54 protein-coding genes and 1 tRNA gene (2 of these 55 only partly in view) are annotated in these 55188 nt (G+C 64.4%); 17 read left to right on the forward strand and 38 right to left on the reverse strand.

Annotated features, from left to right (window positions below):
* The 5 genes in view from HMPREF3166_RS02160 to gndA are tightly spaced (at most 16 nt apart) and all read right to left on the reverse strand, a layout consistent with a single transcriptional unit that may run on beyond the window.
* Positions 1–490, reverse strand: the 5' portion of a protein-coding gene (locus HMPREF3166_RS02160) for a 3-methyladenine DNA glycosylase (protein WP_070487441.1). It extends 350 nt beyond the left edge of the window; 490 of the gene's 840 nt are visible here — the first part of the coding sequence; the start codon lies at positions 488–490; its stop codon lies off the left edge, out of view.
* The gene (locus HMPREF3166_RS02165; protein ID WP_070487443.1) at positions 483–1526 is read right to left on the reverse strand and encodes a hemolysin family protein; all 1044 of its coding nucleotides are present in this window, start codon (positions 1524–1526) and stop codon (positions 483–485) included. Before HMPREF3166_RS02165 ends, HMPREF3166_RS02160 begins: the two co-directional genes overlap by 8 nt.
* Positions 1526–2896: a hemolysin family protein gene (locus tag HMPREF3166_RS02170; RefSeq protein ID WP_070487444.1), complete on the reverse strand. Its 1371-nt coding sequence runs from the start codon at positions 2894–2896 to the stop codon at positions 1526–1528. Before HMPREF3166_RS02170 ends, HMPREF3166_RS02165 begins: the two co-directional genes overlap by 1 nt.
* A 16-nt stretch (positions 2897–2912) precedes the next feature.
* On the reverse strand, positions 2913–4061 hold the full coding sequence (locus HMPREF3166_RS02175; RefSeq protein WP_070487445.1) for a DEAD/DEAH box helicase: 1149 nt from the start codon (positions 4059–4061) through the stop codon (positions 2913–2915).
* Positions 4062–5507: an NADP-dependent phosphogluconate dehydrogenase gene (gene gndA / locus HMPREF3166_RS02180; protein WP_049050005.1), complete on the reverse strand. Its 1446-nt coding sequence runs from the start codon at positions 5505–5507 to the stop codon at positions 4062–4064.
* 44 nt (positions 5508–5551) lie between these two features.
* Here gndA and HMPREF3166_RS02185 point away from each other — a divergent pair, with 44 nt between their 5' ends.
* The gene (locus HMPREF3166_RS02185) at positions 5552–6031 is read left to right on the forward strand and encodes a PaaI family thioesterase (RefSeq protein ID WP_035004010.1); all 480 of its coding nucleotides are present in this window, start codon (positions 5552–5554) and stop codon (positions 6029–6031) included.
* Here HMPREF3166_RS02185 and HMPREF3166_RS02190 read toward each other — a convergent pair.
* The gene (locus tag HMPREF3166_RS02190) at positions 6028–7443 is read right to left on the reverse strand and encodes an NAD(P)/FAD-dependent oxidoreductase (RefSeq protein ID WP_070487447.1); all 1416 of its coding nucleotides are present in this window, start codon (positions 7441–7443) and stop codon (positions 6028–6030) included. The genes HMPREF3166_RS02185 and HMPREF3166_RS02190 overlap by 4 nt on opposite strands.
* A gap of 179 nt (positions 7444–7622) precedes the next feature.
* On the opposite strand from HMPREF3166_RS02190, the gene HMPREF3166_RS02195 reads away from it, so the two are divergent.
* From HMPREF3166_RS02195 to HMPREF3166_RS02205, 3 genes are all read left to right on the forward strand, one after another.
* Positions 7623–8855 (forward strand): class I SAM-dependent methyltransferase, encoded by a 1233-nt coding sequence (locus tag HMPREF3166_RS02195; protein ID WP_070487736.1) that lies wholly within the window; start codon positions 7623–7625, stop codon positions 8853–8855.
* A gap of 85 nt (positions 8856–8940) precedes the next feature.
* A complete protein-coding gene (locus tag HMPREF3166_RS02200) occupies positions 8941–10620 on the forward strand; it encodes an FAD-binding dehydrogenase (protein ID WP_035004006.1) in 1680 nt (559 codons plus the stop codon).
* A complete protein-coding gene (locus HMPREF3166_RS02205) occupies positions 10607–11884 on the forward strand; it encodes an amidase family protein (RefSeq protein WP_070487449.1) in 1278 nt (425 codons plus the stop codon). The genes HMPREF3166_RS02200 and HMPREF3166_RS02205 overlap by 14 nt, the downstream gene beginning before the upstream one ends.
* On the opposite strand, the gene HMPREF3166_RS02210 is transcribed toward HMPREF3166_RS02205, so the two are convergent.
* Positions 11859–12653 (reverse strand): SDR family NAD(P)-dependent oxidoreductase, encoded by a 795-nt coding sequence (locus HMPREF3166_RS02210; protein ID WP_049050002.1) that lies wholly within the window; start codon positions 12651–12653, stop codon positions 11859–11861. The genes HMPREF3166_RS02205 and HMPREF3166_RS02210 overlap by 26 nt on opposite strands.
* Positions 12654–12809: 156 nt before the next feature.
* Here HMPREF3166_RS02210 and HMPREF3166_RS02215 point away from each other — a divergent pair, with 156 nt between their 5' ends.
* A complete protein-coding gene (locus HMPREF3166_RS02215) occupies positions 12810–14225 on the forward strand; it encodes an HNH endonuclease (RefSeq protein WP_070487451.1) in 1416 nt (471 codons plus the stop codon).
* A gap of 3 nt (positions 14226–14228) precedes the next feature.
* Here HMPREF3166_RS02215 and HMPREF3166_RS02220 read toward each other — a convergent pair whose 3' ends face one another.
* Positions 14229–15440, reverse strand: a complete 1212-nt coding sequence (locus HMPREF3166_RS02220) for an MFS transporter (protein ID WP_070487453.1) — start codon at positions 15438–15440, stop codon at positions 14229–14231.
* Positions 15440–16666: a glycoside hydrolase family 1 protein gene (locus HMPREF3166_RS02225; RefSeq protein WP_070487454.1), complete on the reverse strand. Its 1227-nt coding sequence runs from the start codon at positions 16664–16666 to the stop codon at positions 15440–15442. Before HMPREF3166_RS02225 ends, HMPREF3166_RS02220 begins: the two co-directional genes overlap by 1 nt.
* A gap of 89 nt (positions 16667–16755) precedes the next feature.
* Between HMPREF3166_RS02225 and HMPREF3166_RS02230 the strand changes: the two genes are divergently transcribed.
* Complete coding sequence (locus HMPREF3166_RS02230; RefSeq protein WP_070487456.1) at positions 16756–18015, forward strand: alpha/beta fold hydrolase; 1260 nt, start codon at positions 16756–16758, stop codon at positions 18013–18015.
* 23 nt (positions 18016–18038) lie between these two features.
* Here the strand turns inward: HMPREF3166_RS02230 and HMPREF3166_RS10165 are convergent, their stop codons facing one another.
* Genes HMPREF3166_RS10165 through HMPREF3166_RS02240 form a run of 3 tightly spaced genes read right to left on the reverse strand, consistent with a single transcriptional unit; the run spans position 18039 to position 19251 of the window.
* Complete coding sequence (locus HMPREF3166_RS10165) at positions 18039–18206, reverse strand: hypothetical protein (RefSeq protein WP_005294641.1); 168 nt, start codon at positions 18204–18206, stop codon at positions 18039–18041.
* Positions 18207–18217: 11 nt separating this feature from the next.
* Positions 18218–18901 (reverse strand): YceI family protein, encoded by a 684-nt coding sequence (locus HMPREF3166_RS02235; RefSeq protein ID WP_070487459.1) that lies wholly within the window; start codon positions 18899–18901, stop codon positions 18218–18220.
* Between the two features lie 20 nt (positions 18902–18921).
* On the reverse strand, positions 18922–19251 hold the full coding sequence (locus HMPREF3166_RS02240) for a hypothetical protein (protein ID WP_070487460.1): 330 nt from the start codon (positions 19249–19251) through the stop codon (positions 18922–18924).
* Between the two features lie 68 nt (positions 19252–19319).
* Between HMPREF3166_RS02240 and HMPREF3166_RS02245 the strand changes: the two genes are divergently transcribed.
* Positions 19320–19697 carry an RNA polymerase-binding protein RbpA gene (locus HMPREF3166_RS02245; protein WP_011273522.1) on the forward strand — a complete coding sequence of 126 codons (378 nt, stop codon included), beginning with the start codon at positions 19320–19322 and terminating at the stop codon, positions 19695–19697.
* Here the strand turns inward: HMPREF3166_RS02245 and HMPREF3166_RS02250 are convergent.
* The 3 genes from HMPREF3166_RS02250 to HMPREF3166_RS02260 are packed head-to-tail and all read right to left on the reverse strand — an operon-like array spanning position 19688 to position 22333.
* Entirely contained in the window at positions 19688–20479 is a 792-nt protein-coding gene (locus tag HMPREF3166_RS02250) for a polyprenol monophosphomannose synthase (RefSeq protein WP_049049993.1), read from the reverse strand. The two genes, HMPREF3166_RS02245 and HMPREF3166_RS02250, sit on opposite strands and share 10 nt — an antisense overlap.
* The gene (gene lnt, locus HMPREF3166_RS02255) at positions 20472–21899 is read right to left on the reverse strand and encodes an apolipoprotein N-acyltransferase (RefSeq protein WP_070487463.1); all 1428 of its coding nucleotides are present in this window, start codon (positions 21897–21899) and stop codon (positions 20472–20474) included. Before lnt ends, HMPREF3166_RS02250 begins: the two co-directional genes overlap by 8 nt.
* The gene (locus tag HMPREF3166_RS02260; RefSeq protein ID WP_035003986.1) at positions 21896–22333 is read right to left on the reverse strand and encodes an FxsA family protein; all 438 of its coding nucleotides are present in this window, start codon (positions 22331–22333) and stop codon (positions 21896–21898) included. The genes lnt and HMPREF3166_RS02260 overlap by 4 nt, the downstream gene beginning before the upstream one ends.
* Before the next feature lie 151 nt (positions 22334–22484).
* On the opposite strand from HMPREF3166_RS02260, the gene HMPREF3166_RS02265 reads away from it, so the two are divergent.
* Entirely contained in the window at positions 22485–22739 is a 255-nt protein-coding gene (locus tag HMPREF3166_RS02265; protein ID WP_070487466.1) for a hypothetical protein, read from the forward strand.
* On the opposite strand, the gene HMPREF3166_RS02270 is transcribed toward HMPREF3166_RS02265, so the two are convergent.
* The 11 genes from HMPREF3166_RS02270 to HMPREF3166_RS02320 are packed head-to-tail and all read right to left on the reverse strand — an operon-like array spanning position 22736 to position 34813.
* On the reverse strand, positions 22736–23464 hold the full coding sequence (locus HMPREF3166_RS02270; protein ID WP_049049989.1) for an SDR family NAD(P)-dependent oxidoreductase: 729 nt from the start codon (positions 23462–23464) through the stop codon (positions 22736–22738). The genes HMPREF3166_RS02265 and HMPREF3166_RS02270 overlap by 4 nt on opposite strands.
* Positions 23457–26129 (reverse strand): DEAD/DEAH box helicase, encoded by a 2673-nt coding sequence (locus HMPREF3166_RS02275; RefSeq protein ID WP_070487468.1) that lies wholly within the window; start codon positions 26127–26129, stop codon positions 23457–23459. Before HMPREF3166_RS02275 ends, HMPREF3166_RS02270 begins: the two co-directional genes overlap by 8 nt.
* Positions 26116–27093: a twin-arginine translocase subunit TatC gene (tatC, locus tag HMPREF3166_RS02280; RefSeq protein ID WP_070487470.1), complete on the reverse strand. Its 978-nt coding sequence runs from the start codon at positions 27091–27093 to the stop codon at positions 26116–26118. The genes HMPREF3166_RS02275 and tatC overlap by 14 nt, the downstream gene beginning before the upstream one ends.
* Before the next feature lie 7 nt (positions 27094–27100).
* Complete coding sequence (gene tatA / locus HMPREF3166_RS02285) at positions 27101–27355, reverse strand: Sec-independent protein translocase subunit TatA (RefSeq protein ID WP_034987575.1); 255 nt, start codon at positions 27353–27355, stop codon at positions 27101–27103.
* A gap of 35 nt (positions 27356–27390) precedes the next feature.
* Entirely contained in the window at positions 27391–28359 is a 969-nt protein-coding gene (locus HMPREF3166_RS02290) for a WYL domain-containing transcriptional regulator (protein WP_070487472.1), read from the reverse strand.
* Positions 28356–29291: a helix-turn-helix transcriptional regulator gene (locus tag HMPREF3166_RS02295; RefSeq protein WP_070487474.1), complete on the reverse strand. Its 936-nt coding sequence runs from the start codon at positions 29289–29291 to the stop codon at positions 28356–28358. The genes HMPREF3166_RS02290 and HMPREF3166_RS02295 overlap by 4 nt, the downstream gene beginning before the upstream one ends.
* Positions 29288–30691, reverse strand: coding sequence for a Pup--protein ligase (gene pafA / locus HMPREF3166_RS02300; RefSeq protein WP_070487476.1), 1404 nt, complete (start codon positions 30689–30691; stop codon positions 29288–29290). The genes HMPREF3166_RS02295 and pafA overlap by 4 nt, the downstream gene beginning before the upstream one ends.
* Positions 30688–30882 (reverse strand): ubiquitin-like protein Pup, encoded by a 195-nt coding sequence (locus tag HMPREF3166_RS02305; protein ID WP_035003964.1) that lies wholly within the window; start codon positions 30880–30882, stop codon positions 30688–30690. The genes pafA and HMPREF3166_RS02305 overlap by 4 nt, the downstream gene beginning before the upstream one ends.
* Positions 30883–30884: 2 nt before the next feature.
* A complete protein-coding gene (gene dop, locus HMPREF3166_RS02310) occupies positions 30885–32408 on the reverse strand; it encodes a depupylase/deamidase Dop (protein WP_035003961.1) in 1524 nt (507 codons plus the stop codon).
* Between the two features lie 13 nt (positions 32409–32421).
* Positions 32422–33966: a proteasome ATPase gene (gene arc, locus HMPREF3166_RS02315; RefSeq protein ID WP_070487479.1), complete on the reverse strand. Its 1545-nt coding sequence runs from the start codon at positions 33964–33966 to the stop codon at positions 32422–32424.
* Positions 33967–33979: 13 nt separating this feature from the next.
* Positions 33980–34813: a tRNA (adenine-N1)-methyltransferase gene (locus HMPREF3166_RS02320; RefSeq protein WP_035003956.1), complete on the reverse strand. Its 834-nt coding sequence runs from the start codon at positions 34811–34813 to the stop codon at positions 33980–33982.
* Positions 34814–34867: 54 nt separating this feature from the next.
* On the opposite strand from HMPREF3166_RS02320, the gene HMPREF3166_RS02325 reads away from it, so the two are divergent.
* Entirely contained in the window at positions 34868–35668 is an 801-nt protein-coding gene (locus HMPREF3166_RS02325; RefSeq protein WP_034987592.1) for a RecB family exonuclease, read from the forward strand.
* On the opposite strand, the gene aspA is transcribed toward HMPREF3166_RS02325, so the two are convergent.
* The 3 genes from aspA to HMPREF3166_RS02340 are packed head-to-tail and all read right to left on the reverse strand — an operon-like array spanning position 35641 to position 39142.
* Positions 35641–37200, reverse strand: coding sequence for an aspartate ammonia-lyase (gene aspA / locus HMPREF3166_RS02330; RefSeq protein ID WP_080722686.1), 1560 nt, complete (start codon positions 37198–37200; stop codon positions 35641–35643). The genes HMPREF3166_RS02325 and aspA overlap by 28 nt on opposite strands.
* A gap of 57 nt (positions 37201–37257) precedes the next feature.
* Entirely contained in the window at positions 37258–38103 is an 846-nt protein-coding gene (hisG, locus tag HMPREF3166_RS02335; protein WP_049049982.1) for an ATP phosphoribosyltransferase, read from the reverse strand.
* 40 nt (positions 38104–38143) lie between these two features.
* Entirely contained in the window at positions 38144–39142 is a 999-nt protein-coding gene (locus tag HMPREF3166_RS02340) for a phosphoribosyl-ATP diphosphatase (RefSeq protein ID WP_070487481.1), read from the reverse strand.
* Between the two features lie 92 nt (positions 39143–39234).
* Between HMPREF3166_RS02340 and HMPREF3166_RS02345 the strand changes: the two genes are divergently transcribed.
* Positions 39235–40080, forward strand: coding sequence for a thioesterase family protein (locus HMPREF3166_RS02345; RefSeq protein WP_035003951.1), 846 nt, complete (start codon positions 39235–39237; stop codon positions 40078–40080).
* On the opposite strand, the gene HMPREF3166_RS02350 is transcribed toward HMPREF3166_RS02345, so the two are convergent.
* The 3 genes from HMPREF3166_RS02350 to HMPREF3166_RS02360 are packed head-to-tail and all read right to left on the reverse strand — an operon-like array spanning position 40077 to position 42709.
* Positions 40077–40553, reverse strand: a complete 477-nt coding sequence (locus HMPREF3166_RS02350) for a hypothetical protein (RefSeq protein WP_070487483.1) — start codon at positions 40551–40553, stop codon at positions 40077–40079. The two genes, HMPREF3166_RS02345 and HMPREF3166_RS02350, sit on opposite strands and share 4 nt — an antisense overlap.
* A gap of 24 nt (positions 40554–40577) precedes the next feature.
* A complete protein-coding gene (gene mshC / locus HMPREF3166_RS02355; RefSeq protein WP_070487486.1) occupies positions 40578–41825 on the reverse strand; it encodes a cysteine--1-D-myo-inosityl 2-amino-2-deoxy-alpha-D-glucopyranoside ligase in 1248 nt (415 codons plus the stop codon).
* Positions 41826–41836: 11 nt separating this feature from the next.
* On the reverse strand, positions 41837–42709 hold the full coding sequence (locus tag HMPREF3166_RS02360; protein ID WP_035003944.1) for an undecaprenyl-diphosphate phosphatase: 873 nt from the start codon (positions 42707–42709) through the stop codon (positions 41837–41839).
* A gap of 70 nt (positions 42710–42779) precedes the next feature.
* On the opposite strand from HMPREF3166_RS02360, the gene HMPREF3166_RS02365 reads away from it, so the two are divergent.
* Both HMPREF3166_RS02365 and HMPREF3166_RS02370 read left to right on the forward strand, forming a co-directional pair.
* Positions 42780–43901 carry a YncE family protein gene (locus HMPREF3166_RS02365; RefSeq protein ID WP_246816906.1) on the forward strand — a complete coding sequence of 374 codons (1122 nt, stop codon included), beginning with the start codon at positions 42780–42782 and terminating at the stop codon, positions 43899–43901.
* Positions 43902–43914: 13 nt separating this feature from the next.
* Complete coding sequence (locus tag HMPREF3166_RS02370) at positions 43915–45018, forward strand: quinone-dependent dihydroorotate dehydrogenase (protein WP_035003941.1); 1104 nt, start codon at positions 43915–43917, stop codon at positions 45016–45018.
* On the opposite strand, the gene HMPREF3166_RS02375 is transcribed toward HMPREF3166_RS02370, so the two are convergent.
* Positions 45015–45572: a YbhB/YbcL family Raf kinase inhibitor-like protein gene (locus HMPREF3166_RS02375; RefSeq protein ID WP_035003939.1), complete on the reverse strand. Its 558-nt coding sequence runs from the start codon at positions 45570–45572 to the stop codon at positions 45015–45017. The two genes, HMPREF3166_RS02370 and HMPREF3166_RS02375, sit on opposite strands and share 4 nt — an antisense overlap.
* 151 nt (positions 45573–45723) lie before the next feature.
* On the opposite strand from HMPREF3166_RS02375, the gene HMPREF3166_RS02380 reads away from it, so the two are divergent.
* From HMPREF3166_RS02380 to HMPREF3166_RS02390, 3 genes are all read left to right on the forward strand, one after another.
* Positions 45724–45809, forward strand: a tRNA-Leu gene (locus tag HMPREF3166_RS02380).
* Between the two features lie 4 nt (positions 45810–45813).
* Positions 45814–46521, forward strand: a complete 708-nt coding sequence (locus HMPREF3166_RS02385) for a TVP38/TMEM64 family protein (RefSeq protein WP_035004166.1) — start codon at positions 45814–45816, stop codon at positions 46519–46521.
* 2 nt (positions 46522–46523) lie between these two features.
* The gene (locus HMPREF3166_RS02390; protein ID WP_005294724.1) at positions 46524–47144 is read left to right on the forward strand and encodes a hypothetical protein; all 621 of its coding nucleotides are present in this window, start codon (positions 46524–46526) and stop codon (positions 47142–47144) included.
* Here HMPREF3166_RS02390 and HMPREF3166_RS02395 read toward each other — a convergent pair.
* Genes HMPREF3166_RS02395 through HMPREF3166_RS02405 form a run of 3 tightly spaced genes read right to left on the reverse strand, consistent with a single transcriptional unit; the run spans position 47141 to position 49575 of the window.
* Complete coding sequence (locus tag HMPREF3166_RS02395; protein WP_035003937.1) at positions 47141–48268, reverse strand: SPFH domain-containing protein; 1128 nt, start codon at positions 48266–48268, stop codon at positions 47141–47143. The two genes, HMPREF3166_RS02390 and HMPREF3166_RS02395, sit on opposite strands and share 4 nt — an antisense overlap.
* 13 nt (positions 48269–48281) lie before the next feature.
* Complete coding sequence (locus tag HMPREF3166_RS02400) at positions 48282–48722, reverse strand: NfeD family protein (protein WP_035003935.1); 441 nt, start codon at positions 48720–48722, stop codon at positions 48282–48284.
* Between the two features lie 22 nt (positions 48723–48744).
* On the reverse strand, positions 48745–49575 hold the full coding sequence (locus tag HMPREF3166_RS02405) for a DUF3097 domain-containing protein (RefSeq protein WP_035003933.1): 831 nt from the start codon (positions 49573–49575) through the stop codon (positions 48745–48747).
* Between the two features lie 25 nt (positions 49576–49600).
* Here HMPREF3166_RS02405 and HMPREF3166_RS02410 point away from each other — a divergent pair, with 25 nt between their 5' ends.
* Complete coding sequence (locus tag HMPREF3166_RS02410; RefSeq protein WP_070487738.1) at positions 49601–50377, forward strand: hypothetical protein; 777 nt, start codon at positions 49601–49603, stop codon at positions 50375–50377.
* A gap of 4 nt (positions 50378–50381) precedes the next feature.
* On the opposite strand, the gene HMPREF3166_RS02415 is transcribed toward HMPREF3166_RS02410, so the two are convergent.
* Together HMPREF3166_RS02415 and HMPREF3166_RS02420 are read right to left on the reverse strand one after the other, a co-directional pair.
* Positions 50382–52223, reverse strand: a complete 1842-nt coding sequence (locus tag HMPREF3166_RS02415) for a DIP1281 family NlpC/P60 protein (protein ID WP_246816907.1) — start codon at positions 52221–52223, stop codon at positions 50382–50384.
* 401 nt (positions 52224–52624) lie between these two features.
* A complete protein-coding gene (locus tag HMPREF3166_RS02420; RefSeq protein ID WP_035003927.1) occupies positions 52625–53152 on the reverse strand; it encodes an Rv1476 family membrane protein in 528 nt (175 codons plus the stop codon).
* A 225-nt stretch (positions 53153–53377) separates the two neighbouring features.
* Between HMPREF3166_RS02420 and HMPREF3166_RS02425 the strand changes: the two genes are divergently transcribed.
* Positions 53378–55188 carry the 5' portion of an aconitate hydratase gene (locus HMPREF3166_RS02425; protein ID WP_035003925.1) on the forward strand. It continues 1000 nt past the right edge of the window, so 1811 of the gene's 2811 nt are visible here — the first part of the coding sequence; its start codon is at positions 53378–53380; its stop codon lies beyond the right edge, outside the window.

The following is a 55188-nucleotide window of genomic DNA, read 5'->3' on the forward strand; positions in this document are numbered from 1 at the left end:
AAGCGTCAAAGTGCGTGCACTTCAACTGCGACGCTTCCACCACCTCGTCGGTACCGGCCGCGCCCAGCCGCAAAGGCTCGGGGTGGCGGGGCGCATCCTTGTAGACCATCGCCCACTCGTGCAACCCAAAGCAGCCGAGCACGGGCGGATGCCGGTACGTGGCGTCCAATAGCCGCGCGATATAGCGCACCGTCTTGCCTCGCGTGGCCATAAACCGTTCCGCATCGAGGGTCCACACGTCGCCGCGGCGCACGTAGTGGTCCTTGTACTGCGGCAGGTCGCCGTCGCCATCCCACACCACACCCTTATTGACGCCCGGATGCCAGTGGCTCAGCTTCCCAGGGGTAGTGGGGTAGTAGGTGAACATGAAATCCCACACCGGGTGCCTTTCACCCTCCGCGCGGCGCCTGCGGTGCCCCTCGGTGAGGCGCTGCACGCGCTCCCGGTGGGCGGCTTGCCTATCGCGCCAGTTGTGCAGTACCTCAGTCATGGGTCCAGTCGCGGACGGTGCCGACGAGCTCCTCGATGATGTCCTCCAGCGTGATCATGCCGATGATCTGCCCATCCGCATCCACCACCGCGGCGATGTGGCTGGAGGTGCGGCGCATGTTGCGCATCGCTACGTCGAAGCTGGAACCGGTCTTGACCTCCAGCAGGGGGCGGATGTCCGTGGTATCCAGCTGGCCGTCGGGCTCCACCAGGTTGTCCAGCACGTCCTTGACGTGGACGTAGCCGATCCACTTGCCCTTGGTATCGGTGACGGGGAAGCGGGAGTAGCCCGTCTCCTGCACCGCCTTCTCCACGGCCGCGACCTTCATCCGTGGGCCATCCTGTCGGATGCAGTGCACGTCGGCCGCGGGGATCAGCACCTCGTCCAGCGTGCGCCGCGAGGAGCTCAGTGCCTTGTCCAGGCGGTTGGCCTCCTCCGGGGCGATCAGCCCTTCGGAGCGGGAATCCTGGATCATGCTGGCCAGCTCGGCAGGGGAGACGGTGGAGTCCAGCTCGTCCTTCTGCTCCACGCCCATCAGCTTGAGCGTGTGGCGCGCGATCCAGTTCAGCAGCTGCATGATCGGGTTCGTGATTTTCACGAACAACAGGTGCAGTGGCACCACGAACGTCGCCACGGTTTCCGGGCCGGCCAGGGCGATGTTCTTCGGCACCATCTCACCCAGGATGATGTGCAGCATCGTCACTACCAGCAGGGCAATCGCAAAGCTCACCGGGTGCAGCATCTCCGGTGGCAGCCCCAGTGCCTCGAACGGCGCCTCGATGAGGTGCGCGATCGCGGGCTCGCCGACCTTACCCAGCAGCAGCGAGGCGATCGTAATGCCGAACTGCGCGCCCGCCAGCATGATCGACAGGTGCTCGCTGGCGTAAAGCACCCGCTTGGCGCGCTTGTTGCCCGCGGCGATCATGGAATCCAGGCGATCCCTGCGCGAGGAAATCAGCGCGAACTCCACCGCCACGAAGAAGGCGTTGAGCGCCAGCAGGAAGACGGCAAAGACGATGGCCCAAATGTCACTCATTAGTTTGCCTCCTCCTTGGTCAGCGGTTGCAGCAGCACCTTGTCCACGCGCCGGTTATCCATCTCCTTGACGGTGGCCCGCCAGCGTCCGGACATGCCCGTTTCGAAGCTCTCCATCATCTCGTTGTCGCCGACGGGCAGCAACACCTCGTCCCCCTCGGCGGGGATGCGCCCCAGCGTGGCCATGATCAACCCGCCGAGCGTATCGTAGTCGCCCTCTGGCGCGGTGTAGCCCACGGCGTCCGGCAGCTCGTCGGTGCGCACCAGGCCGGAAACCTCCCAGTGGGTGCCCGTCTTGCGGACTTCCTTGTCCTCTTCCACGTCGTCGTGCTCGTCCCACACCTCGCCGAGGATCTCCTCGACCACGTCCTCGATCGTCACGATTCCGGCGGTGCCGCCGTACTCGTCCACGACCATCACCAGCTGCGAGCCCGCGGCCCGCACCTGATTCAGCACGTCATCGCCGCTCAAAGAATCCGGCACGGAGGGGACGTTCTTCATCAGCTTGTTCAAAGTGGTGGTGGGGCGCGAGTCGTGGGGGATGGTCAGTGCATCCTTCACGTGCACCACGCCCACGGTCTCGTCCAGGTCCCCACGGGTCACGGGGAAGCGCGAGTGCCCGGTTTCCAGCGCCAGCTCGATCAGATCCTGCGCGGTCTCCTCGACAGTCAGAGATTCGACGGTCGACCGGGGTGTCATCACATCCTCCGCTGAGGCGTCACTAAACCGCAGCGACAGATCCAGAATCCGCGCCTTAGACTCGGTGAACCCACCGCTGCCCGTCGAGTTTCTCACCAGCGCCGAGAGCTCCTCGGCCGATCGTGCGGACGCCAACTCGTCCGCCGGCTCAATGCCCAACCTCCGGACAACCGCGTTGGCCATGGAGTTCATCCCGTTGATGAACCACTTCAGCACCACGTTGAAGGTCCACGCCGGGCGGATAGCGGTTCGCGCCACTTCGATGGGGTGGGTGATTGCCAGGTTCTTCGGCACCAGCTCGCCGAACACCATCGACAGCACCGTCGCCACAATCAGCGACAGCACCAGGGCGATCGGCATGGCGGCGGCCTCGCTTAACCCCGCAGCTTCCAGCACTGGGTCGAAGAACTTCGCCAGGATCGGCTCCGCCAGATAACCCGTGGCCAGGGTGGTGATCGTAATGCCCAGCTGCGCGCCGGAAAGCAGAAAGGAGAGCTGCCCGTGCGCCTTTTGCACCAGCTTCGCCGTACCGTCGCCCTTGGTGCGGGCGTGCTCGTCAATGGTGGAGCGTTCCAGCCCCGTCATCGCGAATTCCACAGCCACGAACAGGCCGGTAGCGGCCGTTAGCAGCACAAACAGGACTAGCCCGACTAGGGAAAGAACTATGTCCACTTGAGTATTCCGACTCCTAAATCTTTTTCAGCTCGGCGACCAATTTGGCGCCCGGCAGCACGGTTGGGTGCACCCCGGCCTTGGCCATCATTTTCTCGGTGTCAGCTTGCTGGTCCGCGAAGGACAGCGTCACCACTGTGCCGCTTGCTCCGGCGCGGGCGGTGCGCCCGGCCCGGTGGACATACGCCTTGTGCTCGGCCGGAGGGTCGATGTGCACGACCAGCTCCACGTCCTTCACGTCGATCCCGCGGGCGGCAATGTCGGTGGCCACCAGCACGGTATTCTTGCCTTCGGTAAAGCCATCCAACGCCGCTTGGCGGGTGTTCTGCCCCTTATTACCGTGAATCCCCACGGCGGGCACTCCCGCGCGCACCAGCTTCTTTACCTGCCGGTCTACGGCGTACTTGGTGCGCATGAACATTACAGTACGCTTCCGCAGCTTTCCAATGGCCACCACCAGCTCGTTGCGCTCCTCCCGGCTTTCCACCACGCCCAGCAGGTGGCGCATCGTGTCTACGCTGGCGGTGGCCTCGCCGGTGGAGTGCGTCACGGGTTCGCGCATGTACTTATCCACCAGCACCTGCACGTCGCCGTCCAGCGTGGCGGAAAACAGCAGGTGCTGCGCCTGCTTTGGCATGCGGTCCAGCAGCTTGGTCACCTGCGGCAGAAAGCCCATGTCGGCCATCTGGTCTGCTTCGTCGATGGCCACGACCTTCACGTCGGAAAAGTCCAACATGCCTTGCCCCAGCAAATCCAGGGCGCGCCCCGGCGTGGCCACCAGAATGTCCACCGGCCTGGCCAGCGCCGTAACGTTGCGCTGGATCTTCACCCCGCCGACGACCTCCAGCAGCCGCTGACCGGCCGCGTTCGCAATCGGATCCAGCCGCGAGCGCACCTGCGTCGCCAGCTCTCTGGTCGGTACCAGCACCACGCCACGCGGCTTTTTTGGTTTTGACGCCCCCCGCCTCAGCAGCTGAATCATCGGCAGCCCGAACGTGAATGTTTTGCCGGAACCTGTCGGTCCGCGGCCGAGAACATCCCGCCCCTCGACGGCCGCGGGGGTGGCGGCCGCCTGGATGGGGAAGGGCTTGGTTATTCCCTCGGCGGAAAGCTCCTTGGTGATGCAATCATCTAGCCCGAGCTTTCCGAACTCTGATCGGGACAATTACGCTTCGACCTCACTACGATCCCCGGACCAGAGGGTGTGGAAAGAGCCCTCGCGGTCGGTACGGCGGTAGGTGTGGGCGCCGAAGTAGTCGCGCTGACCCTGAATCAGAGCCGCCGGCAGGCGCTCGGCGCGCAGCGAGTCGTAGTAGGACAGGGAAGAGGCGAACACCGGCACCGGCTGGCCCAGCTGGGTAGCCAGGATGACCACGCGGCGCCAGGAGTCGATTAGGCCGCCCAGCTCACCCTTGAAGTACGGGTCCAGTAGCAGGGAGGGCAGCTCCGCGTTCGCGTCGTAGGCCTCGCGGATGCGGTTCAGGAACTTCGCGCGGATGATGCAGCCGCCACGCCAGATGGTGGCCAGGTCGCGGGGGTCCACGCCCCACTTGTGCTCCTCGGAGCCAGCCTTGATCTCGTCGAAGCCCTGCGCGTATGCCACCAGCTTGGAGGCGTAGAGCGCGCGGCGGACGTCCTCGATGAACTCTTCCTTCGGCACGTCCAGGGTGGACAGCTCGCCGCTAGGCAGGTTGCCGATGGTGGCGTCGCGCTGCTCGCGGGCGCCCGACAGCGCGCGGGCGAACACGGCCTCGCCGATGCCGGTGGTCGGGATGCCCAGGTCCAGGGCCGCCTTCACGGTCCAGCGGCCGGTGCCCTTCTGGCCCGCGGAGTCCACGATGACGTCGATCAGCGGCTTGCCGGTCTTCTCATCGGTCTGGGAGAGCACCTCGGCGGTGATCTCGATCAGGTAGGAATCCAGGTCGCCCTCGTTCCACGTCTTGAACACCTCCGCGATCTCCGCCGGCTCCATGCCCGCGCCGTAGCGCAGCAGCTGGTAGGCCTCGCCGATAACCTGCATGTCGGCGTACTCGATGCCGTTGTGCACCATCTTCACGAAGTGTCCCGCGCCGTCGGGGCCGATGTGCGTCACACACGGGGTGCCGTCGACCTTCGCCGCCACGGATTCCAGCAGCGGCCCCAGGGCCTCCCAGGATTCCGCCGGGCCACCGGGCATAATCGCCGGGCCGTTCAGCGCGCCTTCCTCACCGCCGGAGATGCCGGCGCCGACAAAGTTCAGGCCGCGCTCGGACATCTCGGCCTCGCGGCGGATCGTGTCGGTGTACAGGGCATTACCGCCGTCGATGATGATGTCGCCTTCGTCCATTTCCGCGGCGAGCTGGGAAATAACGGCGTCAGTACCAGCACCTGCCTGCACCATGATCAGGGCGCGACGGGGCCGCTCCAGCGACTTAACGAAATCGGCGATCGTCTCCGAGGGAACGAAGTTGCCGGTCTCGCCGAAGTCCTCCATGAACTTGTCGGTCTTCGCGGTGGTGCGGTTGTAGACGGCCACGGTGTGACCGTTGTTGGCAAAGTTCCGGGCGATGTTGGAGCCCATCACGGCCAGTCCAACAACACCAATCTGGGCGGTTCCTTCAGCAGTAGTCATGGTTTTACATCTTACAGGGCGATGGGTTGGTTAGGCTTAGGCGCATGTCCAATATTTTCATTGAACTAAGTCGTGTTGCCACCGAGCGCGAACTCACCGAGCAGGAGATCGCCACCCTCAACGAACTACTGGCCAAGCACCCCACTCTCGACCGCACCCTCGGCGTGCAGTACCGCGCCGTCGGCCCGGACAAGATGCAGCTGGCCCTCGAGATCACCGAGGATCACCTGCAGCCCTGGGGCGTGACCAACGGCGGCGTGTACGCCAGCCTGGGGGAGACCGCCGGCTCCATGGCCAGCTTCGTCGCCGCGGGCGCCGGTCCGGCAGTCGTGGGCACCTCCAACCAGACGCACTTCCTGCGCCCGTCCGTCAAGGGCGACGTCATCGTCTCCACCGTCCAGGCGGAGCATGTCGGGCGCACCACGCACCTGTTCCGCGTGGAGCACAAGAACGAAAAAACCGGCAAGACCTGCGCCTTGACCTTCCTCAAGACGCAGGTAGTGCCGGATATGCCGAAGGCCTAGTCGGATACTGCGCGGGTGTCGCGACCCTCGCCGAAGCGCAGGTTGTCGCGAACCTCGATGGAGCGGATGCCTTCCTTGTCCTCCAGGTCGCGCAGCTTGCGGATCGCGTTGCGCGCGTGCAGCTGCTGGCGGGTGGCCACCAGCTGCCAGCGGCGGCGGGACACGGAGTTCAGGCCCCAGCTGAAGGCCGCGACCGCACGGTTGCGGAAGCCCACCATGTACAGCAGGTGCAGCACCAGCCACATGACCCAGCCGAAGAAGCCGGAGACCTCGGCCTTGTTCATCTTCACGACCGCGTTGAAGCGGGAGACGATGGCCATGGAGCCCTTGTCGAAGTAGCTAAACGGAACGCGGCCTTCGGGGGCGGTGCCGTTGTTGACCTCATCCAGGATGGTGCTTGCCGCGTACTGGCCGCCCTGCATCGCCACCTGAGCCACGCCCGGCAGACGGTCCTTGCTCATCATGTCGCCCACGATGAAGATGTTGCGGTGCTCGCCCAGGGTCAGGTCGTCGTTCACCGGCACGCGACCCGCGCGGTCGACCTCGATGCCAGCCTGCTCTGCCACGTGCTTGCCCAGCGGAGAAGCGGCAACACCAGCGGACCAGATCTTGGCGTAGGAGGGCACGAAGTGCTCCTCCTCGGTCTTCATGTCCTTGTAGCGCACGCCTTCCTTGGACACGTCGGTGACCAGGGAGTTGAGGATGACCTCCACGCCCAGGTCCTCCAGGCGGCGGGCAGCCTTGCGGCCCAGGCGCTTGCCGAACGGCGCCAGCACCTGCGAGCCACCGTCGATCAGCAGGATGCGGGTGTCCTCAGTGTCGATCTCGCGGAACTCGTCGCGCAGGGTGCGGTGGGACATCTCGGCCAGCTGGCCGGCCAGCTCCACGCCGGTCGGGCCGGCGCCGACGACCACGAAGGTCAGCAGGCGCTCGCGGGCCTCCGGGTCGGTGGTGATCTCGGCGCGCTCGAAGGCGCCGGTCACACGGGCGCGGATCTCCAGCGCGTCGTCGACGGTCTTCATACCCGGCGCGAACTCTGCGAACTGCTCGTTGCCGAAGTAGGACTGGCCGGCGCCGGCCGCCAGGATCAGCGAGTCGTACTTCAGTACGGCATCGGTGCCGCCCAGGTCGGCGGTGACGGTCTGCTCGTTGATGTCCACGTTGCGGACCTCGCCCTTGACCACGCGGACGTTGTTCTGGTCCGCCAGGATCTGGCGGATGGACGGGGCGATCTCGCCCTCGGAGAGGATGCCGGTCGCAACCTGGTAAAGCAGCGGCTGGAACAGGTGGTGGTTCGTCCGGTCGACGATTGTGACCTGGACGTTCTCGTTTTTAAACTTTTTCGCCGCAAACAGTCCGCCGAAGCCCGCGCCGATGATTACGACGTGGTGGCGGTTTGATGTGCTGGTCATCTAGTTGCTTCTCCTCAATGATGGTTGTAATCCGGCACCATCTTAATTGTTTCAGGCGTGCGCTTCACACCGAGATCCCCCGGATCTGAAAAATTCGGGCGCTTTCGGTTGCGCCTAGGAAGCCAAAAGTTGTTTTCCTAGTAACTTCGGGGGGAGTTACAGCGCAAAAGGAAGGCATGATGACGTCTCCGTACATCGACGAGGAACGCTGGCCGCGCCTGGTTGCCGCCCCGCAATCTCGTTTTATGGGCCGCCGGGCCGAGGCCGTCACCACGCGCATGGAAGCGCTACTTTCTTCTCACGGAATTGCTTTGAACGCCGGCTCGGTGCCGCACATGGTCGTTCGGGACGGCCAGGTGATCGATCGGGTAGTCGCCGAGGGCTGGTTGGGCTTGGCGGAAGGCTACATGGCCGGGGAGTGGTCCGCCGAACCGCTCCCGGAGGTTCTTGGAGCCTTGATGGATCAGCCCTTCGAGGGGAAGTTCGGGGAGTTTTTCGCCCGCCGGACTCCGAAGCGCCGCGGTCCGGCTCCGGGGGAGCTGCCGGAGGCCCTCGTGGAGCTCTACGCCGGCGCCACCCGCGCCACGGGCGCCGCCCAGTTCAGTAGCGCCTCCCGCACGAGCGCGCATGAGGACGGCATCGACTTCACCTGGTTCGGCGAGCCGGACCCAGTGGAGCGCCTTGACCTGGACGACGCGCAGCGCCGCCGCATCACCACCATGCTCGACGAGGCCGAGGTCGGACCCGGCGACCGCGTGCTGGAGATGCCCTCCTCCGGCGGCCAGCTGGCAGTGCAGGCCGCCAAGCGCGGCGCCCGTGTGGACGTTCTGACCAGCGACGAGGACCACGCGGACGCCGTACGCGCCCGCGTCCACACCGCCGGGGTCGGGGGAGCAGTGAACGTGGAGGTCATCGCCGGGCCGGTGCCCTCCCCGCGCCAGTGGTCCGGCCGCTACGAGGCCATCTTCTCCGTCGAGCGCATGGAGACCCTGGGGCTCGGGGGTTTGAGCCACTACCTCAAGGCTGTCGACCGCATGCTCTCCGACGACGGGCTGGCCGTGATCCAGTCGATCATCGCCACCGACGAGATGCGTGAGACCGCCCGCGAATCCCTGGACGTCATGCGTGCCTACGTCTGGCCCGCCCTGGAGTACCCCACCGTCCAGCAGGTCCGCGAGGCCGCGGCCGAGCACACCCAGCTCACCGTCGTCGCGGAGAACAACCTCAGCGCCCACCTGCGCGCAACGTTGCCACTGTGGCGTGCGAACTTCCTCTCCCGCGAGCGCCAGGCCGCGGCCGCCGGCTTTGACCCGGTGTTCCGCCACCTCTGGGACTACCAACTGGCTCTCCACGAGGCCCTGGCCACCTCCGAAGACATCGGGTGCGTCCAATTCGTCCTCGCCCCGAAGTAGTTTTGCGATTTCCCCACGGGGCTCGCCGGATAGTTTTAGCGTAATAATAACTATTCGCGCATAACCCCCGAGAGGAACTCTTTCCGTGACTACTCCCACGAACCCCGATGTCATCATCGTTGGCGCCGGCCTGGCCGGCCTCGTCGCCGCCTACGAGGCGCAGAAGTCGGGTCTGAAGGTCCTGATCCTGGACCAGGAAAACCGCAACAACCTTGGCGGACAGGCATTCTGGTCGCTCGGTGGCCTGTTCTACGTGGGAAGCCCCGAGCAGAAGCTGATGGGGGTCAAAGACTCCGAGGAGCTCGCCTGGCGCGACTGGGAGAACTCCGCGCAGTTCGACGATTCCCAGAACGACTACTGGCCGCGCCGCTGGGGCCGCGAGTACGTCCGCTTCGCAGCCACTGAAAAGCGCGACTACCTCAAGGCCCTCGGCCTCAATGTGCTGCCCACCGTCGGCTGGGCCGAGCGCGGTTCCGGAGACGCCAGCGGCCACGGCAACTCCGTTCCTCGCTTCCACCTGACCTGGGGCACTGGCCCGGAGGTCGTGCGCGTCTTCCGCGAGCCCATCGAGGCCGCGGAGGCGGAAGGCAAGGTCGAGTTCCGCTTCCGCCACCAGGTCGACGAGCTGATCGTAGAAAATGACGCCGTCGTCGGCGTGCGCGGCAGCGTGCTGGAACCGAGCGATCTGGACCGCGGCGTGGCGTCCTCTAGAAAGACCGTAGGGGAGTTCGAGCTGCGCGCGCGTGCCGTCGTCGTGACTTCCGGCGGCATCGGCGGCAACCTCGACCTGGTGCGTCGCGCGTGGCCGACCGACCAGTGGGGCCCGGTGCCGAACGACATGGTCACCGGCGTGCCCGCTCACGTCGATGGCCGCATGATCCAGATCTCCGAAACCGCCGGCGCGAACCTGGTGAACACCGACCGCATGTGGGCCTACACCGAGGGCATGAAGAACTGGAACTCCATTTGGCCCGGCCACGGTATCCGCATCATCCCTGGCCCGTCCTCCCTGTGGATCGACGCGACCGGCAAGCGTTTCCCCAGCAACATCATCCCAGGTGGCGACACGATTGCTACCATGAAGCACCTCGGCACCACCGGCCATAGCTACTCCTGGTTCATCCTGAACAAGACGATTGCCGACAAGGAGTTCATCTTCTCCGGCTCCGAGCAGAACCCGGACCTGACCATCAAGAAGGTTAAGAACCTGCTCTCCAAGGTCGGCCCCGGCACGCACCCCGCCGTGAAGGCATTCATGGACCATGGCGAGGACTGGGTGGTCGCCGACGACCTGGGTTCCCTGGTCGAGGGCATGAACGCCATCGCCGATGACGATGCCCCCGCCCTCGACGTCCACGACCTGCGCCGCATCATCGAGGACCGCGATTCGCAGGTGGACAACAACTTCAGCAAGGACGCGCAGATCAACTACATCCGCACTGCCCGCGGATACCTGGGCGACAAGATCGTCCGCTGCGCTGCCCCGCACCGCCTGCTCGATGAGTCGAAGGGGCCGCTGATCGCCGTCAAGCTGCACGTGCTGACCCGCAAGACCCTCGGCGGCATCGAGACCGACCTTTCCGGCCGTTGCCTGCGCACCGACGGCTCGGTTCTGCCCGGCCTTTACGCCGCCGGCGAGGTCGCCGGCTTCGGCGGTGGCGGCATGCACGGCAAGAACGCCCTCGAGGGCACCTTCCTCGGCGGCTGCATCCACTCCGGCAAGCGCGTCGGCGAGAACCTGAAGGCGACTATTGCTCAGCTCTAACGAATGGCGCGCCGAGGCACTTGAGTGCGGCGCCGTGCCGCTCATTGAGAAGGCCCTCCGCCGTATCCGCGCTCAGGACCGGCACTTCAATGCCATCTCGGTTCTCCTGGACGACGAGGCTTTGGAAGCCGCCGCCGAGCTCGACTCCAGTACCGACCCTGGCCCACTGCACGGTGTACCGGTGCTCATCAAAGAGGAAGTCGACGTTCGCGGAGTGCCCACAACCTACGGCACTAATGCGAACCCCACGCCCGCCGCCACCGACGACGAAATCGTTCGTCGCTTGCGTAACGCGGGCGCGATCATTCTGGGCAAAACCACTATGCCTGCCTTTGGCGCGTTCCCCTTCACCGAGTCCGAGGCCCGCGGTATCACCCGCAACCCGCACAATACGAGCTACACTCCGGGCGGTTCCTCCGGAGGCTCCGCCGTCGCCGTTGCCGCTGGTTGGGTGCCTTTCGCCGTCGGCGGCGATGGTGGCGGGTCCATCCGGATTCCCTCCGCGCACTGTGGCCTCTATGGACTAAAGCCCGCTCGCGGCACACTGCCGGGGGAGGACCTGTGGTGCCGTCTCGGTACCGCCGGTCCCATCGCCCGTTCTGCACGCGACTGCGCCCTTCTTTTTGACGCCCTATCTGACTCCGTCGCTACCGAAACCGAGGGGGCGTCAATAAGAATCGGCGTGAGCCTGCAACCCTCAACGCCGCTAACCCCACCGCATCGTGACCATGTCCGTGCTGTGCACGCGATAGCTGAGCGGCTGCGCGGAATGGGCCACGAGGTGCGCGACTACAGGCTGCGGCATAAGGATCCGACGGCGGCGTTCGTCACTCAGTTTTTCGCAGGGATTCGCAAGGAGATTGCAAAGCTGGAGTATCCCGACCGCATCGAAAGGCGCCACAAGGTCACCCGCGCGGCAGGTGTGTGGGCCCAAGGTCCGGTGCTGCGCTGGGCCGAAGGATTCTCAGATCGGCTGGGGGAGCAGCTGGATCGAGTGTTCGACGACATTGACGTGCTGCTGACCCCGACTGTCGCTTCCCGCCCGGCGCGCGCCGGTGTGCTGTCGGGCAAGGGCATGCTGGCTGCACAGATCGCTAGTCTGCCATCGGTGGCTTACACCGCTCTGTGGAATGTTTCCGGACACCCCGCGCTGAGTATTCCCGCAGGTAGAGGAAGCGATGGTCTGCCCGTCGGCGTGCAATTGGTGGCTCGCGACGAGCGCCTTCTGCTGGATCTAGCTAGCGCTTCATCATCCGCGCCATAATTTCCGTCATGGCGCGCCGCGGCATGCGCTGCGACACGCTCATTAGCACCTTGTTGAACGTACCCGAGACCACAGACGGCGGCGGGGACTTGCGTAGCAAGGATTCGATTCCATCGGCCACAACGTCGTGGCTGCTCATTCGCTTCAGCCCTCCGTCGGCGCGGTCGCTGCCCGCCACCCGGAAGAACTCGGTCTCCGTCGGCCCGGGGCACAGCGCCATAATCCGCACGCCGGAGCCCTTCCGCTCGGCGTACAGACCCTCCGTAAACGACAGAACAAACGACTTCGTCGCGCCGTAAACGACCATGCCGGGGGAGGGCTGGAACCCCGCGATAGACGCCACATTCAGAATGAATCCATTCCCGCGCTCCTCGAACCGCGGCAGGAACATGTGCGTCAGCTCCACCAGCGCGTGCACGTTAACCGCGATTTCCGCGCGGAGGCGGTCGGTCGGGATGTCGGTAAAGGATTCGTAGTTGGCGAAGCCCGCGTTGTTGATCAGCGAGGTCACCGTAATCCCGCGCGTCGAAAGCTCCCACGAGATCTCGCCGGCCACGCCGTGCTCGGATAGGTCTTTGGCTATTACCTCGACCTTTACTTTATGACGCCTCTTAATCTCCGCCGCAATCTTGTTCAGCCGATCCTGGCGGCGCGCGACCAGTACAAGGTTTGCGCCCTTGGCTGCCAGTTGGGTGGCGAATTCCTTGCCGAGGCCCGAGCTGGCGCCTGTGATGAGGACGGTTTCTTGGGAGAGATCCAAAGTGCTCATGGTGTCATTTTTACACGAAATCTGGGGCTTGGGTGGAGAATGAACATTAGGTCAAACGTTCTAGTAAAGATTGAGTCTTTGCATTTAAGTAGCCAAAAACCTTGACTGTGGTCGATTGTATGTTCTAAACTGGTGTCAGTTCACGAAGGGGATCGTATGAACACCACAACACTCGCCACAAACACCACCGAACCGCCGCCCGATACTGTCGAGCCCTACTACCGGCTTGCGCGTTCCGACGACCCACTAACGGCGACGTCCCGTGCCCTCAATCTGACCCACCTCGCCATGGTCGAGCAGTCTACTCCGGCGCCGGACGACCTCGTTCCTGATCATGTCTCCAAGCTCGCGGTGCGTTTCGGCATCAGCAAGGTAGTGGCGGCCAACTATGCCGACGCTGGGCTGATGCTCCAAGTCTTCCCACAGCTCCACCAGCTGTTCCGCAGCGGCGCTTTCACTATTCGTCATATCCAGCAGGTCACCGAGGCTGTCGAGGCCGTAGCCCCGGACAAGCGCGCCGAGGTGGAACAGGAGATCCTGAAGGCCCTTAAGCCCACCGTGCCGAACCAGCAGGTTCCCACCCCACGGGCGGCCTACAACAAGGTCAAGGCGATTGTGGGGGATCGGGACAAGCTAGCGGTTCCGCTGGACGACACTCCGCCCATGGACACGAATTCGCCCGAATTGGTGATCGACCGCAGCCAGTACGAGACCACCGCGTTCACCCTCACAGTGCCGCGCCTGCGCGGCGTGGAGCTGCACAAGGCGGTGAAGGCGGCCTCCCTGAAGCGCGGATGCTCCATGGGGGAGGCTTTCCTGGCGATGCTCGAGCAGAACATCACCACCGACGTCACCTTGAACCTGTACAAGGCCGTCGGCCCGCAGCCCCGCGGAGTCTTCGCCGAGGATCACTGGCTGTCCGAGGCCGCTAGTTGCGAGTGGCTCGCGAAAGTCACCCACCTGGCAGCCCCCGGTTACACCGCGACGGAGGGGTACCAGCCGACGGAGTTGCTGCGGGCGTCAGTAATAGGGCGCGATGGGCACTGCCGTTTTCCGGGCTGTGATGCGCCGGGGTACACATGCGACATCGACCATGTGCACCGCCACGCCGACGGCGGACCGACGTCGACGGCGAATATGCATCTGCTCTGTCGTACCCATCACCGGCTGAAAACGGCCGGTACCTGGGACGTTGCGCTGCACGCCGATGGCACCGAAGTGTGGACCTCGCACGGAGACGGCCACGAGGTTGTCACCGTGCCCGACGGGCCACTAGCGCGCGAGAACTTCGCCGAGCGCGGGGTGCGCAAGGCGCGGGTGGTGCGCAAGCTTAACGAGGAGAAGCTCAACGCCGATCCGATGATGCCGCGCGGGCTGTCCATCACCCGCGAGGAGCTGCAGAAGATGCTGAACTGCGCCTCCGTCGGAGAAATCAAGGAAGAGCTTCAGCGGCGGATCAAGAGTGAGATCACGATCGCCAACGCCATCGCCGAGCTGGCGCGAAAGGAACTGAACAGCCAGATCAAGCAGCTCAAACAATTGCAGAAGGACGAAGAGGAGCCGCCGTTCTAACCACTACTTTGAGGAGGTGACGGGCAGTACCAGCAGCGCGCCGAACACGCAGATGATACTGCACATCAGGAACATGCCGGGGTAATCGAAATGCCTCAACGCGAGGGCCGCGAGGCCACCGCAGAACATGTTGCTGACCCCCTGGGTGAGCGACATCAGCGACACGTCGCGCGCACGGTTCTTCTTGCTGGGCAGCGACTCATTAACCATGGCCTGATCCACGCTGCTGAACACGCCCCAACTCAACCCCAACAGCGTCGCCGCGGCATAAACCAAACCCATGCCGGTGGCGATAGTCATCATGCCCGTAGCGCCCGCGACACCAAGCGCCGAGACGACCACCAGGATCTTCCTCCGCCCCAGCCGGTCCGACACGCCACCGCTGACGAACGCAGTAATGATGGTGAATACCGCATACAGCAGGGTCAGCTCCAGTACGCCAGCATCCGGGTCGGGCACGCCAATGTGATCCCGCAGGTAATACAGCAGGTAGAACAAGCTGGTGTAGTTGGCCAGGTGAATCACGAAACGGCTGGTGAAAACAAGCCAATAGTTCCGGTAAGAGCCCTCGTCGCCGACCGTCGCGGACAGCGAATTATGCGGACGGACGTGCACGTCTACGTGACCGCGCCCGAAAGCGAATTGGAAGATAAAGAGAAGGGAAATGACGCCCACAACCCAGTACGCCTGCTGAATCGGCAAAGCTGCGGCAACGGCGGTCCCGCCGACAATTCCGAAAGTGTAGGTCGCGCCGACGATTCCGGACACCAACCCGAACTTTTCTTGGGGGACAACATCCGCGGTGACTGTCATCAGGTTGTTCGTTACGAACGCCACGAACACCTGAACCAAGCACCACAACCCGGTGAGCACCCAGAAGCTGGGGCTGAAGGACATCAGCAGCAATCCCAGCGTTACCAACGGCGCGGCCAACAGAACCCACGGCAGGCGCTTGCCCCAGCGACCCACCCAGAACCAGCTGCGGTCGGCGATATATCCGGTCAGCAGGCTCGTAACTACGGCGGTCGCACCGCCGAGCATCATCATGAGGGCGAGGGAATCCTCTTTGTTGTCGGGCCGCAGCTCGATCATCTGCAACCCCAGCAGCAGCTGCGTGGGGCCGGCCCAGGCGAAGACGGAGCCGAAGAAGGCCACGCCGAACTTCCAATAGAACCGCTTCGGCTCGCGCTCGGCGGCGGTAAGAGTCTGCAGCATCAGTGGCCCTTCTCTCTGAACTCGGCATCGATTTCCGGGGTGATGGCGCCCTCGCGGATCAGCGCCTGTAGCAGACGCCCAGCGGGCTTGACTTGCCGGTCCACGTTCACCACGCCGAACTTCTGCGCCATCCCCTCGGACCACTCCCAGTTGTCCACGAAGCACCAGTGGTAGTAGCGCTCGACCTCCGGAACGCGGGAAAGCTCCGCCAGGTGGTCCAGGATGAACGCGCAACGGAAGCGCTCGGCGGCGTCGGCGGTGCCGTTCTCGGTGATCCACACCGGCAGTTGGTAGCGCTTCGCGAGCTCGGCGGAGACCTCCGCAATCCCCGGCGGGTAGACTTCCCAGCCGAGGTCATTAGTTGGGGTTCCGGGGAAGGTGGCGTCAGAAAAACCGCGCACCGCCGTGCGCGAGTAGTAGTTAATGGCCACAGCATCGGCGAAGACCCCGCCGCTGGGCAGGTCGAGGCCGGGGCGACCGAGCACGGGATGGAAGCGCCCCTCGAAGAAGGCAGGCTCGATCGCGCCCTGGAAAAGCCACTCGACCAGGGGAGTAAGCAGCCGGTGGACGGGGTTGCGCGGGTTCATGGGGGCGAAGACTCGGCGGTGGTGGGCGAAGGTGACTCGCGGATTGTCCAAGCGTGAGTGGATACGCTGGTAGGCCAGCAAGTGCGCGGCCGCCATGTTCCGCAGGCAGGGGCGTACCTTCGGCAGGCCACCGCGGCCGGGTGGGGTGGAGCCGAAGAGGTAAGCCTCGGTGGCGAAGACGTTCGGCTCGTTGATGGTGATCCAGTCGGTCACCACGTCACCCAGATGGTCGAGCACGACGTCGACGTAGCGCAGGAAGATCTCCACGTTCGGCTCGCGGGTGAATGCACCGGTGGCTTCGAACCAGGCGGGGTGGCCGAAGTGATGCAGGGTGACTAGCGGCTCGATGCCGCGTTCGCGCAGGTCAAGAAACTCTTCCCGGTAGCGTTGGAGTGCGTCGTGGTCGTAACGACCGGGCTCGGGCTCTACGCGCGACCACTCCACGCCGACGCGCGCGATCTGCAGGCCGAGGTCGCTCATGAGCTGGTTGTCTTCGCGCCAGCGGCGCCAGTGGTCGGTCGTGGGGTGCGGGGTGGTGCCGTCCTTGGCGACCCACTCGCTCCAATTGTTGGGGCGCGGCGATCCTTCGATCTGTAGCCCGGCCGATGCGGTGCCGATGCGGATGTTGCTGAGGTCCATGCACTTAACTTATTGACGCCCTTAGTTTCCGTTGGCAAAGTTTTCGGTTTTTACCCCATCGGGGGTAATTGGTTTGCTACAACAAAGTAATGCTCAAGAAAACAGCAGCGCTCGCATGCGCAACAGCCATTGCATTTGCCGGATTCGCGTCGCCCGCCGAGGCTGCGCAGATAACTAAGAGGGAGAAGGTCGCATATTCCAATGTGTTCGGCGACCTGCACATGAGGTTGCCGAAGACGGTGGACCGAATCGAATACACGACGACCACCTCGGAGGGGAAGAAAACCCAGGTAAGCGGCTACATTGTGGAGCCGGTCGTGGAGTGGAAAGGTAAGGGGCCGCGCCCGACAGTGGTGATTGGCCGCGGAACGGTCGGGCAGGGAGACCAGTGCGCGCCGAGTAGGAACTGGCCGCTTGATGGGCAGCCGGATCCGATCAAGGCGAAGCGGACGGTGAATCTGGAGGGTATCTACGACTGGGTATTTGCCTCCAAGGGTGTGCGCGTGGTGGTGACCGACTACATCGGTATGGGAACCCCGGGAATTCATACGTACATGAACCGCGATGACCAGGCGCACGCGATGCTGGATGCGGCGCGCGCGGCCGGCGTGGGTGACGGGCCGGTGGCGTTCTACGGGCATTCGCAGGGTGGCGGCGCGTCGGCTGCGGCGGTTGAGGCGGCAGGTGAGTACGCTCCGGAGCTTAACGTGGTGGGGGCCTACGCCTCGGCGCCGCCTGCGGATCTGGAGGCGGTGCAGCGGAACATCGACGGATCGGACCTTATGGGGGCGATCGGCTTCACGATCAACGGCTTGTTGGAACGCTATCCGCACCTGCAGCCGCTGCTGGATAAGCACCTCAACGAAGAGGGCAAGCAGGCGCTGAAGGATCTATCCACGATGTGCACCGGGGAGATTACGGACAAATACGGGCACAAGAAGACCAGTGAGTGGACAAAGTCGGGCAAGACGCTCGATGAGTTGTTGAAGGAGATGCCCGAGGCGCGGGAAGCTATGGAGGATCAGCGCATTGGGCTTAAACGTCCGGTGGCACCGGTGATGGTGATATCTGGGCGTCACGATAAGAACGTCGAGTACAACCAGGCGAAGGAACTGGCGCGCACGTGGTGCGAGAAGGGGGCGCAGGTCGAGTACCGCGACGACATCATGCCGCCGGTGGGTGAATACAATCACTTCATCCAGGCGGTGACGGGCGGCGCATTCGGTATCGACTTCATCTTGAAGCGTTTCCGCGGCGAGCCGCTGGGGCGCACGTGCGAGGCGCCGGTGGGGCAGCTGCAGGGATCCGTGGAAGGCAGTGCAGTGCTACCCAACGTGGCGGGAAGCTAAAGTGTCATAATGTATATTATCGGCTAATCCCTGGACTGCCACAGCTGATAGCAGGTGGCGGCCAGGAACAGCGCGCAGACCGCGGCGAAGAAATACGTCAGGCCCGTGCCCTGCCACAGCAGGTAGCCGATAAAGAACAACAGCACCACGATGCGCATGATGCGCGAGTACTTGAGCATCTCCGGAGACATGTGACCGCCGCCTACTTATCCTGCTCGAGAACCAGCAGCAGATCGATGGTGCCTTCGTCGGCGATCGTCGCGGCGACGAACTGCGGGGTCTGGATGTCGAAGTCGCTGCGCTTGAACGGGATGTTGCCCTGCAGGATCACGTGCTCGCCGGTGCGCAGAACCTTCAGCTCGGCGGTCACCGGATTCTTCTTGCCGCGCAGCTCGAGGTCGCCGGTGACCTTTACCTTCTCGGTCGTGCCATCGTCCGGCAGATTGGAGACGTCGGCGGGCTCCGTCAGCGTAAACGTGGCCTTCGGGAACTTATCGGTGTGCAGGATGCTCTTGCGCACGTTGATGTCGCGCTTTTCCACGTCACTGCTGATGCTGGCAACGTCGACCGTGATCTTGCCCTCGGTGAGCTTCTTATCCTCAACCTTAACGTCGCCCTCAACGTCTTCGGTGCGGCCCGAGGTGGTCTTGGAGCCGGCGGGCAGCTTCTCGTCGAAGGTGTAGCCAGCCTGCGAAACGTTGTCACCGGCTCCCCTTACCACGTGCCAGGAGCCGTCTATTCCCACGCTGGCAGGCTCGCCACCTGCGGTTATGTCGGCGGTTCGCAAGCCTCGGTCGCTAAAGTAATTCGCCACCAGCGGCCCGAAAGCCATCAGCACACCGACAATCATGCCAATTACGGCGAGAGTGATGATTCCCTTACGCATGCCCTATAGCATAGCCCCTCCTACCTGCGACCCCTAAGTTGCTCGATGCGGCGGGCCATGCTCTCTAGTTCTGACGCCAACTCCTCCACCACCTCGGCGGACTCCCCTTCCTTTGCGGCGGTGCACAGGTCCTCGGCGGCGCAGCGCAGCTCGAAGAGGTCATCGTGGAACTTCTCGGCCGCGCTGGCCGACATAATGACGGAATCCGCCGGGATCGAGGTGCCCGCCAACTGGGCGCGCTGCTCGTAGGCGCGCTGGCGGCACGATTGATTGCAAAACTTGCGGGGCCGGTTCGTCGGGCCGGGTTCAACTACCCTGCCGCACCAGGCGCAGTGCTTTGGTCGAGGCATGGAACAATTCTTAACGAAACTTCGTTGTTATGATGGATTAGTTCGAACTGATTTAGGAGTGATGAAGAATGGCCGATCGCGTACTGCGTGGAAGTCGCATGGGTGCCGTTTCTTATGAGACGGACCGCGACCACGACCTAGCTCCCCGCCGCATGGTGAAATACCGCACCGAGGCTGGGGAAATTTACGAGGTTCCCTTCGCCGACGATGCGGAGGTTCCACAGGAGTGGATGTGCAAGAACGGCCAGATGGGCACGCTGGTCGAGGGCGAAGGCCAGGAATCCAAGCCGGTGAAGCCCCCGCGCACTCACTGGGACATGCTGCGCGAGCGCCGCAGCCTCGAGGAGCTCGACGAGCTGCTCGACGAGCGCATCGAGCTGCTCCGTAAGCGCCGCCGCACTGCGGTGAAGCTCATGAAGGAGCAGCAGGAAGCGAATCAGAAGTAGCTACGCACGGTGCCGGCACCGATGCGCCAAGACTCCTGAGCCAGGTTCTTGAACTGGTTAAAGCGGTGCGCGGCACCCCACTTCGTCACCTGCAGCAGAGCCTCGGAGACGATGTTGCCGCTCATCTTGGAGTCGCCAATCTCTCGCTCGGTGAAGGTGATCGGAACCTCGCGCACGTCGAAGCCGGCCTCGACGGCGCGCCAAGCCAGATCCACCTGGAAAACATAGCCGGCGGAATCGACGGCATCCAGGTCGATCTCCTCCAACACCTCGCGGCGGTATGCTCGGTAGCCGCCGGTGATGTCGGACAGGCCCGCGCCCAACGCCAGAGAGGCGTAAATGTTGCCGCCGCGGGAGAGAACCTCGCGGCTGACCGGCCAGTTCACGGTCTTGCCGCCCTTGACGTAACGGGAACCCAGGACCATCTCCGCGCCAGAGTCGATGCGGTCCAGCAGCAGGTACAGCTGCTCGGGAGCGTGGGAGCCGTCGGCATCCATCTCGCACAGGATCTCGTAGTCGCGCTCCAGACCCCAGCGGAAGCCGGCGATATAAGCGCCACCCAGGCCGCCCTTGCCGCCGCGGTGCATCACGTGGATCTTCGAGTTCTCAGCGGCCATCTCGTCGGCCAGATCTCCGGTGCCGTCCGGGCTGGAATCATCGACGACGAGGACGTCCACGCGCTCGGGCTCGGCCTTTAGCAGTCGACCGATGATCAGAGGAAGGTTTTCCCTCTCGTTGTAGGTCGGGATGATGACCAGTGTTTTATCGCTCAGCTTAGTCATGAAAAGCTTTCTTACCTCTCCTATAAGTAAATGCCACGGACAGCAGACCCAGAATAGCTAGAATCCATTCCACCCATGGGCCGACGCGGGCTGACAGTGTCATTGTATCGCTTAGGGGCAACTCGGCCTCGAGGGCGTCAGAAGTAAAAATGGCAGTGCGCTGCTTCACCGAGCCATCGGGCGCAACGATCGCCGACACACCCGAGGTCGCGGCGACCACCACGGCGCGATCATACTCCTTGGCGCGCATGCGGGACATGGCGAGCTGCTGATACGTCATGTCGGTAAACCCGAAGGTCGCGTTGTTCGTCGGGCTGGTGAGAATCTGCGCGCCGCCCTGCACAGCCATGCGGAACGCGCCGTCGAAGCTGACCTCGTAGCAGGTGGCCACGCCGACGGGGACGCCGTTCATGTGGACCACTCCGTTGTCGTCGCCGGGCTGGAAGTTGCCGGCGCGGTCGACATGCTCGCTGAAGTTGCGCAAGAAATCGCGGAAGGGCATGTACTCGCCGAAGGGCTGCAGGAAGCGCTTGACGTGGCTCTCCCCTGGGCCGTCGCTATCCCACACCACCATCGTGTTGTGCTCCGGGCTGACGGTGCCGACGAGGATCGGCGCGTCGACGGAGCGCTGGGCACGCTCGATCTGCTGGCGGGCGGCAGGATCGGTGAAGGGATTGACGTCAGCAGAGTTCTCCGGCCAGATGACGATGTCCGGATCTGACTCCAACTGCTCGGTGCGCCGCACGTGGTTATCCAGCACGGCGCGGCGCTGGGCATTGAAGTCCAGGCCCAGGCGCGGAACGTTGCCCTGCACCGCGACGACGTCCACGGTGCGGTCGGTGGGCGTGGCGGGGATCAGTAGCGCGTAGGCGGCTATCACGGCCACCACGCCAGCCAAGGAGTACACGGGCGCGCGGTGCTTGCGGAGGCTCAAAGCCAGGAGCAGGCCGATCAGCACCACGGCGAAGGTGACAAGCGCGGGGCCACCGAGGCGGATCAGCCAGCTAATCGGGCCGCTGGCCTGGCCCCACGCGATGCGCCCCCACGGGAAACCCCCGAAGGGAAAGGAAGAGCGCAGCCACTCAGTCGCGACGAACCAGGTCGGAATGCCGATGATCTGGGCCGGGAGGGGGCGTCGGACCAAAAGCTTTAGGCCTGCGCCGAACAGCAGGCTGTAAAGGGACTGGATCAGCGCCAACGCGATCCAGGCGGCCGGGCCGACGAACTCCCCGACCCACGGCAGCAACAGGCCGTAGATGGTGAGGCCCTGCACCCAGGCCATCAGCATGGCGTGACGGTGGTCGGCGAAGTAAAACAGCAGCGCGAACCCGAGCGGTGCGGCCCACCACAGGCCGGTCGGCTCGAAGGCGGCAAAGACCATCACGCCGCTAAAGGCAGCGGCGAGGAGCCTTAAAATCATCCGTTCTCGCCCGCGCGGTGGTCGATGACGTCTCCCCAACCGCCCGAGTTCTGGATGTGGCTAACGCGCGAATAGGTGGTCACGCCGAAGCGTTCCAGGGAACGGCGCGCGGCCTGGCCCAGCATCTTGCGGATCAGGGACCGGGTCGGCGGAATCAGGAAGAAGATGCCAAAGAAGCTCGTAACGATTCCGGGAACGGCCACGCCCACTGCACCCACCATGGATAGCGCCATGTCGGCCGTGAGCTCCCCGGGGTGATCCTTCTGCTGCAGCGCGCGGACGGTGAGCTCGCGCATCTGCCAGGTGGCCAGGGCGATACCCAGCACAAACAGGCCCAACAGAAACAGCAGTGCCCAGCCCCAGCCGATCCACACTCCCAAGAGAATGAAGGCGATGATTTCCACGACGAGATACACGGCGGGTAAGAATTGCATGGCTGTAAGGAAACTCCTAAAGTATCCGTCTGAAAAATTGTTATGAAAACGCGATCTTTGTAACGAAAGCGTGCTTACATAACGATAACGAAGGTGTAGGAAAAATAGTTCCTACACGCGATAGCTTAACTACGTTTTAGGGAGTACTTCGATGCGTCTACGCCGCTCTATCCTCGCTGCAGTTCTGGCCCCCACGGTTGCTCTGGCATCCGTCACCCCGGCAGTGGCAGAAACCGACACCCAGAGCACGAGCTCCAGCACCAGCACCAGCTCGAGCGACTCCGACGAGTGGTGGGACGGCCTGCACCCGGTTGCAAAGGTTGCGATCGGCATCGCGGCGGCCACCGGCATCTCCGTGGCCTTCGGGATCCTGCGGACGATCTTCTACAACATCTTCCACGTCTAGCGTGGCGCGCGCCGCCACAGCCAACGCGGGACCACCTGCATGGTGGCGGCCAGCAGCTTCAGGGAGCGCGGGATCCACACGGATTCCGCGCTTTCGTCGTTGATGGCGCGAACCGTGGCCTCGGCGACCACGTCCGGCGTGGTGGACAGCGGCGCCGGATCCATGCCGCGGGTCATCCGGCCGATCACGAAACCCGGGCGCACGATCACCAGGCGCACTCCGGTGCCCTGCAGCGCGTCCTGCATGCCCTGGCAGAAACCATCCAGGCCGGCCTTCGCCGAGCCGTAGACATAGTTCGGGCGGCGCACGCGAGCCCCGGCGATGGATGAATAGGCCACCAGCACTCCCCTGCCGCGGGACTTCATCACCCGGGACAGCTCCGTCAGCAGCACCGCCTGGGCGGTGAAGTCCGTGTGCAGCACGCGGTAGACCTCGGAGGAGTCGCGCTCTGCGAGCTCCTGGTCGCCCAGCACGCCGAACATCGCCAGCGCCACGTCCAGCGGGCCGGTGGCCTCGATCTCCGCGATGAGGTCTGCGTGGGAATCCACGTCGGTGGCGTCAAAAAAGAAGGAATCGACCTGTGTGGCGCCGAGTCGGTACAGCTCATCGGCCAGTTCCGTGGTGCGGCGGGCGGCGAGCACCAAGTGGTTGCCGGGGGCGAGCAGGCGTGCGATCTCGCCGCCGATCTCGCTGGTCGCGCCGAAGATTGCAATTTTCTTAGCCATCGAGGGCCACAACTCCTCGTCTCATCGCGGCGACCGCCTTGCGGGAGGCCGCCTTCACTTCATTGGAATAGCCAGTCAGCTTGATCTGATCCAGCAGGTCGATCACGCGGCGGCACCAGCGCACGAAATCGCCGGGGGTCAGGGTGGCGCCGCTGGCCTCGGCCGCGCGCAGGCAGTACTCCAGCGGGGCGCCGGCGGTCCACTGGTGCACCGCGGTGGCAAAGCCCAGCTCTGGCTCGCGGGTCACGGCGAGGCGGTGGCGCTGCTCGTCGGTGGAAAGCTCCTGGTAGATGCGCCACGTCTGGCTGATCGCCTCGGCCAGCGGCTCGGTGGGCACGCCATCGTCCTTGGCGCCGGAGTCGCGACGGTTCTCGAATACGCAAGTGCTGGCCACGGCCGCCAGCTCCGCCGGGTCCAGCTCGTCCCAGATACCGCGGCGCAGGCACTGGGCGACCAGCAGATCGGACTCGTGGTGGATCTTGGACAGGCGCTCGCCCTCCATGGTGATGCGGGCGGTGTTGCCCTCGAGCTCCACGTAGTCCAACTCCGCCAGCAGCGCGAGGATGCGGTTGAACTGGGCGGACAGGGAATCGGATTCCTGCGGCTGCTCCTTCTGTTCGAACTCTAAGCGGCGGGCGGCCTTCAGGTACTGCTCGGCGGCGCGGCAGAGCTCCTCGCGGCCCTCCCAGGCGTGCACCGGGTGGGCGTGGACCTGCTCGCGCAGCTCGACCGCACGCAGGGAGCGGCGGCGAGCCCGGGGCTTGAGCTTCTTCGGCTTATCCAGCTGCAGGCGGCGCAGGTTGGCGGCCACTCCCCTGGCCTGCCGCTTCGGGTTGCGCACCACGCCCTTGTGCAGGCGCATGTGGCCGATGTGCACCGGGGTGTTGCCGAACATGTCGGGGTTGATACGCTCCACCCAGCCGTCGTCGGTGATGATCGTCGGCCGGCCGCGGTGGTCGGCACGGGCAATCACGGCGGTCGTGGGGTTCTTGCCGGTGGGCAGCGCGATCACGTCGCCCGGCTGCAGAGACTGCAGCAGGGCCGTGGTCTCCGTCGAAGCCTCGTCGATGACCATGCGCTTGGCGCGGCGCTCCTCCTGTGAAAGCTCGCGGCGCAGCTGGCCGTACTCGGTGACCAGCTGGAAGTCCTCGTTGAGGCTGTTCGAGGGGCGGCGCACCTCGCGGATCGTGGCCTTTAGCTGCTTTTCCTGCTGGGCCAGCTCTCGGCGCCGCTTCTCTATCTGCTCGGCGCTCTCCACCACAGCGCCATTGGTCTGGTACTGCGCAAAGGAACGCAGCAGCAGCCGGTGGGCCTCATCCAGCCCCATCGTGCCGATGAGGTTCACAGCCATGTTGTAGCCCGGACGGAAGGTGGAATCCAGCGGATAGGTTCTTGTTGACGCCAAGTCTGCAACCCCATAAGGGTCCAGCCCCTGGCTCCACAGCACCACCGCGTTACCCTTCGTGTCGATGCCTCGGCGGCCGGCGCGACCCGTGAGCTGCGTGTATTGGCCGGGGGTGAGGTCGGCGTGCGTCTCGCCGTTGAACTTCACCAGCTTCTCCAGCACCACCGAGCGGGCAGGCATGTTGATGCCCAGCGCCAGGGTCTCCGTGGCAAAGCAGACCTTCAGCAGGCCGCGGGCGAACAGATCCTCCACTATGTGGCGGAAGGCCGGCAGCATGCCGGCGTGGTGGGCGGCGAAACCGCGCGACAGGGCGCGGCGCCACTGGCGGAAGCCCAGGACGTCCAGGTCCTCCTCCGTCAGGTCCGCCACGCCCGCGTCGATGGTGCGCAGGATCTCCTCCCTTTCCGACGGGGACGAATAGTCCACGCGGTCGATCAGCAGGGCGCGGACGGCGGCGTCACAACCAACGCGCGAGAAGATAAAGTAAATCGCAGGCAACATGCCGGCGGTGGCCATGTGCTGCACCACGTCGCCACGCTTTGGCCCGCGGCGCTTGCCAGTTTCCTCGGCCTTCGCGGCAGCGGCGACGACCTTGCGGTTGATGGCGCCGAGGTGCTGCTCCGAGCCCTCGAAGAGGGGCAGAATCTGGCGGCCGACCATCATGAACTGGGTCAGCGGCACCGGTCGCTTCTCCGTGACGATGATCTCGGTATCGCCGCGGACGGCGGACAGCCAGCCGCCGAACTCTTCGACGTTGGAGACGGTGGCCGACAGGGACACGAGGATCACGCGCGGATCGAGGTTGAGGATCGCCTCCTCCCAGACCGGGCCGCGGGAACGATCGGCCAGGAAGTGCACCTCGTCCATGACGACGTGCGTGAGGGTTTCCAGCCGCTCGGAGTCGGCGTAGATCATGTTGCGCAAGACCTCGGTGGTCATCACAACGATGGGCGCGTCGCCATTAATGGTGACGTCGCCGGTGAGCAGACCCACGTTGGCCTCGCCGTAGCGCTCCACCAAGTCGTGGAACTTCTGGTTGCTCAAGGCCTTGATAGGCGTGGTGTAAAAGCAGGTGCCGTCGCCGTGGAAGGCGGCGAAAACGGCAAACTCGCCGACGATGGTCTTGCCCGCGCCCGTCGGGGCGGCGACAAGCACCCCCTTGCCCCGGTCGATAGCTTCAGCCGCTTGGATCTGGAAGCCGTCCAGCGGGAAGTCGTATTGGGCGCAGAAGCGCTCTACCTGGGGGCTAGAGAATGTCATCGAAATCGCTGCGGGTGAAGTCTTGAGCCTTCGGGTCCTGGCGCTTCGGCGAGTCGATCGGGCGGGCCGCGCTAGTGGACTGCGGGGCTGGGGTGGCAGTCACCGGGCTAATGGGTTCCGGTGCGGCGATGTCGGTGGTCTCGTCGTCATCCACCTCGAGCCAGTCCGCCTGGTTCTTCTTGCGGCGCTTGTCGTTCAGGCGGGCGATCTGAGTGGCGATCTCCATCATCGCGCACAGGGAGATCGCCAGGATGACCATGGAGATCGGATCCTGACCCGGGGTGACGAACGCTGCAAAGATGAACAGAAACGCCCAGATGAAGCGGCGCTTCTCCTTCAGCTGCTGGTACGTGACCACGTGTGCCAAGTTCAGCAGCACGGTAATGAGCGGCACCTCGAAGCTCACGCCGAAAATTAGCAGCAGCGCCATGGCGAAGCTGAAGTATTTCTCGCCGTTCAGGGCAGCGATCTGCGCCTCGTCGCCGATGGTCAGCAGGAACTCCAGGCCAAAGGCGAGCACGAAGTAAGCCAGCACCGCGCCGACGGTGAACAGTAGGCCTGCGGAAATACCCACGCCTAATGTCCAGCGCTTCTCGTTCTTGTGCAGGCCCGGGGTGATGTACGCCCAGATCTGGCCTAACCAAATTGGCGAGGAAAAGACCATGCCTGCCAACGCGCCAACCTTAAGACGCAGCATAAACATCTCAAAAGGGCTGGTAGCCAGCAGACGGCACTCCCCCGCCTCGGAGCCAAAGCGGGCCTCCGGCGGCAGGTTACAGTACGGTCCGCGCAGCACCTCGCCCAGAGACGGGATCGGGCCGACCTCGACGTTGTACCAGATGTAGCCGATGATCGTGCCGATGAAGATGGCGACCAGGGAAATGAAGACGCGCTTGCGCAGCTCATTGATGTGCTCGACGATGGTCATAGAACCATCGGCGGGCTTCTTTAGCTTCTTAGCCACTTAACTTTTAAGCGTTGTGCTCGTTCGGCTGCTCGGACTTGGGCTGAGCCAGGTCTTGGGCCTGCTGCTGCTCGGCGGTCGGAGCCTGCTTCTTTGCCAGCTCCTTCTGGTCGCCGTCAGTCTTCATCTCGTCCATTTCGGACTTGAAGATGCGCATCGAACGGCCCAGGGAACGCGCTGCGTTGGGCAGGCGGGTCGCTCCGAACAGCAGGAAGATGACCAGAGCGATGATTAGTAGTTCAGGAACGCCAAGGTTCGGCATTATCTACGAGCTTTCTGTCGTTGGGATTGGTCTTACTATCCTAGCTCGCGAGCCTCGTAGGCATCGAGGCCACGCCGGGCTAGGGCTTTTAAGTTCTCGGCCAATGGTAGCGGTTCTACCTCGCGAATACCGGATGAAAAACCTAGCAGGAACCTTAAAAACCATTCACCGGTATCCGGCACGTCGACGACCAGCCGGGTTTCGTCCTCGACCACCCACATGGGGAAGTACTCCAACATCCACCGCAGCGATTCATCTAGTTCCAGACGCGCCCAGCTGTCACTGAGGCCGAAACCGAAGGGATCTTCCGGGTCGATCTCGGGTACCTGTTGGGCACTGGCCGAACCCTCCTCCCCCAGGTCGAGCCCGTCAATGCGTGCAAGCGCAAAGGTTTTTGTAGTGACGCCACGTTCCCGCGCCCACAGGTAATACTCGCCGTCCACGAGGGCCACGTGGTCGGGGTCTACCGTGCGGGTGCTGAAGCTATCGCTGGACAGCGACTGGTAGTTAAAGGTGACCTGGCGGCGCGACTGGATGGCCTCCGAGAGCTGGCGGCGCAGCTGCACATAGGCGGGGGTTGAGGGCGCCGTTTCGGGGGTGAAGGAATCCGTGTACCCGCGCCGGGAGCGTAAGAGAGCCTGAATCTTCTCGCTGGCGGAGTCGATGTCCGCCTGCGCCTCCGCCGGCGCGGTGGAGCGCAGCGCCTGCAAGTTCAGCAGCAGCACACCGGCCTCCATCGCGGTCAGGGCGAGCGGGCGGTCCAGGCCGGCGGAGAACTCCACGGAGGCACGCATGCGATCCACCGTGACCTCCACCGGCATGTCGAGGATGCTGGCGGGCACGCGGCACTGGGAAACCTGACCGAGCTCGTGGGCGATCTGCGCGGTGGATAGGTCCAGCGCTCGAGAGGCCGCCATCAGGCTGCTGTCCGGGTGGGACCGGAACCAGGCGAGGACGGACAGGGTACGGAGGAATTGTTCGGCATTGGAACGAGGGAGCGTCATGAAGCAGCCTCCTTGAGAACGGCAACAACATCGGCGACGACATCCGGCGGCGAGGTGACGATTACGTGGGGCGCGTAGGCCGCGGCGGTGCGGACGAACCAGTCGCGCTCCACGGGGCCGATCTGGCCATCCTCGTTGGCCAGGCGGCGCAGCTCCCAGGCGCCGGGCTCCGGGAACTCCACGGTGGCGGTGACCATCTGGCGGCTGCTCAAAAGCCCCTGCTGGATCAGCTGCTGTGGAGTGCCTTCTGGGCGCGGGTGCTGGGCGAATTCGGGCAAAGCGGTGACGGAATCGATGCGCGCTAAGCGGAACGTGCGCTGGGCCGTACGGTCCGGGTCGAAGCCCGTGACGTAGACCAAGCCATCCTTGGCTCCATAAGCCCAGGGCTCCAGGCGGCGCTGTTGGGGAGTATCGACCAGCGAAGGATAGTAGTTGAACTCCAAGACCAGGCCGTTGTCGAGGGCGCGGAAGATCGCGTCGAGGGAATCGCCGTCCAGGGCGGTGTGGTCCGGGACGCTCGGGACGGCGACCTCGCCGGTGGAAACGCGGTGCTGCATGCCCGCTGCGGCCAGCTTGGTGTAGGCGGAGCGGGCGGCGTGCTGCATCTCCCCCGACTGCGCCCACCGGCTGGCGGCGGCGAGGACGGTGGCCTCGCCGTCGGTGAACTCGATGTCCGGCAGGAAGGTCTGGGCGGGGTCAAGGGTGAGCATGTCTTCGCCCGTGATGCGCACGCCCAGCTCGGCAAGGTCCTGGCGGTCGCGGCTCAGCTGCTTGCGGGCGGAGCCATCCTTGGCGTGCTGGTAGCCCTCGACGTTGGCGAGCACCCACTCGATGGAGCGCGGGCCGTCGGAGTTCAGCAGTGCGATCACCAGGTTAAACAGGCGCGTGGCGCCCGGAATCCAGTGAGTCTCGACGGGGCGGTTGCGGTTCATCGGGCTTCCAGGGCTTCGATGATGCGGTCGACGTCCTCGCTGGTGTTGGCAAAGGGGTCGGCAAGCAGTGCCTCGGCCCCGTTCTCGCCGTTGACCTTCACGCGCATCCAATCCACCGTGTAGGACAGCTCCGGGTGGGCGCGCACCGCGGCGATGAAGCGGCCGCGCACCGTGGCTCGGGTCGTCGGCGGAGCCTGGCGTACAGCCTGCTCGATCGCCTCCGGAGCCAGCAGCGTGCGCGCCAGGCCGCGGCGGGCCAGCACGTTAAACAGGCCGCGGGTGGGGTGGATATCGTGATACATCAGGTCGATTTGTGCCAGGCGGGGGTCGATGGGATCCAGCCCCCGGGCGGCGGCCATGCGGTCCAGCAGGGACTTCTTGATGACCCAGTCGATCTCCGTGGAGACCGGCGAGAAGTCGCCCGTGTCGAAGCAGTCCAGCACGCGGCCCCACAGGTCCACCACGGGGGTTAGCTCTGCGTTGGGAGTGCCCCGCTCCGGGTCTTCACGCGAGGCCAGGTAGGCGCAGGCGGCGTCATAAAAAGCGCGCTGGATCTCCAGCGGCGTGGCAGTCGACCCGCTGCGCAGGGCAATGTCCACCTGGCCGGTGAAGTCGCGGGAGATCTCGCGGATAGAGCGGATCTCGTTGGCCATCTCAAAGTCCGGGAGAGCCACGCCGGCCTCGATCATCTCCAGCACCAGCAGCGTGGAGCCGACCTTCAGAGCCGTGGTGACCTCCGACATGTTCGAATCGCCAACGATGACGTGCAGGCGGCGATACTTGGAAGAATCGGCGTGCGGCTCGTCGCGCGTATTGATGATGGGGCGCGAGCGGGTCGTCGCGCTGGACACGCCCTCCCAGACGTGGTCGGCGCGCTGGCTCATGGTGTAGCCCGGGCCGAAGTTCTCGTTCGGCGCGCCGGGATAAGGGATAGCAAGCTTGCCCGCGCCGCAAATCAGCTGGCGGGTAACCAGGAACGGCAGCAGCTGCTTGCTGAGACCCTTCAGGGGAATATCGCGGCTGACCAGGTAGTTCTCGTGGCAGCCATAGGAGTTTCCCAGGGAGTCCGTGTTGTTCTTCAGCAGGTATACCTTGCCGCCGACGGCCTGCTCGGCGCGGTCGGCCAGCTCGTGAAACAACAGGTCGCCAGAGCGGTCATAGGCGATCAGCTGGTGCAGGCTATCGCACTCCGCGGTAGCGAACTCCGGGTGCGCGCCGACGTCTAGGTAGAGGCGCGAGGCGTTCTCGGTGTAGATGTTCGAGCTGCGGTGCTCCTCCACCACGGGGGCGAAGAGCTTGCGGGCAATCTCGTCGGGGCCCAGGCGCCGGGAGGAATCCTGCATGTTGGCGATTCCATACTCGGTCTCCAGGCCCATGATGCGGCGGCGGATAGCGGTCACTGGCCGCCCTTTTGTACGTAGGAGCGGACGAACTCCTCCGCGTTGTTCTCCAGCAGGCCGTCGATCTCGTCCAGCAGATCGTCGGTACCGGTGACGTTCACCTGCTGGGTGCCCGCGCCGGAGGCCTGCTCGATGGGTTCGTCGTCGTCGCGCCGACCGCCGCCGGCGCTGACCTGTCCGCCCTGTGCCATGATTAATCTTCCTTTCTGCCAACCCCGGAGATCTTGTCCGGGTTGATTTCCTTCAAGCCTGCCACGAGCTCGCCGATGCCGGGGCGCGGTTGCGTTTCCAGCAGCGCGCGTAGCTCCAACTGGTTGAACCCGCGGGGGTCGTCCATGGTGATCTGTGCTGCGCCGTCCGGGGTGTCTACGATGACGCTATCCCAGTTCGCCGAGAGGATGTCGGCGGAGTAGTTCGCCACCAGGTGCCCGCGCAGCCACGCGCGCGTGGCCTGTGGCGGGGTGTCCACCGCGGCCTCGATCTCTGCCGGGTCCAGCAGGGTTTGCATCCGGCCCTTCCGCACCAGCGCATGGTAGAGCCCGCGTCGCGGGTCGATGTCCGAGTACTGCAGGTCCACCAGGGCCAGGCGCGGGTCGGTCCACTCCAGGCCGCGCGCCCGGTAGGCGTTCATCAGCTGCAGCTTGGCCGTCCAGTCCAGCCGGTCGGCGGTGGACAGCGGATCGGCCTCGAGGTCGTCGAGGATCTTGCCCCACAGCTCGAAGACCTCCAGGTTGTCGCCGCGCAGCTCCATGATCTCCCACACGCGCTTGCGGATCTCCCGCTGGGTCTCGATGGCGGTGCGTTCCGCCTGGCCGTAGAAGCGCAGGCGGTAGGTGCAGTCCAGATCCCGGGAGACGCGCTGGACGTCCGCCACCGGCTCCAGCAGACGCAGGTCGCCGAAGTAAGCGCCCTCGGCTACCGCCGCCAGCACCAGCGCAGTGGTGCCGAACTTCAGGTAGTTGGAGAACTCGCTCAAGTTCGCATCCCCGATGATCACGTGCAGGCGGCGCCACTTGTCGGCCTCCGCGTGCGGCTCGTCGCGGGTATTCACGATGCCGCGGTTCAGCGTGGTCTCCAGCGAGACCTCCGTCTCGATGTAGTCGGCGCGCTGGCTGATCTGGAAGCCCGGTTGCTCCCCCTGCTGCCCCAGCCCGATGCGGCCGGCGCCGCAGTAGACCTGCCGGGTGACGAAATGCGGGATTAAAGCCGCCTGCACGTCCTCGACGTCCAGGTCGCGCGGGTACAGGTAGTTCTCGTGCGAGCCGTAGCTGGCGCCCTTGCCGTCCACGTTGTTCTTGTAGATCTTCAGCTCCGGCTCGGCGGCCTCGGCGGCGCGGTGCATGATGATGTCCCCGGCCTTGTCCCACACCACCGCGTCGCGGGCAGTCGTGGTCTCCGGGGAGGAATACTCCGGGTGCGCGTGATCCACATAGAAGCGCGCGCCGTTGGCGGTGATGACGTTCGCCGCGCCGAGGGCATTCGGATCCAGCACCGGGGCGGCACCCCGACGGTAGCGGCGCAGGTCGAAGCCGCGGATGTCACGCAGAGGGGATTCGTTCTCGTAGTCCCACCGGGTGCGGCGGTTCACCCCCTGGCCGCTGTGCTCCGCATAGGCCACGACGGCCTGGGTGGAGGTGTGAATCGGGCTGGCCGACGGATCGTCCACGGCGACGATGCCGTACTCCGTCTCCGAGCCAATGATGTGCGGGCCAAACAAACTTGTATCCTCCCTAGACCTTGTGCACGTCGATGTCCACGACGCGCTTCGTGCCGTGGCCGTAGATGCGCGCCCACTCCGCGGGGTTGGTGGTATCCGGCAGATCCTCGGAATCCCCCACCTCGGCCAGAACGGCCGCGTGCACGTGCTCCGGGCGCAGGCCGTCGGTGCCGTTGTGCAGTGCGTCCTTGATGGCCAGGGTCTTCGCCCGGTCCACGATATTCGCCAGCATCGCGCCGGAAACGAAGTCCGCCCAGTACAGATCCTCGCGGCTGCCGTCGGCGTAGTGGAGCGTGACATAGCGGTGCGCCTCGTCCCGAGTAAACAGCTCGTCGACGATGCTCTGCCGCAGGGCCTCCGCTGCCGCTTCGTTGGAGCCGGCAGCGGCGGAGAAGTCGGCGTCAATAGGTAGAGAAGCATCGAGGTGCTTCGACAGGATGGCGGCCGCACCGTCAGCGTCGGGCCGGGCGATACGAATCTTCACGTCCAGGCGGCCGGGGCGCAGGATGGCCGGGTCGATGAGCTCCTCGCGGTTCGAGGCGCCGATGACGATGACGTTGCCCGCAGCCTCCACGCCGTCGAGCTCGGCGAGCAGCTGCGGGACGACGGTGGACTCCATGTCGGAGCTCACGCCGGTGCCGCGCGTGCGGAACAGCGCCTCCATCTCGTCGAAGAAGACGATGACGGGGCGGCCGGAGCTGGCCACGCGGCGGGCCTGCTCGAAGATCGCGCGGATCTGGCGCTCGGTCTCGCCCACGAACTTGTTCAGCAGCTCAGGGCCCTTGATGTTCAGGAAGTACGGGGAATCCGACTGCGCCAGGGAGTTCGCCACAGCCTTCGCAATCAGGGTCTTACCGTTGCCGGGCGGGCCGTAGAGCAACACACCCTTCGGCGGGCGCAGGCCGTAGCGGGTGTAGATCTCGGGGTGCAGGAAAGGCAGCTCGACCGCGTCGCGGATCTGCGTGATCTGCTGGCCCAGGCCGCCGATGTCGTCGTAAGTGACGTCCGGGACTTCCTCCAGGATGAGGTTGTTCGTCTCCGCGCGCGGCACGGCCTCGAAGGCCCAGCCGGATTTGCGGTCCACGATCACGGAATCCCCGGTGACCACATCGCCTGCCAGGTCGCCGGCGGCCTTGACCACGTACTCCTCGCCCACCTTGTCGGCGATGATCAGCCGGTCTCCCGAGACCTCCACGACCTGGGCGATGTCGCCGAAGTCCGGCTGGCCGGTAACTTCCACGACCTGCTGGCCCTCCCCCAGGCGCACCATCGCGCCGGGCACCAGCTCGTGCTGCGGGACGTGCGGCGAGACCATCAGGCGCATCCGGCGGCCGGCCGTGAAGACCTCGGCGGTGAAGTCCCGGTTGGCCTGCAGCAGCGTGCCGTAGGTGCTCGGCGGTTCGGCCAGCGCTTCCAGCCGACCGTTGATCTCCTCCAGCTTCGTGCGGCTGGCCTGCAGCAGCTCCACGAGCTTCGCGTTGCGCGCGCCGAGCTGTCGGTTCGCGATCTGCAACTCGCGCAGAGTCTGTGGCCCTTCCGCTGATGTGTTCTCGGTCATACTGACCAGTCTACTAACGGCGCGCGCGGCGTTGCGGTCGAGGTGCGGTGACGCCATCAGCCAGCCTGCGCGCCAGGATCAGAAATGCCGTGTGCGCGTTCATCCGGTGCTCGGGGCGGGTGGCCAGGCCATCGACCTTCCACTCACGCACCAGGGATTCCCAGGCCTTCGGTTCGGTGAAGCAGCCGGTCTCGCGGATGCCCTCCATGACCTTCATCAGCTGCGGGACAGTGGCGACGTACGTCATGAACACGCCGCCGGGGATCAGCACGTCCTTGACGGTATCCAGCATCTCCCAGGGCTCCAACATGTCCAGCAGTACGCGGTCGACGTCGCCGACATCCTCCTTGGTGACGGTCTTCAGGTCTCCCAAGCGCAGGTCCCAGTTGTCGGGGTGGCCGTCGAAGTAGTCCTCTACGTTTTCCTTGGCGTAGGCCAGGTGATCCTCGCGGATCTCGTAGCTGATGACCTTGCCCTTCGGCCCCACGGCCCGCAGCAGCCAGGTGCTCATGGCTCCGGAGCCCGCGCCGGCCTCCAGCACCGTGGCGCCCGGGAAAATGTCGCCCTCCACGAGGATCTGGGCGGCGTCCTTCGGGTAGATAACCGCCGCACCGCGGGGCATGGAGAGCACGTGATCGACCAGCAAGTGGCGGAAGCACAGGTACTCGGCGGCCCCGGAGGACTTGACCACGGTGCCCTCGTGCTGGCCGATGATGTCGTCGTGGCGGATTTCGCCCTTGTGGGTGAAGAAGCTCTCGCCCTTGGCCAGGGTGATGGTGAAGTGGCGGCGCTTGGCGTCTGTGAGCTGCACGCGGTCGCCTTCGGTGAAACGGCCGGAATATGCCATGTGGTCTTCCTTCCTGCTTTAAGAGATCCGGTTCATTTTACTAGGGTGGGTCGGGTGACTACGAAACTAGCTCTCTCCCCTTCCCGCGCCAACGACTACAAGCAGTGCCCGCTGCTGTACCGCTTTCGAGCCATCGACAAGTTGGAGGAGCCGAACACGATCGCACAGGTGAAGGGCACGCTCGTGCATGCGGTGTTGGAGAACCTGCACCAGCTGCCACGCGGCAGTCGCACTTACCCGGCGGCGGTGAAGATGATCCGCCCGGAGTGGGAGAAGATGCTGGCCAAGGACCCGGAGCTTTCGGAGCTGGTGCCCGAGCAGTCCACCGTGGAGTTTTGGGAGGAATGCCGCGAGCTGGTGAAGGGCTACTTCCAGATGGAGAATCCGGATGGTTTTGACGCTCACGAGTGCGAGCAATTCGTGAATCTAACCCTGCCCAACGATGTGCCGGTGCGCGGTTTCATCGACCGGGTGGATATCGCGGAGACCGGCCAGGTGCGTGTGGTGGACTACAAGACGGGCAAGAAACCCGCGCCCCGCTTTGCGGACTCGGCTCGCTTCCAGATGATGTTCTACGCCCTGGTGTGGTGGCGCATGACGGGCGAGCTGCCCACCCAGCTGAGGCTGATGTACCTGAAGGTCAGCGACGACATGGTGCTGAGCCCCACCGCCACCGAGCTGGCTGCCTTCGAGCGCGAACTGGGCGAGCTGTGGGCGCGCATCCTGGCGGATGTGCGCAGCGGAGACTTCCAGCCACGCACCACCAAGCTGTGCGGGTGGTGCCACTTCCAGGATCTCTGCCCCGCCTTCGGTGGCACCCCGCCGGACTATCCCTTGGAGGTTTCCTCTTCGTAGTCCGTGTAGAGCTTGCCCTGGAACGTCGGGTTCAGCAGGTTCTCCGGGCTCAAGACCTCGTCGAGGGTTTCTTCGTCCAACAGGCCCTTTTCCAGAACCAGGTCGCGCACGGGCTTGCCGGTGCGGGCGGCCTCCTTGCCCACCAGGTCGCCGTTGTGGTGGCCAATCAGCGGGTTCAGGTAGGTGATGATGCCGATGGAGTTCTCCACGTAGCGGCGGCACACGTCGGCGTTGGCCGTGATGTCCACGACGCACAGGGCGCGCAGCGTGGTGCAGGCGCGGGCCAGGAAACGCACGGACTCGAACACGCACTGGGCGATGACCGGTTCCATGACATTGAGCTGCAGCTGGCCGGCCTCGGCGGCCATGGAGACCGTCTGGTCGTTGCCGAAGACCTTGAAGCAGATCTGGTTCACGACCTCGGGGATGACCGGGTTCACCTTGGCCGGCATGATCGACGAACCGGCCTGGCGCTCCGGCAGGTTGATCTCGTTCAGTCCGGCGCGCGGGCCGGAGGACAGCAGGCGCAGGTCGTTACAGATCTTCGACAGCTTCATGGCCACGCGCTTCACGGCGGCGTGGGCGTTGACGTAGGCGCCGGTATCACTGGTGGCCTCGATGAGGTCGCGGGACGGCTCGATCTTCAGGCCGCTGACCTCGCTGAGCGCGCGGATGACCGCGCTCTGGTAGCCGGGCGGGGTGTTCACGCCGGTGCCGATGGCGGTGGCGCCGAGGTTCACCTCGCGCAGCTGCGCCTGGGAACGCTCCAGCTGCAGGCGCTCCTCGGCGATGTTGTAACCGAAGGCGCGGAACTCCTGACCCAGGGACATGGGCACTGCGTCCTGGAGCTGGGTGCGTCCCATCTTCAGGATGTTGCGGAACTCGTGGCCCTTGGCCAGGAACGCGCGCTCGAGGGCGTCGAGGTGCTTGATCAGCTGATCGATTGCGAAGTGCAACCCCAGGCGGAAGCCGGTGGGGTAAGCGTCGTTGGTGGACTGGGACATGTTGACGTCATCGTTTGGGTTGATGATGTCGTAGGAGCCCTTCGGGTGCCCCAGGTACTCCAAGGCGAGGTTGGCGATCACCTCGTTGGTGTTCATGTTCACACTGGTGCCCGCGCCGCCCTGGAAGACGTCGATTGGGAACTGATCCATGCAGCGGTACTCTTCCAGCACCTGGTCGCAGGCCCAGATGATGGCCTTGGCCTTCTCATCGGGCAGGGCGAAAACCTCGTTGTTGGCGATGGCGGTGGCCTTCTTGACCATCACCATGCCGCGGATGAACTCCGGGATCTGGTTGATCGTGGTGCGCGAGACCTGGAAGTTGTCCACCGCGCGGAGGGTGTGCACGCCGTAGTAGGCGTGGTCGGGCACCTCCATGGTGCCCAGCAGATCCTCTTCGGTACGGAAACTCTTTGCAGCACGCGCCAACTGGGAGTGTGTTTCAGCCGACGTGATGATGTCAGTGGAGCTCACGACTGCATCGCCGTGAACCTCTGCCGCTGCCTTTGACGGAATTGGTTTATCGGTCACTATTCGTCCTCTGGTTGGGGAACAACTTTCTGTTCCCCCACCCTAACGAAATTGGACCTAGATGCGCGCGATCCTTATGTCGGTAGCCAGAATTGCCTCCGCGCCGAGGGCGGAAAGCTCGTCCATCAGGGAGTTGGCCTGGGTCTTCGGCACCATAGCGCGGACGGCCACCCAGCTGTCGTTGGCCAGCGGGGAGACGGTCGGGGCGGACAGCCCCGGCGTGATGGCGGCGACCTTGTCCAGGTTCTCGCGGGCCACGTTGTAGTCCAGCATCACGTAGTTGTGGGCGTGCAGGATGCCCTGGATGCGCTTGATGAGCACCCGCTGCTCGGCGGTCACCTCCGCGCCTTTGCGGCCGACGATCACGGCCTCGGAGACGCACAGCGGCTCGCCGAAGGGCTTCAGGCCCTGCTGGCGCAGCGTCCGGCCGGTGGAGACCACGTCGGCGATGACGTCGGCTACACCTAGGCGGATGGAGATCTCCACCGCGCCGTCCAGGCGAATCACCTGTGCCTCCAGTCCCCGGTTGGCGAGGTCCTTGCGCACCAGGTTCGGGTAGCTGGTGGCGATGCGCTTGCCAGCGAGCTGCTCGACGGTCCAGCCCTCGTCCTTCGGAGCGGCATAGCGGAAGGTGGAAGCGCCGAAGCCCAGGGGTAGCAGCTCGTCGACCTCCTCGCGCGTGTCCGCGGCCAGGTCGCGGCCGGTGATGCCGATGTCCAGGTGGCCGGAGGCGATGTAAATCGCGATGTCCTTGGGGCGCAGGAAGTAGAACTCTACCCCGTTGTCCTCGTCGGCGATAGTCAGAGACTTCGAATCGCCGCGGGTGGCGTAGCCGGCCTCCTTCAGGATCGAGGTGGCTGTCTCGGACAGGGAACCCTTATTGGGGACTGCGACGCGCAGCATGATCGTGGTGGCTGCCTTTCTCGGGTTTGCTTTATGTGGTCTAGAGGTACTTGTAAACGTCAGCGGGGGTCAGGCCACGGCCAACCATCACGACCTGCAGCCAGTACAGCAGCTGGGAGATCTCCTCGGCCAGCTCCTCGTCAGACTCGTACTCCGCGGCCAGCCACACCTCGCCGGCCTCTTCGACGATCTTCTTGCCCTGGAAATGCACCCCGGCGTCCAGAGCCTTGACCGTGCCGGAGCCCTCGGGGCGCTCCTTGGCGCGGGAAGACAACTCGGCGAAAAGGGAATCGAAGGTCTTGAGTTCTTGTTCGTTCACGCCTTCCATTGTGGCAGATCGCACATCGGCCGGCGCAGTGTGCCCCAGCTCTGCGTAAATTCGGCGCAGATCCTCCAATGCGTAGCCGCTCAAGTCCTGGGCTCCCCCGCGCAGTTCAGCCAGGGTGCGCACCCCTTGCGGGATCTCGGTCTCCGGGTCGGTGGGGGCTCCCAGCACGCGGCAGCCCGCGTCGCGGGCGGCGGTCATGCCCGTGGTGGAATCCTCCACCACCAGGCACTCGTCGGGGGCGAAACCAAAGCGCGCGGCGGCGGTGGCGTAGATATCCGGGGCGGGCTTGCCATTGGGCACCTCGTCGCCGCACAGGGTGAAGTCGAAGAACTCGCGGCCAATGGAGTTCAGCGAAACCTCGGTAAGGGCGCGGTTCGTGTTTGTCACCAGCGCCATCGGGAACCCGGCGACCTTGGCTTCGGAAAGAATCTCCCTGATGCCGGGTCGGAATTCCAGCTGCCCCGCAAGGAGCTCCTCGACGCGCGTGTACATGAAGTTCAGCCATTCGGCCTTGGCGGCGTCATCAAGAACCAACCCCGCATGTGCCGCGCAGATCTCAACGGTGGTGGGGGTGGTCGCGCCGACGGTCTTCTCCCGCACTTCCGCGGTCAGCGGGCGCCCCATCTTCTCGCCCATCTCGAAGGTTGCGATGCCCCACAGCGGTTCGGTATCGACCAGGGTGCCGTCCATGTCCCAAAGTATTGCTTTCATGATGACGTTCAGTTTAGGTCAATTGCGCTTCCCACCGGCGCCCCTGTGCCATAGTTAGTGACGTAGGACACACCCCAGGAGTAAGGAGCACGATGAGCGAGCAGTCAGCATACTTCGTCCCCGGCAAGGTCACGGAGGAGGAAGGCCAGATCTACCGCAACTACCACCCCACCCAGCACACGGAAAGCCCCTGGGGACCGGGCTTCCAGCACGGCTCCCCGCCCGCCGCGCTGGTAGCCACGGTGCTGGAAGACGGCGCGCGCGATGCCGGGCTGTCCCTGGAGGAAGGCCGTTTTAGCCGAATGACCGTCGAGATCCTGGGCGCTGTGCCGCTCAGCGAGCTGCGTACCCACGCGCGGGTGGTGCGCCCCGGAAAGCGCATCAGCTTCCTGGAGGCCATCGTCACCGACGAATCCGGCCGCGAGTTTATCCGCGGCTCCGGCTGGTGGATCCGCCGCGGGGATACAAAGGAGATCGAGCGCACCGTCGGCGAGCCGATGCCTGGCCCGGCCGGCGCCGGGGATGGCAGCGACTTCCTCGAACGCTGGGCCAGTGGTTACATCAACTCCATCGAGGCCCGCCGTGCCGACCTGGACGAGCGCCACCTGAACGTCGACGAATCCCGCAACCCCGCGATCTACTGGTCGCGCACCGACCTGCCCGCCGTCGAGGGCAAGGAGGATTCCACGTGGGTGCGCCTGATGAAGACGGTGGACATCGCCAACGGCCTGAACAACCTGCTGGATACGGACAAGTGGACGTACATGAACGTCGACACCACCGTCTACCTGCACCACGAGATGCGCGGAGAGTGGCTGGGCCTATCCGCGGAGGCCAACTACGGCACCGATGGCATCGGCACCACCGTCACGCGGATCTACGACGAGCAGGGGCTCATCGGCACCTGCAACCAGGGGATCATGCTGGCCCCGCGCTAGGCCTCGCAGACGGCCTCGGCCTGGGTGGTCACGAACATATCGTCGGCATCCAGGTCTACGGCCAGCTTCTCCACCAGGGCGAGCAGGTCCTTGATCTCCTCGTCCTCCAGCAGCGCGTCCTCGTGGCGGGCGGAGAGCTCCTTCAGCTTCTCGATGTGCTGGTTGATCACGGCGGTGATCGCCAGGGTGGTTGCGGTGGGCTGCTCGTCGGCGCTTTCCTCGGTGTTCTGCAGGTGCAGGGAGGCCGCGATCTTCTTCAGCTCCGCTTCGCTGCTGGCGGCCACGGACTGCGCGGCCTGCAGCATGCCGTCGACGATGGCCTGTGCGTCGTCCACCGCCGACTCCGGGTACGGGGCCTCCCAAAACTCGCGATCCTCGTCGCGCAGGTAGCTGCCTGTCGCCATTTGGCGCAGGTTGTCGAGGAACTCTTCGCGGGCGGATGTGGTGGCTGTGCTCAGCTGTGTGGTGCTCATAAGAGACAGTTTGCCCTGTGTGAGCTAGAGGCGCACGCCCAGCAGCGCATCGATTGCGGTTTTTATTTCTGACGCCGCAGCCTCGTCCCCTGCCGCCCCAGCCTTGGTGGCCGCGGCCCAGTGGTCGAGCGCCTCCAGGGCCGCCGCCGTGTCGAGGTCATTGGCCAGGTGGCCGCGCACGGTAGCTACCAGCTCGCGGGCCTCATCCACGGTGGTGGAGCCTGCGACCAGGGCCGCCCGCCAGGTGGCCAGGCGATGCTCGGCGTGAGCCAGCACTTCCTTGGTCCAGTCGCGGTCCTGGCGATAGTGGCCCGCGTACACGCCCAGGCGGATGGCCGCGGGCTCGTGGCCGGCGGCGGTGAGCTTGGAGACGAACACGAGGTTGCCCAGCGACTTGCTCATCTTGGTGCCGTCCAGGCCGATCATGCCGGTGTGGACGTAGTGGTGGGCCATGCGATCTACTCCGTGGGCGGCCTCGGCGTGGGTGGCGGAGAACTCGTGGTGCGGGAAGCGCAGGTCGCTGCCGCCACCTTGGATTGCGAAGGGGGCGCCCAGGCGGTTGACGGCAATGGCCGAGCATTCGATGTGCCAGCCAGGGCGGCCGGCGCCAAAGGGAGACTCCCACTTCGGCTCGTCGTCGCGGTGGGCGCGCCACAGCAGCGCGTCCAGCGGGTGCCGCTTGCCGGGGCGCTCCGGGTCTCCCCCGCGCTCGGCGAAGAACTCCGCCATCTGATCTTCGTCGTAGCGGGACTCGTAGCCGAACTGCGGCAGGAAGGTGTAGTCGGCGTAGATGTCCGGGTACTCGTCGCCTTCCAGCTGGTAGGCAGCGCCGACTTCCAGGAGCTTGGCCACCATCTCGATGACCTCGTCGATGGATTCCATCGCGCCGATGTAGTCGCGCGGCGGGATGACCGCCAGGTCCTCCATGTCGGAGCGGAACAGGTCGATCTGGCTAGTGCCCAGATCCTGCCAATCCACCCCGTCCCGCTCGGCGCGCTCAAACAATGGATCGTCCACGTCGGTGATGTTCTGCACGTAGTGCACGCCGTGCCCGCCCGCGCGCAGGTAGCGGTGGATCAGGTCGAAGGTCAGATAGGTGGCTGCGTGGCCCAGGTGGGTGGAGTCGTACGGGGTAATACCGCAGACGTACATCCCCACCTCCCCGGCGGGAATCTCGACGGGTTTCACCACGTCGTCCGCGGTGTCGTACAGGCGAAGCTGCGGGGCTTCACCCGGCAGCTGTGGGACTTCCGGTTCGGGCCAAGAGTGCATGGGCTCCGATTCTAGGCTGGCAGTACCCCGAATGCGAGCAGGGCCATGACCGCCAGGCCCAGCGGGATGCGCCACAGCGCGAACCAGGCAAAGGAGTGGTTGGCAACGAACTTCAGCAGCCAGGCGATAGACGCATAGCCCACCGCAAAGGCAATTGCGGTGCCCACGAACAACTGGGCGCCCGAGGCGGCCTGTCCGGCGTCGGGGCTAAAGGCGTCAGGAAGCGAAAAAAGCCCCGAGGCCAGCACGGCAGGGATGGCGAGCAGGAAGGAGTAACGGGTGGCGACCTCGCGATCCAGGTTCAAGAACAGGCCAGCCGAGACCGTGCCGCCGGAGCGGGATACACCCGGGATGAGCGCCAGGCACTGCGCGAAGCCCATGATCACCGAATCGCGCATGGTCAGCTGGTTGAAGCTGCGCTCGTGGCGGCCCATGCGCTCAGCGAGGATGAAGACGAAGGAGAACAGCACCAGCATCGTGGCAGTGATCCAGAGGTTGCGCAGGTTGTCGCGGATCAGGTCCTTGCCCAGGTACCCCAGGACAGCCACGGGCAGGGTACCGACGATGACCATCCAGCCCATCCGGTAGTCGAAGCTCTGGCGGTGAATGCGGCGGCCGTGCTTTCCGGTGAGGTCGGTGAGCCACTCCCACACGCCCTTGCACCAGGCGCTGGCGATGTTCCATATGTCCTTGGCGAAGAACACCAGCACCGCCAGCTCTGTGCCCAGCTGGATGACGGCCGTGAACGACGCGCCGGCATCCTCGCCCCACAACAGGGTGGAGAAGATGCGCAGGTGGCCGGACGAAGACACAGGTAGGAACTCCGTCAGACCCTGGATAAGCGACAGAATGATCGTCTGTGCCCAAGTCATATCTGTAGTCATGGGGATTGAGCCTAGTCCTTCTCCCCCGTCGTGAAAGAGTGACGTGGCCGGGCTGGTAGCGTTAGAAGTTGTGAATGTGCACGTCAATCGCTTTAGCCGAACCCTCTGCGTGACCGCCGCTGCCGCCCTGGCCCTGGGGTCACTTTCCGCCTGTGGATCCGAAGAGCCGGAAGAAAACGCGCCCGTTGCGGGTGAGCCCGCGCAGCCGCAGGATTCCCCCGATGATTCGTCCGGTCTGGGCGAGCAGATCGAGCTGGGGGAATCCACCCTGGGAGCCGCGCGCGTGGGCCTTTCTGCCGACGAGAACGCGCCGGGAGCGAACCTGGTTGCGGTGCTTACGAAGGGCAAGGTGCACTTTATTGACGCCACCAGTCCCAAGGACGAGCCGAGCCAGGTAGATGTCGACGATTCCTGCGACAACATCTCCACTACCGCGACGGGCGTGGCGGTGGCCTGCCAGGACAAGGCCATCGAACTGGGCCCGGACGGCAAGGAGACCCGCAGCCTGGACGTGGACGGCAAGGTGACCACCGTGACCTTCCTGGAAAACGGCAAGGCCGTGCTGGGCAAGGCGGGCGAGGACAAGGCGCGCTTCTACGACAAGGACGGCAACGAGACCGGCGATGCGATCGTGAGCCGGAGCCTAGACGAGGCGGTGTTGGTCAAGCCGCACGGCCGCGGACAGCGCGCTGCGCTGATCGACCGGGGGCAGACCAGTATCAACGACGTGGACGTGGACGATGGTTCTCTGAACGCCTCCCTGCGCATCGGCCAGGGCGTGGGCCAGGTGGCCACCGGGCGCGGCGACGACGGCGTGGTGGTTGCCAGCGACGCGCGTCAGGATCAGATGCTTATTTACACCATGAACGACGTCGTACGCCTGCACCAGGCGATCCCCACGAAGGCCTCCCCGTGGGGCGTGGCGTGGGATGCGAAGCGCCAGCTGGCCTGGGTGAGCTCGGCCGGGGAAAGCAAGCTGACGTCCTTCCTCATCGACAGCGGCGCGCCTGTGAAGGTTGCCGAGGTCGAGGCTCCGAGCAAGGTGCGCGAGGTTTTGGACGCCGCCAATGGTGCGTTGGTGCTGGTCACAGAGGACGGAAAGGTCAGTGTGTACAGCGCGCAGAGCGTGGACGACGCGGTGCAGGATAAGCAGACTACGCCGGAAGACGAGTACCCGGCGGAGAAGGAATAAAAGGGGATCAGAAATGCTAAAGAAGATTCGCCACGGCGCCTACCAGGTGGCGCTGAAGGGAATGTTTACCCTGCGCCCGGAGCGCATCCACGGGCTGATTTCCCGCGGGCTGCAGCAGGTTGCGGACTCCAGGGCGGCCCTGTCCGCGATGGACGGCGCGCTGGCAGTGCACGATGACGCGCTGAGCCAGCAGATCGCCGGGCTCACCTTCCCGCGCCCGCTCGGCCTGGCCGCGGGCTTCGACAAGGATGCCAAGGAGGTCGACGCCTGGGGCCCGCTGGGCTTCGGCTTCGCGGAGATCGGCACCGTCACCGCCCTAGCGCAGCCGGGCAACCCCACCCCGCGCTTGTTCCGCCTGCCGCAGGACAAGGCCATCCTCAACCGTATGGGCTTCAACAATGAGGGGTCGCGTGCGGCGGCGATGCGCTTGGCGAAGCGCAGCACGGACATCCCGGTGGGCGCGAACCTCGGTAAGTCCAAGCTGGTGGCCGCTGAGATTGCCGATCGCGACTACCGCGAGTCCGCCAAGGCCATCGGCGGGGTGGCCGACTACCTGGTTATCAACGTCTCCTCCCCCAACACCCCGGGGTTGCGCGACCTGCAGGCGGTGGAATCCCTACGCCCGATCATCCGCGCGGTGCAGGAGGAAAGCACCCGCCCGCTGTTCGTGAAGATCGCCCCGGACCTGAGCGATGAGGACATTGACAAGGTCTGCGACCTGGCTATCGAGATGGGAGTGACGGGCCTGATCGCCACGAACACCACCATCAGCCGCGAGGGCCTGAAGACCCCGGCACACGAGGTGGAGGCCATGGGCGCGGGCGGAATTTCCGGCGCCCCGGTGGCAGCCCGCGCGCTGGAGGTGCTGCGCCGCCTGGCGGCCCGCGCCGACGGGAAGCTGGTTTTGATCGGCGTGGGCGGAATCGACTCCCCGCGGGCCGCGTGGGAGCGCATCGCCGCTGGTGCCAGCCTGATCCAGGGCTACACACCGTTCATCTACGGCGGCCCGGATTGGATCCGCGAGATCCACCAGGGTCTGTCCGCACAGCTGAAAGCCCACGGCCTGGAGAACATCTCGCAGGCCGTGGGCAGCGGGTTGCCGTGGGTGGAGAACTAGTTCTCGGCCCAACCCCAGAGGATGCCGCGGGCGGTGGCCTTGAAGTTCAGGTTAAAGCCTAGGACGGTCGGGGTCTGGCGGTCGTCGATGTCCAGCTCCTCGCCCACCGCGTGGACGGCGAACAGGTAGCGGTGCGGACCGTGGCCGGCCGGCGGGTTGGCGCCGTAGTAGCCCCAGGAACGGCTGTCGCCACGTAGCGCCACTGCCCCTTCGGGCAGGCCGCTCAAGTCCTCGTTGCCAGCACCGAGAGGCAGGGAGGTTACGTCCGCCGGAATGTTAAAGACGGCCCAGTGCCAAAAGCCGCTGGCCGTAGGGGCGTCCGGATCAAAACAGGTAACCGCGTAAGTCTTCGTGCCCTCCGGGCCTTTAGACCAGCTCAGCTGGGGCGAGACGTCGTTGCCTCCCAGCTGATCCTCGGGCAGGCGATCGCCGTCGGCGAAGGTCTCGCTGGTGACCTCCAGTGCGGGCAGGTCCGTCAGCGGCGCGTACGGATCCGGGCCGGGGAAACGGTCATCGATGTAAGTGGGCTGGTGCTGTGCATTGTTTTCGGACATAGCACCACGCTAGTCAAAGCTTTCGACGAGCGCACTAAAGTGCTTATCCATATACAAGTAACTCCCTGTGACCTGCGTATTTGTGTAAATCACTGGCTTGGCATTAAAGTGACGGGAGTTGCCACCACTTCTCGTGGTGTGCGCAACCCAAGTCCGGGTGGCGGAATGGCAGACGCGCTAGCTTGAGGTGCTAGTGTCCTATTAACGGACGTGGGGGTTCAAGTCCCCCTCCGGACACAACATGAAAATCCCACGCTTTGTAGGCCACGCCTTTAGCGCGTGGTGGGGGCTAAAGCTGCGGTACCGCTTCCTAAGCGTCCTCGTGCCCATCCTGCTGGTCGCTTTCGTCTACTTCGTCCCGAAACCCGCGGTCGAGGATATTCGCACCTGGGTGGCCTCCACGGGCGCGTGGGCGCCGTTGACTTTTGTGGTGCTGTTGGTCGCCTTCACCCAGCTGCCGCTCCCCCGCACCATCTGGACCATTGCTGCAGGAGTGATGTTCGGGTCCCTGTGGGGTTCAGTGCTGGCGCTGGTGGGCGTGGGCGCCTCTGCCGCGCTGTCGCTGATCCTGGTGCATGCCGTCGGTGGCAAGTGGGTGGAAAAGAAGACCCGCGATGCCCAGCGCATCCAGTTTCTGCAGGAAAGGATCGCCGAGCGTGGCTGGATTGCCGTGCTGGGGCTGCGCATGGTTCCGGCCATACCCTTTTCGCTGCTGAACTACGCCTGTGGGCTGAGCCGCATCCCGTTTGTGCCCTATGTGCTGGCCACAATCGTGGGTTCCGCGCCGAACACCATCGCCACGGCCATGGCCTCCGACGCGCTCGCAACGGGCGGTCAGCCGTGGATCTTGCTACTCAGCGTTGTGGTGGTGTGCACCGGATTCGCGCTCGCCGCGAACGAGATTCGACTCTGGCGCCAGCTGCGCAAAGCCAATGAAGTAGGTTTATAAACATGTTTGCCGTGTATGCCGCCTATCGGGGCCGTTCGCAACGCCGTGGAGAGTACGTCCGCGACGTCGCGGCGGCGCTGGAGCGATCCTCGATGGTCGAGTCCGTGGAGATGAAGGGCATCGAGGACTTCGTCTGCATCGCGCCAGGCCCCGACGAGGCCGGCGGTCTGGTGATGTCTTTGCTGCAGGCGGGTGACTTCGCGCTCGGCATTGGCTCGGTGGTTGCGGAGGTTGATGGTGACGCCCCGTCGTCCGTGGAAGAGACCATCGGTGCAGCCACCCGTGCGGTGACCCGCTCGCAGCGTGCGGGTGCGGTATCGGTGCGGATTGAAAAGCCAGGCCCGGGCGGTGTGATCGCCCCAGGGCGGGCGGCCGAAGTTGCTCAGGACATCGCGGCGGCCTTCACCCTGCTGGCCCACGTGCTGGCGCGGCGCACAAAGGAGGGCCGCGAGGCCACTGCCCTGCTGCGCGCTGGGCACTTGCAGGCCGAGGCGGCGGAGATTGTGGGCATCAGCAAGCAGGCGATGAGCCAGCGGCTGGCCGCAGCGGGCTGGCATGCGGAGCAGGCCGGCTGGACCCTGGCCGTGCACATGCTGGCCAGGGCGGACGAGCTAAAGAACTAGCGTTCGTTGTAGGGATTATCGAGCGCCGCTTCGTCGACGGGCTTGTTCGCCACGGCGTTGGCGGCGGCAACGGCCTCGGCGATCTCGGGTGAGGAGGCGGTGTTGAACCAATCCTCGGAGCTCGACTCGTTGGCCTGCTCGCGAGTGGCATCGTCCACCGGCTTCGGCTCGTAACGGAATACTCCCTCGTCGTCCTTCTTGGCCAGGGCCTTGGCGAACTGCTCCAGGGAGTCGCCGAACTGCATTGGGATCATCCAGGTCTTGTTGGCAGAGCCCTTCGCCATCTCCGGCAGCTTCTCCAGGTACTGGTAGGCCAGCACCTCTGGCGTGACCTGGGCGGACTTGATGGCCGCGTTGACCTTCTGGATGGCCTTGGCCTCACCCTGGGCCTCCAGGTAGCGGGCAGCGCGGGTACCCTCTGCGCGCAGGATGGCTGCCTGGCGCTCGGCCTCTGCGGCCAGGATGTGCGCGTGCTTTTCACCCTCTGCGGCCAGGATGCGGGCCTGCTTCTCACCCTCGGCGGTCTTGATGTCCGACTCACGGCGACCCTCGGCGGTAAGAATCATGGCGCGCTTCTCGCGGTCCGCCTTCATCTGCATCTCCATCGACTGCTGGATGGATGCCGGCGGGTCGATGGCCTTCAGCTCCACGCGGGAGATGCGCAGGCCCCACTTGGTGGTGGCCGCGTCCAACTCGCCGCGCAGGCGGCGGTTGATGACCTCACGGGAAGTCAGGGTCTCCTCCAGCGTCATACCACCAACCACATCGCGCAGCGTGGCGACGGAAATCTGCTCCACGCCGACGATGTAGTTGTTCACGCCGTAGATGGCGCGGGCCGGATCGTTGATCTGGAAGGTAACCACCGTATCGATGGCGACGGTCAGGTTATCCTGCGTGATCACGGCCTGGGGCGGGAAGCTCACGACCTGCTCACGGGTATCGACCTTGTCGCGGATACGGTCGACGAACGGAACGAGGATCGTCAGGCCGCCAGAAACAGTGCGGGTGTACGTACCCAAGCGTTCGATGACTGCCGCCTCACCCTGCGGGATGAGGGCGACCATCTTGATGATGATCGTCGCAATGATGACCAGTAAGACCACCAAGAAAATTGTGAAGCTCATGTTTTAAGCCCTTCTAATTGTTTCGCCACACGACCGCCGTCGTGCCGTCGATGTCTATCACTTGCACGGACTCTCCTTGGGGGTAAGTATCCCCCAAGTTTGCCGAGCGGGCTGACCACAGCTCGCCGGCGATGCGCACCATGCCACCGCTTTGCACATCGTCGGTGACAGCCTCTACTACCTCAGCGGTCTTGCCGGTCAGCTCGGCGTAGTCAAACGTGCGCGTCGGAGTCGTCTGCAGGAAGCGTTTCCGTAGGATGGGCCGGATCGCCAGGGTGGTCGCTAGCGAAGCCACGCCGAAAACCACAATCTCCGCCCACACCGGAATATCCGCCAGCGAAACTCCGGCGGTAATCAACGCGGCCGCGCTGAGCATGAGCAAGGACATGTCCGCTACCAGGAGCTCGCCGAGAGCCAGCACTCCTGCCGCGATTAACCAAATGATCGGACCCATAGTCAGGATCCTAGTTGGTGGTTCAGTATTCCGGCGGGACAGTAACGAAATCGATCAGCCTTTCCACCGCACCGATAAGAGTAGAGTCCAGATCGCGAAAGGTCTTGGCTGCAGCCGCCACCCGACGCCAACCGTCCTGCGGGGTACCCCAGCCGAGTTCTTGGCACACACCGGTCTTCCAGTCGGTGCCGCGTGGGATCTTCGGCCACTCGCGGATGCCCACGCTTTGCGGCTTCACGGCCTCCCAGATGTCTATGTACGGGTGGCCGGTGACCATCACGTGCGGACCTAAGGATGCGGTCAAACGCGCTTCCTTCGTCCCCTCGACGAGGTGATCCGCAAGCACGCCCACACGGCGGGTCGCGGAGGGCTGGAACTCGGCGAGCCGCTCCGGCAGATTGTCGAGGCCCTCCAGGTACTCGACGACCACGCCTTCCACGCGCAAGTCATGCCCCCAGACTTGTTCGACGATCGCCGCATCGTGAATGCCCTCCACCCAAATGCGCGAGGGCGCCGCGACCTTGGCTTGCACGTTTTCCACCCGCCGTGAGCCGGAGTTAGAGGTACGTTGCTTCGGTGGTAGTAACCTGGGATCCACATAGCGAGTCAAGGTAATAGGCTTGCCTTCGAGTAGGAATGCGCCTTCGCGGAGTTTGAATAGGCGTGTCTTTCCATAGCGATCCTCCAGGCGAATAAAGTCGCCGTCGGCGGTCTTCTCCCCACCCACCACGGCGCCGACGAAGTCATCGGCGATGACCTCCACCACCATGCCCAGTTCCGGCGTGACGCGCGGAATGCTGGGTTTCTGGTTGCGGGAATGACCCTTCATGATGTCACCGTAATTGAAGCTCATGGGCAACCAGCTTAGGCTAGGAAAAATGACTGATCCGGTACCGACGTGGCTTGGGGCGCAACTCTGGTCGCCCGTGCAGAACACCTCCCTGTGGCTGGCCTGGTGGCTGCACGGGCTTATCGGGGCGGATGAAGTAATCGACGCCTTCCACGCCACCCAGGGCAAGCACCACCGCCTGGAGCCCGACGGCGGCGGACTCGTGGAGATGCTCGGCCAGATCCGCTCCGTGGCGGACGAGGCGACAGTCGGGTTGGACGAACGTCCCCTGATCCAACTGGCACTCTCCGGCCCCGGCGACGCGACCGTGTTGCCGGTCGGCCCGGAGGGGGCGTCACTAATCCTTGCCGACCGCGACCCCTTGGTCAGTCACGTGCTTAGCCCTCGTGTTATTGACGCCCACCTGGTCAGCTGGTCGTGGGATCAGGTGGAGGGCCCGGTTCCGCCGCTGCCGGTCTACTCGCCGGGCGAGGCGGATCAGCTGCTGCGTGAGGCTGCGGATAATGCAACGAGGATGGTGCGGAACGCGGGGCACGTGCCGAGAGGTGGGGCGGCGTTTCAACGCGCCGAGCTGGCGGTGGGGGCACTGAACGATGCCTTTGGACTGCCCGGGATGCCGCCGGGAGTGCCCAGTCGCGCCGCCAAGCTGATGGCCAGGGCCGATCAGGTGGCGGCGATTGTGGAGGTCACTAAGCGCTCCGAGGTGGGTGCGAGCCTGGACCCCCATCTAATGCCAATGCTCCGGGCGGTAAGAACCGCCCGGATGGTGGCTGTGGATTATGCGCAGCGGGAGCTACTGCGTTAGATCATCACTCGATCATGCGGACTGCCATGGGCTGCATGCCGCCCCAGCGCACGTCGGAGATCTTGACGACATCGCCGGACTGCGGGGCCTCGATCATCTTGCCATCGCCCAGGTACAGGGCGACGTGGCCCGGCCAGAACAGCATGTCGCCACGCTTGGCCTGCGAGGAAGGAACCTGCTTGCCGGCCGTGTACTGGTAGCCGGAGTAGTGCTGTAGCTCGATGCCTACGCCGTAGAATGCGTACATCATCAGGCCGGAGCAGTCGAAGCCGACCTTGTTGTAGTCGCCGTGCGCGTCGGCTACACCGCCGTCGCGGATGCCCTTGGTCGGGCCGTGGAAGTTACCGCCGCCCCATGCGTAGGGCAGGCCCAGCTGGCTTTCGGCGCGCTTAATGACGCGCTCGATCTTCTCCTCGGCGGTGCCGGAGGTATCGGGGCTACTCGGGTCCAGTGCATCGGCGATGGCCTCAGCTGGGTTTTCAGGGGTCTCCGGGGTCTCCGGAGTAACGGCCTCGTCCGGAGTTTCGGGAGTCTCTGGAGTTTCTGGGGTCTCCAGAGCTTCGGTTGCTTCCTCGGTTTCCGGAGCCGTGGGGGTCTCCGGGGTCTCCTGCGCCGCCGGTGCGGTGCTGGTGCCGCCGCCCATGGCGCGGTCATACTCCTGGCCTGCGGTTTCGCGGCCCGCACGCGCGGCGGCAGCCACGGCACCATCCGGGTTGCCGGACAGTGCGGTGGTGAAGCCAGCCATCAGTGCGGACTCGCCGGCCTTGCGCAGGCCGTCGAGGGCTGCCTGGCGCTGGTCATCGCCGCTGGCGTTCAGATCGTAGGAGGACTGCAGCTCTGCCGGGAGCTCCGGCAGACCTGCCGGGTTGCCGAGGGAGCCCTGTGCCGGGGACTCGTCGGACTGGTCGGACTCGGTGGTCTCAGTGGTCTCGTTAGCCTCGGCCGGCTGAGCGTCCTCAGTGTTCTCTGTGTTTTCAGTGTTCTCGGTGTTCTCGGTGGAGTCCTCAGTGGACTGAGTCTCCTCCGCCTTTTCATCGGCCTTCTCGACCTTGGCTCCCGCGTTCTCGGCTGCCTTCTCGGCGACCTTGCGCTTGTCCCAGCTAGAAGCCTCCGGGTGGGTGTTGGTGAAGGTCTCCACGGCGGCGCGAGCCTCGCGGAGCGCCTTCTCCGCCTTCGACTTCTCATCGAGCAGGCGCTTGTACTCCTTCTGCTTCTCGGTGAGGGTCTTCTGGGAGTTGTTCAGGGTGTCGCGCGCGGTGTTGTACTTGTTTACCGCGTCGTCGACGGCGGAGTTCGCCTTATCGCGGGAGTCGCGTAGCGAGGACTCCTCGTTGGCGTTCTGGGTACGCGCCAGGTCGAGGCGGTCGACCTCGTCCTTCTGCTTCTTGGAGGCTGCGTCGATGTAGGAGGAGCGATCGAGCGTGTCACCAACTGCGTCGCTGCCGCCGGCAGCCAGGTTCACGGCGGAGGCGTCGCCGCCCTGGGCGTAGGCGGAACGCGCGATGTCGTTCAGCTTCGACTGTGCCTTGGTTACCTCGGTGTCGGAATCCTTGAGGCGTCCGCGTGCGTCCACGACCTTGTCCTGGGCCGTTTGGGCGGCGGACTGGCTGTTGACGAGGTCGACGCGGGCCTTGTTGGCATCTTCTCGCAGCGATCCCATGAGCGTCTCCATCTCGGAGACCTGGGACTTGGCGCGAGAAACCTGGCCGACGAGGTCGGCCAGGAAGCTTTCAACGGTGCGCTTGTCGTCGGCCTGGGCGACCATAGTCGTCGACTGCAGCGTCACTCCGGCGGTCACTGCGACGGCCAACACCGTTCGCTTACGGCTTTGTGGTCGTGGTGTCACGATCGATTCTCCTGGTGTTTATACAACTGGCTTTGAAGCGAGCGAAACCCTCGGTCCAGCTGGCCGCACTTCCCCATGCGATCAGTACAGGTCCCGTCGGGTGACTCTCAAAAATCACTTCGAGATCAACTCGTTTCAAAAGTTGACACTGGGAACCCTAGAGCACACGAGTCAAGGCCGTAAACTTTTTCACCATGAATCCCATGAATCGCACTAGTCACATAAGTAACGGCAATTGCCTTGACCTGCGAATAGTAACGGAAAAGTTACAAGTGTGATTTATGTCACATTTATGAGCGTGTAGGCGTGTCGTATTGCACTACCTGTAGAAAGCCCCCGTTTTTCTAGATTCACCCTTAAGGTTAGTCAATCCCCCAGGCTTGACTATTTTAAACCGTTACCTATTTCTGCTTGGTCCACGGCTTTGATAACGAAGCGATTACGGCCGCCACGGCCACTGCTAGGAACACTCCCACGTTGGCCAGGCCTGTGGGAGTTTCGTACCCCGCCGCCTGGTTGAGGAACTCCTGTGTCACCTCCGGATGACTGTTGGCGCCAGAGAGAACCTTGTAGTTCGATTCGATGGCATAGCGCGACAGATTCTCCGACACTGCCGTCGCCTGGCTCGGGGACTTCAGGATCACCGTGTCCGCGTCCGTGCCGTCCAGCACTTTCTGCGCCACGTCGCGCAGACTGTTGTGGCGCTCCCCGTCCTGGTTGATGTAGCCGATCTTTAGGGTGCCTATTTTGGACGCCGACTCTCCCCTCTCGGTCGCCTCAACCACATCGTTGAGGCTCTTGGATAGGCCGGCCGATCCAGACTCCACCTCGGTTGGGAAATCTTCGGCGACGAAGACTGGGGCGTCATTAAGAGAGGCAATGAGCTGCGCAACGTCGTCCGAAGGGGCGGGGTTAGGCGTATCGGTCATGGGATGTTTTTAGCACCGAAAGAGGGGTGGGGGTATCGGCGACACGCTTAAACTCGCAGGATTCGCAGCAGGACAATCGTACTGTTAAAATTTTTAGTGACGTCGCGGCAAGAATGCTGCCACAATGGTAAGCAGAGCCTCCGCCGCGGGCGGCTGTCCCGTGCGTGGCGGCGACCACATCGACGACGACATTTCGACTAAGAGAAGAGATTAAAGGAGCTCACTGTGGCTGAAAGCATCAACTCCTTCGATTCCAAGAGCACTCTGCAGGTCGGCGAGAAGTCCTATGACTACTTCGCGCTGGATGCTGTGCCGGGAATGGAGAAGCTTCCCTACTCCCTGAAGGTTCTCGGCGAGAACCTGCTGCGCAACGAGGATGGCAAGAACATCACTCGCGAGCACATCGAGGCCATCGCCAACTGGGATCCTTCCGCAGAGCCCAACTTCGAGATCCAGTTCACCCCGGCCCGCGTTATCATGCAGGACTTCACCGGCGTGGCCTGCATCGTTGACCTGGCTACCATTCGTGACGCCGTGGTTGCCCTGGGCGGCAACGCAGACGACGTTAACCCGCTGAACCCGGCTGAGATGGTCATCGACCACTCCGTGATCATCGAGGCATTTGGTAACGCCGACGCTCTGGAGAAGAACGTCGAGATCGAGTACCAGCGCAACGACGAGCGCTACAAGTTCCTGCGTTGGGGCACCGGCGCCTTCGAGAACTTCCGCGTTGTTCCTCCGGGAACCGGCATCGTCCACCAGGTGAACATCGAGTACCTGGCCCGCTCCGTCTTCGACAACAACGGCCTGGCATACCCGGACACCTGTGTTGGTACTGACTCCCACACCACCATGGAAAACGGCCTGGGCATCCTGGGCTGGGGTGTCGGCGGCATCGAGGCTGAGGCTGCAATGCTCGGCCAGCCGATCTCCATGCTGATCCCGCGCGTCGTTGGCTTCAAGCTGACCGGCGAGATCCCGGCTGGCGTTACCGCCACCGACGTCGTTCTGACCATCACCGACATGCTGCGCCAGCACGGCGTGGTCGGCAAGTTCGTCGAGTTCTACGGCAAGGGCGTTGGCGAGCTGCCGCTGGCCAACCGCGCAACCATCGGCAACATGTCTCCGGAGTTCGGCTCCACCGCGGCTATGTTCCCGATCGACGAAGAGACCGTGAAGTACCTGGAGCTGACCGGCCGCGACCAGGAGACCCTGGATCGCGTCGAGGCTTACGCCAAGGCACAGGGCATGTGGCTGGACCCGGAGAAGGAAGTCGAGTACTCCGAGTACCTCGAGCTGGACCTGTCCACCGTCGTTCCTTCCATCGCTGGCCCGAAGCGTCCGCAGGACCGCATCGAGCTGAACGACTCCAAGGCACAGTTCCGCAAGGATCTGCACAACTACGTCGACGCCGATGCTTCTGCCTCTACCCCGGACTTCGACGCAGAGGGCCCGGCTACCGAGGACACTTCTGCCCAGGCTGCCGGCACCCCGGCATCCGCTGCTGATGCGAAGGGCAACATTCCTTCCGCAGCTGCAGGTGCAGAGGGCCGCCCGTCCAACCCGGTCACCGTCAACTACAACGGTGAGGACATCGAGCTGGACCACGGTATGGTTGCCATCGCCTCCATCACCTCCTGCACCAACACCTCTAACCCGTCCGTCATGGTCGGCGCTGGCCTGCTGGCACGCAACGCTGCCGCCAAGGGCCTGAAGTCCGCACCGTGGGTTAAGACCTCCATGGCGCCGGGCTCCCAGGTTGTTAACGGCTACTACGAGAAGGCGGGCCTGTGGAAGGACCTGGAGGCCATGGGCTTCTACCTGGTCGGCTACGGCTGCACCACCTGTATCGGTAACTCTGGTCCGCTGCCGGAGGAGATCTCCGCAGGCATCAACGAGGGCGACCTGGCCGCCACCGCTGTCCTGTCCGGTAACCGTAACTTCGAGGGGCGCATCAACCCGGACGTCAAGATGAACTACTTGGCCTCCCCGATCCTGGTTATCGCCTACGCGATCGCCGGCACGATGGACTTCGA

The organism is Corynebacterium sp. HMSC08A12 (genome assembly GCF_001807485.1).
GTDB classification, from domain to species: domain Bacteria; phylum Actinomycetota; class Actinomycetes; order Mycobacteriales; family Mycobacteriaceae; genus Corynebacterium; species Corynebacterium evansiae.

Excerpts from the sequence above, each read along its gene's own strand:
- HMPREF3166_RS02165 (WP_070487443.1), bottom strand. The coding sequence starts at position 1,526 with ATGAGTGACATTTGGGCCATCGTCTTTGCCGTCTTCCTGCTGGCGCTC.
- gndA (WP_049050005.1), bottom strand. The coding sequence starts at position 5,507 with ATGACTACTGCTGAAGGAACCGCCCAGATTGGTGTTGTTGGACTGGCC.
- HMPREF3166_RS02185 (WP_035004010.1), top strand. The coding sequence starts at position 5,552 with ATGTCCAATATTTTCATTGAACTAAGTCGTGTTGCCACCGAGCGCGAA.
- HMPREF3166_RS02190 (WP_070487447.1), bottom strand. The coding sequence starts at position 7,443 with ATGACCAGCACATCAAACCGCCACCACGTCGTAATCATCGGCGCGGGC.
- HMPREF3166_RS02195 (WP_070487736.1), top strand. The coding sequence starts at position 7,623 with ATGACGTCTCCGTACATCGACGAGGAACGCTGGCCGCGCCTGGTTGCC.
- HMPREF3166_RS02210 (WP_049050002.1), bottom strand. The coding sequence starts at position 12,653 with ATGAGCACTTTGGATCTCTCCCAAGAAACCGTCCTCATCACAGGCGCC.
- HMPREF3166_RS02215 (WP_070487451.1), top strand. The coding sequence starts at position 12,810 with ATGAACACCACAACACTCGCCACAAACACCACCGAACCGCCGCCCGAT.
- HMPREF3166_RS02220 (WP_070487453.1), bottom strand. The coding sequence starts at position 15,440 with ATGCTGCAGACTCTTACCGCCGCCGAGCGCGAGCCGAAGCGGTTCTAT.
- HMPREF3166_RS02225 (WP_070487454.1), bottom strand. The coding sequence starts at position 16,666 with ATGGACCTCAGCAACATCCGCATCGGCACCGCATCGGCCGGGCTACAG.
- HMPREF3166_RS02230 (WP_070487456.1), top strand. The coding sequence starts at position 16,756 with ATGCTCAAGAAAACAGCAGCGCTCGCATGCGCAACAGCCATTGCATTT.
- HMPREF3166_RS10165 (WP_005294641.1), bottom strand. The coding sequence starts at position 18,206 with ATGTCTCCGGAGATGCTCAAGTACTCGCGCATCATGCGCATCGTGGTG.
- HMPREF3166_RS02235 (WP_070487459.1), bottom strand. The coding sequence starts at position 18,901 with ATGCGTAAGGGAATCATCACTCTCGCCGTAATTGGCATGATTGTCGGT.
- HMPREF3166_RS02240 (WP_070487460.1), bottom strand. The coding sequence starts at position 19,251 with ATGCCTCGACCAAAGCACTGCGCCTGGTGCGGCAGGGTAGTTGAACCC.
- HMPREF3166_RS02245 (WP_011273522.1), top strand. The coding sequence starts at position 19,320 with ATGGCCGATCGCGTACTGCGTGGAAGTCGCATGGGTGCCGTTTCTTAT.
- HMPREF3166_RS02250 (WP_049049993.1), bottom strand. The coding sequence starts at position 20,479 with ATGACTAAGCTGAGCGATAAAACACTGGTCATCATCCCGACCTACAAC.
- lnt (WP_070487463.1), bottom strand. The coding sequence starts at position 21,899 with ATGATTTTAAGGCTCCTCGCCGCTGCCTTTAGCGGCGTGATGGTCTTT.
- HMPREF3166_RS02260 (WP_035003986.1), bottom strand. The coding sequence starts at position 22,333 with ATGCAATTCTTACCCGCCGTGTATCTCGTCGTGGAAATCATCGCCTTC.
- HMPREF3166_RS02265 (WP_070487466.1), top strand. The coding sequence starts at position 22,485 with ATGCGTCTACGCCGCTCTATCCTCGCTGCAGTTCTGGCCCCCACGGTT.
- HMPREF3166_RS02270 (WP_049049989.1), bottom strand. The coding sequence starts at position 23,464 with ATGGCTAAGAAAATTGCAATCTTCGGCGCGACCAGCGAGATCGGCGGC.
- HMPREF3166_RS02275 (WP_070487468.1), bottom strand. The coding sequence starts at position 26,129 with ATGACATTCTCTAGCCCCCAGGTAGAGCGCTTCTGCGCCCAATACGAC.
- tatA (WP_034987575.1), bottom strand. The coding sequence starts at position 27,355 with ATGCCGAACCTTGGCGTTCCTGAACTACTAATCATCGCTCTGGTCATC.
- HMPREF3166_RS02290 (WP_070487472.1), bottom strand. The coding sequence starts at position 28,359 with ATGACGCTCCCTCGTTCCAATGCCGAACAATTCCTCCGTACCCTGTCC.
- HMPREF3166_RS02295 (WP_070487474.1), bottom strand. The coding sequence starts at position 29,291 with ATGAACCGCAACCGCCCCGTCGAGACTCACTGGATTCCGGGCGCCACG.
- HMPREF3166_RS02305 (WP_035003964.1), bottom strand. The coding sequence starts at position 30,882 with ATGGCACAGGGCGGACAGGTCAGCGCCGGCGGCGGTCGGCGCGACGAC.
- arc (WP_070487479.1), bottom strand. The coding sequence starts at position 33,966 with ATGACCGAGAACACATCAGCGGAAGGGCCACAGACTCTGCGCGAGTTG.
- HMPREF3166_RS02320 (WP_035003956.1), bottom strand. The coding sequence starts at position 34,813 with ATGGCATATTCCGGCCGTTTCACCGAAGGCGACCGCGTGCAGCTCACA.
- hisG (WP_049049982.1), bottom strand. The coding sequence starts at position 38,103 with ATGCTGCGCGTCGCAGTCCCCAATAAGGGTTCCCTGTCCGAGACAGCC.
- HMPREF3166_RS02340 (WP_070487481.1), bottom strand. The coding sequence starts at position 39,142 with ATGAAAGCAATACTTTGGGACATGGACGGCACCCTGGTCGATACCGAA.
- HMPREF3166_RS02345 (WP_035003951.1), top strand. The coding sequence starts at position 39,235 with ATGAGCGAGCAGTCAGCATACTTCGTCCCCGGCAAGGTCACGGAGGAG.
- HMPREF3166_RS02350 (WP_070487483.1), bottom strand. The coding sequence starts at position 40,553 with ATGAGCACCACACAGCTGAGCACAGCCACCACATCCGCCCGCGAAGAG.
- mshC (WP_070487486.1), bottom strand. The coding sequence starts at position 41,825 with ATGCACTCTTGGCCCGAACCGGAAGTCCCACAGCTGCCGGGTGAAGCC.
- HMPREF3166_RS02360 (WP_035003944.1), bottom strand. The coding sequence starts at position 42,709 with ATGACTACAGATATGACTTGGGCACAGACGATCATTCTGTCGCTTATC.
- HMPREF3166_RS02370 (WP_035003941.1), top strand. The coding sequence starts at position 43,915 with ATGCTAAAGAAGATTCGCCACGGCGCCTACCAGGTGGCGCTGAAGGGA.
- HMPREF3166_RS02375 (WP_035003939.1), bottom strand. The coding sequence starts at position 45,572 with ATGTCCGAAAACAATGCACAGCACCAGCCCACTTACATCGATGACCGT.
- HMPREF3166_RS02385 (WP_035004166.1), top strand. The coding sequence starts at position 45,814 with ATGAAAATCCCACGCTTTGTAGGCCACGCCTTTAGCGCGTGGTGGGGG.
- HMPREF3166_RS02390 (WP_005294724.1), top strand. The coding sequence starts at position 46,524 with ATGTTTGCCGTGTATGCCGCCTATCGGGGCCGTTCGCAACGCCGTGGA.
- HMPREF3166_RS02395 (WP_035003937.1), bottom strand. The coding sequence starts at position 48,268 with ATGAGCTTCACAATTTTCTTGGTGGTCTTACTGGTCATCATTGCGACG.
- HMPREF3166_RS02400 (WP_035003935.1), bottom strand. The coding sequence starts at position 48,722 with ATGGGTCCGATCATTTGGTTAATCGCGGCAGGAGTGCTGGCTCTCGGC.
- HMPREF3166_RS02405 (WP_035003933.1), bottom strand. The coding sequence starts at position 49,575 with ATGAGCTTCAATTACGGTGACATCATGAAGGGTCATTCCCGCAACCAG.
- HMPREF3166_RS02410 (WP_070487738.1), top strand. The coding sequence starts at position 49,601 with ATGACTGATCCGGTACCGACGTGGCTTGGGGCGCAACTCTGGTCGCCC.
- HMPREF3166_RS02420 (WP_035003927.1), bottom strand. The coding sequence starts at position 53,152 with ATGACCGATACGCCTAACCCCGCCCCTTCGGACGACGTTGCGCAGCTC.